The organism is Pseudomonas aphyarum (assembly GCF_028657055.1).
In the GTDB taxonomy this organism is placed as follows: Bacteria; Pseudomonadota; Gammaproteobacteria; order Pseudomonadales; family Pseudomonadaceae; genus Aquipseudomonas; species Aquipseudomonas aphyarum.
Map to the genome: position 1 here is coordinate 230,687 of NZ_JAMDGS010000015.1, position 52,491 is coordinate 283,177.

45 protein-coding genes and 1 pseudogene (1 of these 46 running past the window's edge) are annotated in these 52,491 nt (G+C 61.8%); 22 read left to right on the plus strand and 24 right to left on the minus strand.

The window, feature by feature from the left end; translation table 11 throughout:
* The 9 genes from gltB to M5G18_RS24055 form a co-directional block, all read right to left on the minus strand.
* Window positions 1–3,944, minus strand: the 5' portion of a protein-coding gene (gene gltB, locus M5G18_RS24015) for a glutamate synthase large subunit (RefSeq protein ID WP_273896987.1). Its footprint begins 502 nt before the window's first position; 3,944 of the gene's 4,446 nt are visible here — the first part of the coding sequence; the start codon lies at window positions 3,942–3,944; its stop codon lies beyond the left edge, outside the window.
* Between the two features lie 350 nt (window positions 3,945–4,294).
* Window positions 4,295–5,890, minus strand: coding sequence for an AAA family ATPase (locus M5G18_RS24020; RefSeq protein ID WP_007952374.1), 1,596 nt, complete (start codon window positions 5,888–5,890; stop codon window positions 4,295–4,297).
* Window positions 5,891–5,900: 10 nt separating this feature from the next.
* Complete coding sequence (aroB, locus tag M5G18_RS24025) at window positions 5,901–7,001, minus strand: 3-dehydroquinate synthase (RefSeq protein WP_011332082.1); 1,101 nt, start codon at window positions 6,999–7,001, stop codon at window positions 5,901–5,903.
* 150 nt (window positions 7,002–7,151) lie between these two features.
* Entirely contained in the window at window positions 7,152–7,670 is a 519-nt protein-coding gene (gene aroK, locus M5G18_RS24030) for a shikimate kinase AroK (protein ID WP_045121685.1), read from the minus strand.
* Between the two features lie 4 nt (window positions 7,671–7,674).
* Window positions 7,675–9,753 carry a type IV pilus secretin PilQ gene (locus M5G18_RS24035; protein WP_273896983.1) on the minus strand — a complete coding sequence of 693 codons (2,079 nt, stop codon included), beginning with the start codon at window positions 9,751–9,753 and terminating at the stop codon, window positions 7,675–7,677.
* A gap of 14 nt (window positions 9,754–9,767) precedes the next feature.
* The gene (locus M5G18_RS24040; RefSeq protein WP_273896982.1) at window positions 9,768–10,292 is read right to left on the minus strand and encodes a pilus assembly protein PilP; all 525 of its coding nucleotides are present in this window, start codon (window positions 10,290–10,292) and stop codon (window positions 9,768–9,770) included.
* The gene (gene pilO, locus M5G18_RS24045) at window positions 10,289–10,912 is read right to left on the minus strand and encodes a type 4a pilus biogenesis protein PilO (RefSeq protein WP_273896981.1); all 624 of its coding nucleotides are present in this window, start codon (window positions 10,910–10,912) and stop codon (window positions 10,289–10,291) included. The genes M5G18_RS24040 and pilO overlap by 4 nt, the downstream gene beginning before the upstream one ends.
* Window positions 10,909–11,475, minus strand: coding sequence for a PilN domain-containing protein (locus M5G18_RS24050; RefSeq protein ID WP_273896980.1), 567 nt, complete (start codon window positions 11,473–11,475; stop codon window positions 10,909–10,911). The genes pilO and M5G18_RS24050 overlap by 4 nt, the downstream gene beginning before the upstream one ends.
* Complete coding sequence (locus M5G18_RS24055; RefSeq protein ID WP_273896979.1) at window positions 11,475–12,539, minus strand: pilus assembly protein PilM; 1,065 nt, start codon at window positions 12,537–12,539, stop codon at window positions 11,475–11,477. The genes M5G18_RS24050 and M5G18_RS24055 overlap by 1 nt, the downstream gene beginning before the upstream one ends.
* 220 nt (window positions 12,540–12,759) lie before the next feature.
* On the opposite strand from M5G18_RS24055, the gene M5G18_RS24060 reads away from it, so the two are divergent.
* Window positions 12,760–15,204 (plus strand): penicillin-binding protein 1A, encoded by a 2,445-nt coding sequence (locus tag M5G18_RS24060; protein ID WP_420793304.1) that lies wholly within the window; start codon window positions 12,760–12,762, stop codon window positions 15,202–15,204.
* 351 nt (window positions 15,205–15,555) lie between these two features.
* Here M5G18_RS24060 and M5G18_RS24065 read toward each other — a convergent pair whose 3' ends face one another.
* The 3 genes from M5G18_RS24065 to rpmE form a co-directional block, all read right to left on the minus strand.
* The gene (locus M5G18_RS24065) at window positions 15,556–16,824 is read right to left on the minus strand and encodes a malic enzyme-like NAD(P)-binding protein (RefSeq protein WP_007952395.1); all 1,269 of its coding nucleotides are present in this window, start codon (window positions 16,822–16,824) and stop codon (window positions 15,556–15,558) included.
* Window positions 16,825–17,008: 184 nt separating this feature from the next.
* Complete coding sequence (locus M5G18_RS24070; RefSeq protein WP_273896977.1) at window positions 17,009–17,791, minus strand: thermonuclease family protein; 783 nt, start codon at window positions 17,789–17,791, stop codon at window positions 17,009–17,011.
* A 41-nt stretch (window positions 17,792–17,832) separates the two neighbouring features.
* Window positions 17,833–18,051: a 50S ribosomal protein L31 gene (rpmE, locus tag M5G18_RS24075; protein WP_007952398.1), complete on the minus strand. Its 219-nt coding sequence runs from the start codon at window positions 18,049–18,051 to the stop codon at window positions 17,833–17,835.
* Window positions 18,052–18,219: 168 nt separating this feature from the next.
* On the opposite strand from rpmE, the gene M5G18_RS24080 reads away from it, so the two are divergent.
* From M5G18_RS24080 to M5G18_RS24125, 10 genes are all read left to right on the plus strand, one after another.
* Window positions 18,220–20,439, plus strand: coding sequence for a primosomal protein N' (locus tag M5G18_RS24080; protein WP_273896976.1), 2,220 nt, complete (start codon window positions 18,220–18,222; stop codon window positions 20,437–20,439).
* 210 nt (window positions 20,440–20,649) lie between these two features.
* Window positions 20,650–22,386, plus strand: coding sequence for an arginine--tRNA ligase (argS, locus tag M5G18_RS24085; protein WP_273896975.1), 1,737 nt, complete (start codon window positions 20,650–20,652; stop codon window positions 22,384–22,386).
* 1 nt (window position 22,387) lies between these two features.
* Window positions 22,388–23,104, plus strand: a complete 717-nt coding sequence (locus M5G18_RS24090; RefSeq protein ID WP_039772438.1) for an SPOR domain-containing protein — start codon at window positions 22,388–22,390, stop codon at window positions 23,102–23,104.
* A 155-nt stretch (window positions 23,105–23,259) separates the two neighbouring features.
* Complete coding sequence (gene hslV / locus M5G18_RS24095) at window positions 23,260–23,790, plus strand: ATP-dependent protease subunit HslV (RefSeq protein WP_003196958.1); 531 nt, start codon at window positions 23,260–23,262, stop codon at window positions 23,788–23,790.
* A gap of 55 nt (window positions 23,791–23,845) precedes the next feature.
* A complete protein-coding gene (gene hslU, locus M5G18_RS24100) occupies window positions 23,846–25,183 on the plus strand; it encodes an ATP-dependent protease ATPase subunit HslU (protein WP_127796670.1) in 1,338 nt (445 codons plus the stop codon).
* Window positions 25,184–25,259: 76 nt separating this feature from the next.
* Complete coding sequence (locus M5G18_RS24105; RefSeq protein WP_085698107.1) at window positions 25,260–25,637, plus strand: gamma-butyrobetaine hydroxylase family protein; 378 nt, start codon at window positions 25,260–25,262, stop codon at window positions 25,635–25,637.
* Window positions 25,638–25,895: 258 nt separating this feature from the next.
* A complete protein-coding gene (gene phaC / locus M5G18_RS24110; protein WP_039772445.1) occupies window positions 25,896–27,575 on the plus strand; it encodes a class II poly(R)-hydroxyalkanoic acid synthase in 1,680 nt (559 codons plus the stop codon).
* Window positions 27,576–27,643: 68 nt separating this feature from the next.
* Window positions 27,644–28,498 carry a poly(3-hydroxyalkanoate) depolymerase gene (phaZ, locus tag M5G18_RS24115; RefSeq protein ID WP_007952412.1) on the plus strand — a complete coding sequence of 285 codons (855 nt, stop codon included), beginning with the start codon at window positions 27,644–27,646 and terminating at the stop codon, window positions 28,496–28,498.
* Window positions 28,499–28,649: 151 nt separating this feature from the next.
* The gene (gene phaC / locus M5G18_RS24120) at window positions 28,650–30,332 is read left to right on the plus strand and encodes a class II poly(R)-hydroxyalkanoic acid synthase (protein ID WP_179692938.1); all 1,683 of its coding nucleotides are present in this window, start codon (window positions 28,650–28,652) and stop codon (window positions 30,330–30,332) included.
* Window positions 30,333–30,360: 28 nt separating this feature from the next.
* Window positions 30,361–30,981: a TetR/AcrR family transcriptional regulator gene (locus tag M5G18_RS24125; RefSeq protein ID WP_007952414.1), complete on the plus strand. Its 621-nt coding sequence runs from the start codon at window positions 30,361–30,363 to the stop codon at window positions 30,979–30,981.
* Window positions 30,982–31,238: 257 nt separating this feature from the next.
* Here the strand turns inward: M5G18_RS24125 and M5G18_RS24130 are convergent, their stop codons facing one another.
* The 3 genes from M5G18_RS24130 to M5G18_RS24140 all read right to left on the minus strand — a co-directional run bounded on the left by M5G18_RS24130 (window position 31,239) and on the right by M5G18_RS24140 (window position 32,960).
* Window positions 31,239–32,090, minus strand: coding sequence for a phasin family protein (locus tag M5G18_RS24130; protein WP_273896959.1), 852 nt, complete (start codon window positions 32,088–32,090; stop codon window positions 31,239–31,241).
* A 10-nt stretch (window positions 32,091–32,100) separates the two neighbouring features.
* Window positions 32,101–32,523: a phasin family protein gene (locus M5G18_RS24135; protein WP_007952416.1), complete on the minus strand. Its 423-nt coding sequence runs from the start codon at window positions 32,521–32,523 to the stop codon at window positions 32,101–32,103.
* Window positions 32,524–32,684: 161 nt separating this feature from the next.
* On the minus strand, window positions 32,685–32,960 hold the full coding sequence (locus M5G18_RS24140; protein ID WP_007952417.1) for a polyhydroxyalkanoic acid system family protein: 276 nt from the start codon (window positions 32,958–32,960) through the stop codon (window positions 32,685–32,687).
* A gap of 165 nt (window positions 32,961–33,125) precedes the next feature.
* Between M5G18_RS24140 and ubiE the strand changes: the two genes are divergently transcribed.
* The 11 genes and pseudogenes from ubiE (at window position 33,126) to M5G18_RS29045 (ending at window position 41,201) form a co-directional block, all read left to right on the plus strand.
* Window positions 33,126–33,896, plus strand: coding sequence for a bifunctional demethylmenaquinone methyltransferase/2-methoxy-6-polyprenyl-1,4-benzoquinol methylase UbiE (gene ubiE, locus M5G18_RS24145; RefSeq protein ID WP_007952418.1), 771 nt, complete (start codon window positions 33,126–33,128; stop codon window positions 33,894–33,896).
* Window positions 33,896–34,519: a ubiquinone biosynthesis accessory factor UbiJ gene (locus tag M5G18_RS24150; protein WP_007952419.1), complete on the plus strand. Its 624-nt coding sequence runs from the start codon at window positions 33,896–33,898 to the stop codon at window positions 34,517–34,519. Before ubiE ends, M5G18_RS24150 begins: the two co-directional genes overlap by 1 nt.
* Window positions 34,516–36,120 (plus strand): ubiquinone biosynthesis regulatory protein kinase UbiB, encoded by a 1,605-nt coding sequence (gene ubiB / locus M5G18_RS24155; RefSeq protein ID WP_007952420.1) that lies wholly within the window; start codon window positions 34,516–34,518, stop codon window positions 36,118–36,120. Before M5G18_RS24150 ends, ubiB begins: the two co-directional genes overlap by 4 nt.
* An 80-nt stretch (window positions 36,121–36,200) precedes the next feature.
* Window positions 36,201–36,602 carry a phosphoribosyl-AMP cyclohydrolase gene (gene hisI / locus M5G18_RS24160; RefSeq protein WP_007909357.1) on the plus strand — a complete coding sequence of 134 codons (402 nt, stop codon included), beginning with the start codon at window positions 36,201–36,203 and terminating at the stop codon, window positions 36,600–36,602.
* The gene (locus M5G18_RS24165) at window positions 36,595–36,927 is read left to right on the plus strand and encodes a phosphoribosyl-ATP diphosphatase (RefSeq protein ID WP_007952422.1); all 333 of its coding nucleotides are present in this window, start codon (window positions 36,595–36,597) and stop codon (window positions 36,925–36,927) included. Before hisI ends, M5G18_RS24165 begins: the two co-directional genes overlap by 8 nt.
* Window positions 36,928–36,952: 25 nt before the next feature.
* The gene (locus tag M5G18_RS24170) at window positions 36,953–37,231 is read left to right on the plus strand and encodes a twin-arginine translocase TatA/TatE family subunit (protein WP_007952423.1); all 279 of its coding nucleotides are present in this window, start codon (window positions 36,953–36,955) and stop codon (window positions 37,229–37,231) included.
* Window positions 37,232–37,241: 10 nt separating this feature from the next.
* The gene (gene tatB, locus M5G18_RS24175; protein WP_273896957.1) at window positions 37,242–37,688 is read left to right on the plus strand and encodes a Sec-independent protein translocase protein TatB; all 447 of its coding nucleotides are present in this window, start codon (window positions 37,242–37,244) and stop codon (window positions 37,686–37,688) included.
* On the plus strand, window positions 37,685–38,473 hold the full coding sequence (gene tatC / locus M5G18_RS24180) for a twin-arginine translocase subunit TatC (protein WP_007952425.1): 789 nt from the start codon (window positions 37,685–37,687) through the stop codon (window positions 38,471–38,473). The genes tatB and tatC overlap by 4 nt, the downstream gene beginning before the upstream one ends.
* On the plus strand, window positions 38,470–39,177 hold the full coding sequence (locus M5G18_RS24185) for a 16S rRNA (uracil(1498)-N(3))-methyltransferase (protein ID WP_273896956.1): 708 nt from the start codon (window positions 38,470–38,472) through the stop codon (window positions 39,175–39,177). The genes tatC and M5G18_RS24185 overlap by 4 nt, the downstream gene beginning before the upstream one ends.
* Before the next feature lie 224 nt (window positions 39,178–39,401).
* A pseudogene (locus M5G18_RS29040) lies at window positions 39,402–40,346 on the plus strand (methyl-accepting chemotaxis protein); the annotation flags it as partial.
* Between the two features lie 141 nt (window positions 40,347–40,487).
* Window positions 40,488–41,201 (plus strand): methyl-accepting chemotaxis protein, encoded by a 714-nt coding sequence (locus tag M5G18_RS29045; protein ID WP_371857706.1) that lies wholly within the window; start codon window positions 40,488–40,490, stop codon window positions 41,199–41,201.
* 52 nt (window positions 41,202–41,253) lie between these two features.
* Here the strand turns inward: M5G18_RS29045 and M5G18_RS24195 are convergent, their stop codons facing one another.
* The 9 genes from M5G18_RS24195 to M5G18_RS24235 form a co-directional block, all read right to left on the minus strand.
* Window positions 41,254–41,988 carry an amino acid ABC transporter ATP-binding protein gene (locus M5G18_RS24195; protein WP_085608399.1) on the minus strand — a complete coding sequence of 245 codons (735 nt, stop codon included), beginning with the start codon at window positions 41,986–41,988 and terminating at the stop codon, window positions 41,254–41,256.
* Window positions 41,981–42,940 (minus strand): amino acid ABC transporter permease, encoded by a 960-nt coding sequence (locus M5G18_RS24200; protein ID WP_007952431.1) that lies wholly within the window; start codon window positions 42,938–42,940, stop codon window positions 41,981–41,983. Before M5G18_RS24200 ends, M5G18_RS24195 begins: the two co-directional genes overlap by 8 nt.
* Before the next feature lie 144 nt (window positions 42,941–43,084).
* On the minus strand, window positions 43,085–43,882 hold the full coding sequence (locus tag M5G18_RS24205; protein ID WP_039772466.1) for a transporter substrate-binding domain-containing protein: 798 nt from the start codon (window positions 43,880–43,882) through the stop codon (window positions 43,085–43,087).
* A 362-nt stretch (window positions 43,883–44,244) separates the two neighbouring features.
* On the minus strand, window positions 44,245–46,815 hold the full coding sequence (mdoH, locus tag M5G18_RS24210; protein ID WP_262195755.1) for a glucans biosynthesis glucosyltransferase MdoH: 2,571 nt from the start codon (window positions 46,813–46,815) through the stop codon (window positions 44,245–44,247).
* On the minus strand, window positions 46,808–48,622 hold the full coding sequence (locus M5G18_RS24215) for a glucan biosynthesis protein G (RefSeq protein ID WP_085608516.1): 1,815 nt from the start codon (window positions 48,620–48,622) through the stop codon (window positions 46,808–46,810). The genes mdoH and M5G18_RS24215 overlap by 8 nt, the downstream gene beginning before the upstream one ends.
* Window positions 48,623–48,943: 321 nt before the next feature.
* Entirely contained in the window at window positions 48,944–49,381 is a 438-nt protein-coding gene (dtd, locus tag M5G18_RS24220) for a D-aminoacyl-tRNA deacylase (RefSeq protein WP_064592873.1), read from the minus strand.
* The gene (pip, locus tag M5G18_RS24225) at window positions 49,378–50,349 is read right to left on the minus strand and encodes a prolyl aminopeptidase (RefSeq protein WP_007952436.1); all 972 of its coding nucleotides are present in this window, start codon (window positions 50,347–50,349) and stop codon (window positions 49,378–49,380) included. Before pip ends, dtd begins: the two co-directional genes overlap by 4 nt.
* 104 nt (window positions 50,350–50,453) lie before the next feature.
* Window positions 50,454–51,371, minus strand: a complete 918-nt coding sequence (locus M5G18_RS24230; RefSeq protein WP_273896954.1) for an alpha/beta hydrolase — start codon at window positions 51,369–51,371, stop codon at window positions 50,454–50,456.
* The gene (locus tag M5G18_RS24235; RefSeq protein WP_273896953.1) at window positions 51,371–52,318 is read right to left on the minus strand and encodes a choline ABC transporter substrate-binding protein; all 948 of its coding nucleotides are present in this window, start codon (window positions 52,316–52,318) and stop codon (window positions 51,371–51,373) included. The genes M5G18_RS24230 and M5G18_RS24235 overlap by 1 nt, the downstream gene beginning before the upstream one ends.
* Window positions 52,319–52,491 lie beyond the last annotated feature (173 nt).

Genomic DNA, 52,491 nt, shown 5'->3' on the forward strand with positions numbered 1-52,491 from the left:
CTGCCCTTCGGCGGCACGATGGTCAGCTTGCCACCGGTCATGCCTTTGCCGACGTAGTCGTTGGCGTCGCCTTCCAGGTACATGTTCAGACCGCCGGCGTTCCACACGCCGAAGCTCTGACCGGCAGTGCCCTTGAAGCGGAAGGTGATTGGCGCTTTCGCCATACCCTGGTTGCCGTGCTTGCGCGCGATTTCGCCGGAGATCCGTGCGCCGATCGAACGGTCGCAGTTACAGATATCCAGATCGAACTCGGCGCCGCTGAGGTCGTTGATCGCCGATGTCGCCATCTCGACCATTTTCTCGGCCAGCAGGCCCTGGTCGAAGGGCGGGTTGCGCTCGACGCCACAGAACTGAGGCTTGTCCGCCGGGATGTGATCGCTGCCCAGCAGCGGGGTCAGATCCAGGTGATGCTGCTTGGCGGTCTGGCCTTCGAGGATTTCCAGCAGATCGGTACGGCCGATCAGCTCTTCGAGGGAACGCACGCCGAGCTTGGCCAGCCACTCACGGGTTTCTTCGGCGACGTAGGTGAAGAAGTTCACCACCATGTCGACAGTGCCGATGTAGTGATCCTTGCGCAGCTTCTCGTTTTGGGTCGCGACGCCGGTGGCGCAGTTGTTCAGGTGGCAGATACGCAGGTATTTGCAGCCCAGCGCGATCATCGGCGCGGTACCGAAGCCGAAGCTTTCAGCGCCGAGGATCGCTGCCTTGATCACGTCGAGGCCGGTTTTCAGGCCGCCGTCGGTCTGGACCCGAACCTTGCCGCGCAGGTCGTTGCCGCGCAGGGTCTGGTGGGTTTCGGCCAGGCCAAGTTCCCACGGAGCGCCCGCGTATTTGATCGAGGTCAGCGGCGAAGCACCGGTGCCGCCGTCGTAACCGGAGATGGTGATCAAGTCCGCATAGGCCTTGGCCACACCGGCGGCGATGGTGCCGACGCCTGCTTCAGCCACAAGTTTCACCGAAACCAGCGCCTTCGGGTTGACCTGTTTCAGGTCGAAGATCAGCTGCGACAAGTCTTCGATCGAGTAGATGTCGTGGTGCGGCGGTGGCGAAATCAGGGTCACGCCCGGTACTGCGTAACGCAGTTTGGCGATCAGCCCGTTCACTTTACCGCCCGGAAGTTGCCCGCCCTCGCCCGGCTTGGCGCCTTGAGCGACCTTGATCTGCAGCACTTCGGCGTTGACCAGGTATTCCGGGGTCACACCGAAACGGCCGGTCGCGACCTGCTTGATTTTCGAGCTCTTGATGGTGCCGTAGCGCGCCGGGTCTTCGCCGCCTTCGCCGGAGTTGGAACGCGCACCGAGGCGGTTCATGGCTTCGGCCAGGGCTTCGTGAGCTTCCGGCGACAGGGCGCCCAGCGAAATACCGGCGGAGTCGAAGCGCTTGAGCACCGATTCCAGCGGCTCGACTTCACTGATATCCAGCGGCGTCTCGAGGGTCTTGACCTTGAACAGGTCGCGGATCATCGAGACCGGACGGTTGTCCACCAGCGAGGTGTATTCCTTGAATTTGGCGTAGTCGCCCTGCTGCACGGCGGCTTGCAGGGTGTTGACCACGTCCGGGTTGTACGCGTGATATTCGCCACCGTGGACGAACTTCAGCAGACCGCCCTGCTGGATCGGCTTGCGCGGACTCCAGGCTTCGGTGGCCAGGGCTTTCTGCTCGGCTTCGATGTCGACGAAACGCGCACCCTTGATGCGGCTCGGCACGCCACGGAAGCTCAGCTCGCAAACTTCTTCGGACAGACCGATCGCTTCGAACAGCTGCGCACCGCGATAGGACGCGATGGTCGAGATACCCATCTTCGACAGGATCTTCAACAGGCCTTTGGTGATGCCTTTGCGGTAGTTCTTGAACACCTCGTAGAGGTCGCCCAAGACTTCACCGGTACGGATCAGGTCGCCCAGCACTTCGTAGGCCAGGAACGGATAGACCGCCGAGGCACCGAAACCGATCAGCACCGCGAAGTGGTGCGGATCGCGTGCGGTGGCGGTTTCCACCAGGATGTTGGAGTCGCAGCGCAGGCCTTTTTCGGTCAGGCGGTGGTGCACCGCGCCGGTGGCCAGCGAAGCGTGGATCGGCAGTTTGCCCGGGGCGATATGACGGTCGCTCAGAACGATCTGGGTACGACCGGCACGCACGGCTTCTTCAGCCTGATCGGCGACGTTGCGGATCGCCGCTTCGAGGCCGACGCTTTCGTCGTAGTTGAGGTCGATGATCTGCCGCTCGAAACCCGGGCGGTCGAGGTTCATCAGCGAGCGCCACTTGGCCGGGGAAATGACCGGCGAGCTGAGGATCACGCGAGAGGCGTGTTCCGGCGACTCCTGGAAGATGTTGCGCTCGGCACCGAGGCAGATTTCCAGCGACATCACGATCGCTTCACGCAGCGGGTCGATCGGCGGGTTGGTCACCTGCGCGAACTGCTGACGGAAATAGTCGTACGGCGTGCGCACGCGCTGGGACAGCACGGCCATCGGCGTGTCATCGCCCATCGAGCCGACAGCTTCGTAGCCTTGTTCGCCAAGCGGACGCAGTACCTGATCGCGCTCTTCGAACGTGACCTGATACATCTTCATGTATTGCTTGAGCTGATCGACGTCGTAGAAAGCCGAACCGTGATCGTTGTCTTCCATGGTCGCCTGAATGCGCAGGGCATTCTTGCGCAGCCATTGCTTGTACGGATGACGGGATTTCAGACGGTTGTCGATCGCGTCGGTGTCGAGGATCTGCCCGGTTTCGGTGTCCACGGCGAAGATCTGGCCCGGGCCGACACGGCCTTTGGCAATCACGTCTTCAGGCTTGTAGTCCCACACGCCGATTTCCGACGCGAGGGTGATGAAACCGTTGGTGGTGGTGACCCAGCGCGCCGGGCGCAGACCGTTACGGTCGAGCAGGCACACCGCGTAGCGACCGTCGGTCATTACCACGCCGGCCGGGCCGTCCCACGGTTCCATGTGCATCGAGTTGTACTCGTAGAACGCACGCAGATCCGGGTCCATGGTTTCGACGTTCTGCCACGCTGGCGGAATGATCATCCGCACGCCACGGAACAGGTCGATGCCACCGGTGACCATCAGTTCGAGCATATTGTCCATGCTCGAGGAGTCGGAACCGACACGGTTGACCAGCGGGCCGAGTTCTTCCAGATCCATCAGATCGTTGGTGAACTTGGTGCGACGGGCCTGGGCCCAGTTGCGGTTGCCGGTGATGGTGTTGATCTCGCCGTTATGGGCGAGGAAGCGGAATGGCTGAGCCAGCGGCCATTTCGGCAGGGTGTTGGTGGAGAAGCGCTGGTGGAACACGCAGATCGCGGTTTGCAGGCGCTCGTCGCTCAGGTCCGGATAAAACGCGGCCAGGTCGGCCGGCATCATCAGGCCTTTATAGATGATGGTCTTGTGGGAAAAGCTGCAGATGTAGTGATCGGTGTCGGCGGCGTTGGCCACGGACGAACGACGACGTGCACTGAACAGCTTGACCGCCATGTCCTGATCGCTCAGGCCTTCGCCGCCGATGTACACCTGCTCGATCTGCGGCAGGCGCTCAAGGGCCAGGCGGCCGAGGACGCTGGTGTCGATCGGCACTTTGCGCCAGCCGATCAGTTGCAGGCCTTCAGCGAGGATCTCGCGGTTCATGTTCTCGCGAGCGGCTTCGGCCTTGGCCGGATCCTGATTGAAGAAGACCATGCCCACGGCATATTGCTTGGGCAGCTCGACGCTGAAGGTTTCCTGGGCAATGGCACGCAGGAACGCGTCGGGCTTTTGAATCAGCAGACCGCAACCGTCACCGGTCTTGCCGTCGGCATTAATCCCACCGCGGTGGGTCATGCAGGTCAGGGCCTCAATGGCCGTTTGCAAAAGGGTATGACTGGGTTCGCCCTGCATATGGGCTATCAGGCCGAAACCGCAGTTATCCTTGAATTCATCTGGTTGGTACAGACCTGCTTTCATAGACACTTTCTCACCAGGCTGCCTCTTTTCGAGGCAAATTTCTTTTCAATTCAACCACTTGCATCTCGCGCCGAACGTACGCCGGCTTAGCGGGGGCAAAAGGGTGGTCATTGTACACAGCGACACAGAGGCTCACAAATTTGACGACGAAATGTCGCAAATTCATGTCGCATTTGTGAAAGGTTTAAAGCGATCTGCTGTGCTAGTCAAAACTTTTTTAATTTTGACCGCAACGACTCAAAGACTACTGTGACGCAGACACCACAAGGCACGCGGCCCGTAAGGGCGGCGCGCACTTGTAGAAATTTTGAGGTGCTTGGAGAGGCGGCCTGGGTAAGGCCGCCGAATCTTCAGCGAGTTGTTGCCAGTTCCTGTTGGACGCTGGCGACAGTGCGAGGCCAAGGTTTACCAGCCTGAACCTTCGCTGGCAAGGCCTTGATGGCAGAAACGGCTGCATCACGATTGGCGAAGTTGCCGTAGGTGATCACGTAGAGAGGCTTGCCGTTGAGGACTTTCTTGAAATAACGGTACTCACCGCCCTGCTCCTTGACGAAGCTTTGCGCGGTCGCTTCGGAGCTGGTGCCGAGGATCTGCACCACGTAGTTGCTGGTCGGCTGACCGGCGTACCAGCTGCCACCGGCGGCCTTGGCGACGGTGACCGGCTTCTCGGCCGGTTTGGCGGCGGCAACAGGCTTGGCAGGTGCCGGAGCCGGTTTGGCCGCTGGAGCGGCCGGAGCAGGCTTGGCGGTAGCGACCTGGGTCGGCGCCGGGGTCGGCTTCGGTGCCGGAACTGGAACCGGGGTCGGCGCAGGGCCGGCCTGAACGCCCGCAGGTGGCGCGGTGGTGGTCACGGTCGGCGGCGTGTTGCTGGAGCCTTCTACCGGCACACCGTCGTCGCCTTCAGTGATACCACCCGCCGCCTCAGCCAGCGGACCGCGCATCACCGGTTGCGAGTTGCCGACCAGCGGCAGCGGCATCGGCTGGGTATTGCCGTTGAATTCGACGGACGGTGCGCCACCCGCCTGCGGCGTGCCCTGGCCCAATGGCAGTTGCGCCTGCTCGTTGGCCGGCGCACCGGTGGTCGGTGCCTTGTTGCGACCCGGCATCAGCCAGGCGGCAGCGACCGCGACCACAACGACGGCGGAAATCGCCAATACGTGTTTCTTCGGCATGTTGAACCCCATACTTGGACGCTTGACCGCAGAGCGGCTGGCAATCATGACTTCGATCAGAGCATCGCGAGCGACCTGGTTGATATTGCCGGGCCAACCCTCGGAGCTTTCGTGAATATCAGAGATCTGATCCGCGGTGAAAAGTTCGACACCCCGGCCCGCGCCTTCGAGCCGCTGGTCGAGATACTCGCGGGTTTCTTCTTCGGTGTACGGCTGCAATTCGATGACGTGGAAGCGCTCTTCCTCAAGGTGCAAAGCCTCGAGTTGTGCGATCAGCGACGACTCACCGAACAGGAACACATGCGGGCGGCCTTCCGGCGCGCCGGCGCCCAGCGCCATCAGCGCTTCAAGCGCGGACTCGTCGAGCTGCTCGGCATCGTCCACCAGCAGATAGACTTCCTGACCGGTCAGCGCCAGCTGCACGACCTGATCGAGGATCGCCCCGACTTCGGCCTGGGCCACGTCCAGCGCCTGGGCGATCTGGCGCAGCACACCGGCTGCATCGCCGGCGCCACGGGCGGAAACGACGACGCTCTGCACCGATTGCTTGTTGGTGCTGGCGACCAGCGCCTGGCGCAGCAGGGTCTTGCCGCTGCCCTGCGGGCCGGTGACCACCAGCAGCAACTGGCTGTAACGCGCCAGATGATGCAGCTGACCCAGCACCGGCTTGCGCTGGGCCGGGAAGAATTTGAAGCCCGGCACCCGCGGCGCGAAAGGGTCGTGACTTAACTGGAAATGGCCGAGGAACGCCTCGTCGGCATGCAAACTAGTCATCGGAATCTTATTAACCTTTAAGCTGAGCCAGAGCGCGGTAATCCGCTCCCAGCGTGGCCTGTAGAACCTCTTTCGGATAATCGTCGGTCACCACCGCTTCGCCCATCCGGCGCAGCAGCACCAGGCGCAAGCGACCGTCGATCACTTTTTTGTCAATTGCCATGTGTTCAAGAAAATCGGCTTCGGTCATCTCTTCCGGCGGGATCACCGGCAGACCGGCACGCTGGAACAGGCGAATGCCGCGATCGCGCTCCTGCTCACTGATCCAGCCGAGGCGCGCGGACATTTCCAGCGCCATCACGGTGCCAGCGGCGACCGCTTCCCCATGCAACCAGACACCATAGCCCATGTGGGTTTCGATGGCGTGGCCAAAGGTGTGGCCGAGATTGAGGGTGGCGCGTACGCCGGTTTCCTTCTCGTCGGCGCCGACCACTGCAGCCTTGGCGGCGCAGGAGCGCTCGATGGCATAGGTCAGGGCCGTTTGATCCAGCGCACGCAGGGCGTCGACGTTGTCTTCGAGCCAGGTCAGGAACGGCTCGTCGCAGATCAAACCGTATTTGATGACTTCCGCCAGACCGGCCGACAGCTCGCGCGCTGGCAGGGTTTTCAGGGACGCGGTATCGATCAGCACCACGTTCGGCTGATAGAACGCGCCGACCATGTTCTTGCCCAGCGGATGGTTGATCCCGGTCTTGCCGCCCACCGACGAATCGACCTGGGACAGCAGCGTGGTAGGAATCTGGATGAAATCGACGCCGCGCTGGTAGCAGGCGGCCGCGAAACCGGCCATGTCGCCGATCACACCGCCGCCGAGGGCGATCACCGTGGTGCGGCGGTCATGACGGGCGGTCAACAGGCCGTCGAAGATCAGTTGCAGGGTTTCCCAGTTCTTGAAGGCTTCGCCGTCGGGCAGCACCACGGAAACCACCGAGAACTGCGCCAGGCTGCGGGTCAGACGCTCGAGATAGAGCGGCGCAACGGTCTCGTTGGAGATGATTGCCACTTGCCGCCCGTGGATATGCGGGGCCAGCAGCTCAGGCTGGTCCAGTAATCCTTCGCCAATGTGAATCGGGTAGCTGCGCTCGCCTAGGTCGACCTTGAGTGTCTGCATGTGTCCCCACGATGAAGATGAAGCAGGCGTCCTGCCTGGAATTATCGAATGTTCACGGCATGTGCTGGTGTGACGCCACTCGCACGCCATCCGCCACAACCCCTGGCGGCCATTACAGGTCGCCGAGGATAGCGCATTTCGTGCGGCGCTTTAACGGGGCGGAAGTTGCTGCAGGCGGTCGAGAATATCGAGCACGACCATGCGCGGTGGCCGCTCGTCGGTTTCCACCACCAGATCGGCGATTTCCCGATAGAGCGGATCACGGATCGCCAGCAGGTCGCGCAGGGTTTTCTCCGGATTGGCGGTGCGCAGCAACGGCCGGTTGCGGTCGCGGGAGGTGCGGCCGACCTGCTGTTCGACGGAGGCGTGCAGATACACCACCCGCCCGCCCTCGTGCAGGGCCTTGCGGTTGGCATCGCGCATCACCGCGCCGCCGCCGGTCGCCAGCACCACGCCGTCGAACGCGCACAGCTCGGCGATCATCGCCTGCTCACGGTCACGAAAGCCGGGCTCGCCTTCCTTGTCGAAGATCCACGGGATATTGGCGCCCGTACGCAGTTCAATTTCCTTGTCGGAATCCTTGAACGGCAGGCGCAGCTCTTTGGCCAGTAATCGGCCGATGGTGCTTTTTCCAGCCCCCATCGGTCCTACAAGAATCAAATTTCGCACAGAATCAACGACTCACAGCAATCGCCTGGTTATTCATGATACGCGGAGTGAGAAATACCAGCAGCTCGGATTTTTTCTCCGAAACCACATCACGCCGGAAAAGGCGGCCAAGATACGGCACATCGCCAAGAAATGGCACCTTATCTACAACCTTGCTTTGAGTATTTGAGAAAACGCCCCCGATCACGATGGTCTCGCCGTCATTCACCAGCACCTTGGCGTTGACCTCGTTCTTCTTGATCGGCGGTACATCCTGCACTTTGTTCAGGTAGTCCGGTTCGTCCTTTGTGACCTTGACCTCCATGATGATGCGGTTGTCCGGGGTGATCTGCGGCGTCACTTCCAGCGACAGCGACGCCTCCTTGAACGACACCGATGTAGCGCCGCTGGAGCTGGCTTCCTGATACGGGATCTCGGTGCCCTTGAGGATCTTCGCGGTTTCCTTGTCGGAGGTGACCACTTTGGGCTGCGAGACGATTTCGCCGTTGCCGGTCTTCTCCATCGCGGTCAGCTCAAGGTCGAGCAGGACGTTGTCGGTGATAAACGCGATGCCGATCCCGGACGTATTGTTGACCGTGCCCATGTCGACGAACGGCGAGTTGGTGCTGGTGCTGCCCGGCGTACCGATGGTGGTCGACGAACCGTTGCTGACCCCGGAAGTGTTCCAGTTGCCCTTGTTCTGGATCGAACCGCCCCAACGCACGCCCAGGCTCTTGTCGTAATCGACGTTGGCCTCGACGATCCGCGCCTCGATCATCACCTGGCGCACCGGAATATCCAGTTGCGCCACGATCCGCCGCAGCTCGTCGAGGCGATCCTGGGTCTGGTAGGCAATGATGTTGTTGGTCCGCTCATCGACGGTGATCGAACCCCGCTCGTCGACCTTGGCCTCGGCACTGGTGACCGACTGGAACAGCTTGGCGATGTCCGCAGCCTTGGCGTAGTTCACTTGCAGCAGCTCGCGGCGCAGCGGCGCCAGCTCGGCGATCTGTTTCTGCGATTCCAGTTCCTGCCGCTCGCGCGCAGCGATTTCATCCGCCGGCGCCACCAGCAACACGTTGCCGACCTTGCGCTTGTCCAGGCCCTTGGTCTTGAGCACCAGATCCAGCGCCTGATCCCACGGCACGTTCTGCAGGCGCAAGGTAATACCGCCCTGCACCGTATCGCTGGCCACCAGATTGAGGTTGGTGAAGTCGGCGATCAGTTGCAGCACCGAACGCACATCGATGTCCTGGAAGTTGAGAGAAAGCTTTTCGCCGTTATAGCTGTTGCGGTCGGCGTTGCGCTTTTGCAGATCATCGACGGTCAACGGCCGGATGCTGACGGTCAGTTTGTTGTCGGTCTGGTAAGTGGAATAGTCGAACGTACCGTTGGGTTCGACGGTGATCGTCGCGCGATCACCGCTGACACCGGCATTGACGAACTGCACCGGGGTGGCGAAATCCTTGACGTCGAGGCGCACCCGCAGCGGCTCGGGCAATTGGGTACGGGCGAAATTGAGGATGATCTTGCCGTCGTGTTCCTGAATGTCCGGGGCGATGGCCGGGTCGGACAAATCGATGACCACGTTGCCCTCGCCCGCCGTGCCACGCTGGAAATCCACGCCGCGAATGGCCCTGGCGGTCGGTGCAAACGTGCGGACCGGTGCTGCCGCAGGTGCTGCGCGTGGTGCACGAGCCGCCGGACGCGTGGCAGCGGCTTTGCTGCCCTGCCCGACCACCACGAATACCGTATTGCCTTCGACCCGGGTGTCGTAAGGCGCCAGTTGCGTCAGGCTGATGATCAGCCGCGTCCGGTTATTGGCCTCGACCACCGTGGCCGTGCGGGCATTGCCACTGCCCAGGTCACGGGTCTTGCTCGTCAGCTGACTGGCGACACCCGGCAGATCGAGGGCGATCCGCGCCGGAGAATCAGTGGTGTAGCCCTTGGGCTGCGGGGGCGGACCGTCGAACGACAGCTTCAGCTCGACCCGGTCGCCCGGCAGTGCCGCGACGTCCAGCGCCTTCAGATTGGCTGCCTGTACCATCGGTGAAAGCAGCGCCATCCATAGCGAAAAACCGAGGGTGGAAAAAATCCTGTTCATTATTCGACTTCCACTTATGAGTGCTCTTTCAAAGGAATGGTGCGCGGCCGCTCAAGCCAGGCGCCCTGGCCATCCGGAACGATTTCCACCACATCGACTTGTGAAGCGCTGATGGCAACGATGCGCCCGTCGTTGCGGCCCAGGTAATCGCCAACCTTGAGCCGATGAACCCCGCCCGCCCCCCGCAGCAACGCGAAGGAACCGGAGGCGTTGGCAATCGTGCCGACCATTTCGAATTGCTCGATGTTGAAACCTTCGAGGTATTGCTTGACCCGGTTGGGATCGGGCTTTACGTCGCGCGAGCCGTGTTTCTGCCCGGCCAGATCAACCCGCAGCTGACGCGAAAACGGGCTGCGCAGGTTGGCGGCGCTGTAGGTGAATGTCGGGTAGGAGCGGAAGGTCGGGGTCGGCTCGATCTTGCCCGGCGGACGCAGGCGCACTTCATTCATGTAGGCGTCGAGGTCACTGAAGTCATCGCCGCCGCAGCCACCGAGCATCAATAACAATGCCGACAAGGCGATAAAACGGATCGGGCTCATTTCTGCAGCCCCTTGTCGTTGTAGCGGTAGGTCTTGGCCAGAATGCTCATGCGCAACTTGGGCCCGCCTTCGGGATTGGCCGGCGCCAGCTCGAAATCGTGCAGGGTGACGATCCGAGGCAAACCGGCCACGCCGCTGACGAAAGTCGCAAGGTCGTGATAGGCACCGGTCACGGTGATCTGGATGGGCAGTTCTATGTAGAACTGCTGGGTGACCTCCGGCAGCAGTTTGATCTCTTCGAATTCAAGACCGCTGCCCAGCCCGGTGCGGGTGATGTCTTCCAGCAACCCCGGCACTTCGGTGTCACTGGGCAATTGCCGCAACAGCACGCCGAACGAGTTTTCCATCTCTTTCATCTGCTGGGTGTACAGCTCCAGATTGGCCGCCATATGCGCCTTGCTCGCGAACTGTTCCTTGAGGGTGATTTCCTCCTCACGCTTGGTTTCGAGCTGACTCTCCATGTCACTGATGAAAAAGTTATAGCCAAGCGCCAAAACCAGCACCATCAACAGCCCGCCGGCCAGGCTTTTGACCACTGGCGGCCAGGAACCGATGTTGCTGGTGTCCAGGTCGTTGAAATCGACATTGCGCAGGCTGTCCAGCCACTCGGACGGCTTCATTGGTCGGCCTCCTCTAGCCGGGGCCGAGTCTGGCGAACGGTCAATTGAAAAACGTTGGCCTGATCCACCTGGCCAGCGGTGGTGGCTTTCACTTCATTGAGGTTGGGCGCATCGAACCAGTCGGAGGCATCGAGGTTACGCATCAGGTCGGACACCCGATTGTTCGACTCCGCCGCGCCGCTGATCGACAGGGTCTTGCCGACCATTTTCACGTCGGTGAAATACACCCCGTCGGGCAAGGTGCGCGCCAGCTGATCGAAGATCCGCCCGCTGATCTGCCGGTTGCCCTGCAAGTCCTGGATGATGCGCATGCGCTCCACCAGTTGCTGACGATGGGCCTTGAGCTCGCTGATCTGCTTGATCCGTTCATCGACCACGGCGATCTGCTTGCCGATGTAGTCATTGCGCGCGACCTGCCGCGCGATGGCGGCGCTGATGATCTGGTCGGCAATGAGCACCGCCCCCACCGAACCGACCACCACACCGGTCAAGGCCAGCAGGAAGCGCTTGCGCCGTTCTTCGCGACGTTCCTCGCGCCAGGGTAAAAGGTTGATCCGCGCCATCAGTCGAAACTCCTGAGCGCGAGCCCGCAGGCAATCATCAGGGCCGGCGCATCGCTCGCCAGGGCCCCGGCGTTGACCTTGCTGCTCAAGGCCATGTCGGAAAACGGGTTGGCAACCTGGGTCGGGGTGTTCAGGCGCTCTTCGATCAGCCGGTCGAGCCCGGGCACCGACGCCGTGCCGCCGGCCAGCAGAATGTGGTCGACGGCGTTGTACTGGCCGGAGGCGAAGAAGAACTGCAGGGAGCGCGACACCTGCTGCACCAGTGCTTCGCGAAACGGTTGCAGCACCTCGCTGACGTAATCGTCCGGCAGGCCGCCCTGCTTCTTGGCGAGCCCCGCCTGTTCAAGGGTCAGGCCATAACGGCGCTGGATTTCCTCGGTCAGTTGTCGACCGCCGAACAGTTGTTCGCGCGTGTAGATGATCCGGCCGTTGTGCAGGACGCTGAGGGTGGTCATGGTGGCGCCGATGTCGACCACGGCCACCGTCAGACGATCCTGGGACGCGGCCAGTTGCGTAGCCAGCAGGCCAAACGAGCGCTCCAGCGCATAAGCCTCGACATCCACCACCCGCGCGGTCAGCCCGGCGAGGGCGAGCGCCGCTTCGCGGACTTCGACGTTTTCCTTGCGACAGGCGGCCAGCAGCACGTTGACCCGCTCGGGGTTGCGCGGCGAAACGCCCTGGACTTCGAAGTCGATGGCGACCTCGTCCAGCGGATAGGGAATGTATTGATCGGCCTCGATCTTGAGCTGGTTTTCCAGTTCATCGTCCGACAGCCCGGCGTCCATCTCGATGACCTTGGTGATCACCGCCGAACCGGCCACTGCCACCGCCACGGTTTTCAACCCGGTGCGCGCCTTGACCAGCACCCGGGACAGGGCCTGGCCGACGCCCTCGAGCTCGGCGATGTTCTTTTCGACCACGGCACTCGCCGGCAACGGCTCCACCGCGTACGCCTCGACCCGGTAGCGCTCACCCTGACGGCTCAGCTCCAGCAGCTTCACCGATGTGGAGCTGATGTCGATCCCCAGTAACGTATTGGTCTTTTTATTGAAGAGTCCTAGCACTACCAATTCCCTATGACTATCCGTGAGTTACGGACTCTGTAATGCGCATTGCGTTCCCTCGCCCCGTCTTGACAGAAGCGCAAATGACGCCCCCAGCGGAAAAGTGCTTATAATGCCCAGCGATTTTTTCCGCTTTTTACTGCCGGCGCGGGTCGTTCTGTGTGTTACCCGGAACCCTGTCGCCCAATTCATTCTTTGCCGTGGATGTCCAAAAGCCTTGATTCGTCTGCTGAAATTTTTCGGTTGGTCCATCGTCGCCGTTTTCTGCGGACTGCTTTTAGGTCTCAGCGGCGCGTTTCTTTACCTTAGTCCGGGTTTGCCATCTGTGGAGGCGCTGAGAAGCATTCAGTTGCAGATTCCGCTCCGGGTGTACAGCAGCGATAACAAGTTGATCGCAGAATTTGGCGAAATGCGCCGCACACCGATCCGTTTCGCCGACATTCCCCCCAATTTCATCAATGCGTTACTAAGTGCTGAAGACGACAACTTCGCCAATCACTATGGCGTCGATCCGAGCAGCCTGATGCGTGCCGCGACCCAACTGGTCAAGAGCGGGCACATCCAGTCCGGCGGCAGCACCATCACCATGCAGGTGGCGAAGAACTTCTTCCTGACCAGCGAACGCAGCTTCTCGCGCAAGACCACTGAAATCCTTCTGGCCCTGCAGATCGAACGCCAGCTGACCAAGGATGAGATCCTTGAGCTGTACGTGAACAAGATCTATCTGGGCAACCGCGCCTACGGCATCGAGGCGGCGGCGCAGGTGTATTACGGCAAGTCGATCCGCGAAGTCAGCCTGGCGCAAATGGCGATGATCGCCGGCCTGCCGAAAGCCCCGTCGCGCTTCAATCCGCTGGCCAACCCGGCGCGCAGCAAGGAGCGTCGCGACTGGATCCTCGGCCGCATGTACAAGCTCGGCAAGATCACCGAAGCCGACTACACCGCCGCGATCAACGAGCCGCTGAACGCCAGCTACCACGTGCCGACCCCGGAAGTGAACGCGCCGTACATCGCCGAAATGGCCCGTGCGGAAATGGTCGGTCGCTACGGCAGCGACGCGTACACCGAAGGTTTCCGCGTCACCACCACGGTGCCGAGCAACCTCCAGGAAATGGCCAATACCGCGCTGCACGAAGGCCTGATGACCTACGATCAGCGCCATGGCTACCGTGGCCCTGAATCGCGCCTGCCGGGAAAGACCCGTGAAGCCTGGGCGACCGAACTGACCAAGCAACGCACCATCAGCAGCCTAGAGCCGGCCATCGTCACCCAGGTCGACAAAACCGGCCTGCAAGTGCTGACCCGCACCGGCGAAGAGCACGTGGCGTGGGACACCATGAAATGGGCCCGTCCGTTCCTCAATACCAACAGCATGGGCGCCAACCCGCGTCAGCCGTCGGATGTGGCACAGATCGGCGATCTGGTTCGCGTGCAGCGCCAGCCGAACAATTCGCTGAAGTTCAGCCAGATTCCGCAGGCGCAAGGCGCGCTGGTGTCGCTGGATCCGCAGAACGGCGCGATCCGCTCGCTGGTCGGCGGTTTCGCCTTCGAGCAGAGCAACTACAACCGCGCGATGCAGGCCAAGCGTCAGCCGGGCTCGAGCTTCAAGCCGTTCGTCTACAGCGCTGCGCTGGATAACGGCTACACCGCCGCCAGCCTGGTCAACGACGCGCCGATCGTGTTCGTCGACGAGTACCTGGACAAGGTCTGGCGTCCGAAGAACGACACCAACACCTTCCTCGGCCCGATCCGTCTGCGTGAGGCGCTGTACAAGTCGCGCAACCTGGTTTCGATCCGCTTGCTGCAGGCCATGGGCGTAGGCAAGACCATCGACTACATCACCCGTTTCGGCTTCAACAAGCAGGACCTGCCGCCAAACCTGTCCCTGGCGCTGGGCACCGCGACCCTGACGCCAATGGAGATCGCCACCGGCTGGAGCACCTTCGCCAACGGCGGCTTCAAGATCACCCCGTACATCATCGACAAGATCGAAAGCCGCAACGGCGACACGCTGTTCGTCGCCAACCCGCCGACCGTACCGCAGGGCGGCGCGGCCACCGATGGCATCGCGGCACCCGCTACCGAATCGTTTACCGTCAATGCAGCGCCGGTTCCGGGTGAAGCGCCGGGCAGCGCCGCCGTGCCGCAAGCACCGGCAGTTGCCGAGCGCATTGTCGACGGCCGTACTACTTACATCCTCAACAGCATGTTGCAGGACGTGATCAAGCTCGGCACCGGCCGTCGCGCACTGGCACTGGGCCGCAGCGACATCGCCGGCAAGACCGGTACCACCAACGAATCCAAGGACGCGTGGTTCTCCGGCTACAACGCCGACTACGTGACCACCGTGTGGACCGGTTTCGACCAGCCGGAAAGCCTCGGTCGCCGGGAATTCGGCGGCACTGTGGCACTGCCGATCTGGATGAACTACATGGCCGCCGCGCTCAAGGACAAGCCACCGCATGTCCAGCCGGAGCCGGAAGGCATCCTCAGCCTGCGGGTAGACCCGGTCAGCGGTCGCGCGGCATCGCCGAGCACTCCGGGCGCTTACTTCGAGCTGTTCAAGGCTGAGGACACGCCACCGTCGGTCAACGAGATCGGCAATGGCGCAGTGCCGGGCAGTCCGCTGCCGGCGGATGAGCAGGCGCCGATCGATTTGTTCTGATCCTCAACTGCTAAAAAGCCCCGCCTTCGTGAGGAGTGCGGGGCTTTTTGTTTTCTGTCGTACTGAGAATGGCGTTTCACATCAAGAGCCGCCCTCACCCTAGCCCTCTCCCAGGGGGAGAGGGGACCGACCGAGGTGTCTGGCGCTGTACGTCGACCTGAATAACCGAGTCGATTATGGATTCACAGCAGGACCTTCACGTCGGCGTAACTCACCAATATCCCCCATTCGGTCCCCTCTCCCCTTGGGAGAGGGTTAGGGTGAGGGCCGCCCTTGAAGCCGGAACGCATTTTCACGAGCAAAAAAAACCCCGCTTAAAAAGCGGGGCTCTTCATGAAGCGCTACAACGACTTAGCCGTTGAACACGTCATCCACGCTTTTCAGCGGGTAGTTCTTCGGATACGGCAGGGTCGCCACACCAGTCTCGATCGCGGCCTTGGCCACGGCGTCGGAGATCACGGTGATCAGGCGCTTGTCCATTGGCTTCGGAATGATGTACTCACGGCCGAATTCCAGGGAGATACCGCCGTAGGCGTCGCAGACTTCCTGAGGGACCGGCAGCTTGGCCAGTTCGCGCAGGGCGTTGGCGGCAGCGATCTTCATTTCTTCGTTGATGCGCTTGGCACGAACGTCCAGGGCACCACGGAAGATGAACGGGAAGCCCAGTACGTTATTGACCTGGTTCGGGTAGTCCGAACGGCCGGTGGCCATGATCACGTCGTTACGGGTGGCGTGAGCCAGTTCCGGGGAGATTTCCGGATCCGGGTTGGAACAGGCGAAGACGATCGGGTTGGCCGCCATGCGCTTGAGTTGCTCGGCGCTCAGCAGGTTCGGGCCCGACAGACCCACGAATACGTCAGCGCCTTCGATGGCGTCGTCCAGGGTGCGCTTCTCGGTAGGGTGAGCGAACACAGCCTTGTACTGGTTCAGGTCGTCACGGCCAGCGTGGATCACGCCAGTACGGTCAACCATGAAGATGTTCTCGACCTTGGCGCCCATGCTCACCAGCAATTTCATGCAGGAGATGGCGGCTGCGCCAGCGCCCAGGCAGACGATCTTGGCGTCGGCCAGGGTTTTGCCAGCGATTTCCAGGGCGTTGATCATGCCCGCAGCGGTCACGATCGCGGTGCCGTGCTGGTCATCGTGGAATACCGGAATGTCGCACTGCTCGATCAGAGCGCGTTCGATCTCAAAGCACTCAGGCGCCTTGATGTCTTCCAGGTTGATGCCACCGAAGGTGATGGAAATGCGTTTTACGGTGTCGATGAAGGCTTGCGGGCTTTCGGAGTCGACTTCGATGTCGAAGACGTCGATGCCGGCGAAGCGCTTGAACAGCACGCCTTTACCTTCCATGACTGGCTTGGAAGCCAGTGGGCCGAGGTTACCCAGGCCCAGAATCGCGGTGCCATCGGAAATGACTGCAACCAGGTTGCCCTTGCCGGTGTACTTGTAGGCCAGTTCAGGATCGCGGGCGATCTCGCGCACTGGTTCAGCTACGCCGGGGCTGTAGGCCAGCGACAGGTCGCGGGCGGTAGCAGTGGCCTTGGTGAGCTCGACACTCAGCTTTCCTGGACGAGGATTGGCGTGATATTCGAGAGCGGCAGTTTTCAGATCAGACATTTTGGCATTCCGCTTTTTACTGTTGGACAGACTGGTCAGCGAGGATACGCGCCTCGCAAAGTCCCCACAAGACTGCCCGGTCACCCCTGTCAAGCGCCCTGCCCTACGACTTTGGGCCAAGAGCCACGGCGCACAAGGGCTAGACTGTTCACAATCGATAGAAAAAATGTCTACAATTTTTTCTTCAACGAGACGGCTGGAGCATCGAAGGATCGGTCAGCGGCAGCAGCCAGCGCGCCTGACCTGATTTCAGTCCACCGCGCCGGGAACGGTCGACCACCCAGCCACGAGCCTCGATCTGCTTGCCCTTCAAGGCCTGCAGAGAGGAGGCATCGAAGCGATCCAGCAGATTGGGTGCAACACGCAGTACAAGCTTGTCCTGCAACTCGATCCAGATTCCGCCGCGATTGCGTTGAACCTTGCTCACACGACCGCTGACCAGCGCGAAACCCGAGCGCTCGATCTGCTCCGCTTTCAGTACAGGTGAGCGTTTCCACAGGCCCAGCCCGGCCTTTCGCGCGCGGCGTTCGGCGGCTTGCTGGCAATCGACCAGATCGACATTCGGCGCCACCGCGACCTGGAAACCGAGGCCATCGGCGAGCATCTGCGCTTCGAGATTCTCACCCTTGGCGCTGAAAACATGAGCCAGAGTGCGGCCGTAATGGTCTTTGGGCTGGGCACCAAGGCGCAAGCCAACCCGCCCGTCGCTCTCGGCGACCAGAGCTTCGAGGCGTTTGCGCGCAGCCACGGCAAACGGCTCGTCGCTGCGACCCTGCTTGCCGAGTTCGGGCGTATTGAGGCCGATCATCCGCACATTGCGCCCGTCGTTCAGGCGCAGGGTGTCGCCGTCGACCACCCGCTGCACCGTGGCGCTGTCCAGCCCGGACGGCGCCGGGCAGAAGGCCTGGGCGGCGGAGAGCCAAATCGCGGACACAAAAAAGGCGCCCGCAAGGGACGCCTTTTTCATCAGACCGGAAAAGCCTTTGAGGTTTTCCAGAATGAAGGGCCTTAGGCCTTTTTCGCGCCGAAAGCACCGAAACGGTCGGCGAACTTCTGAACGCGACCACCGGTGTCCAGAGTCTTCTGCTTACCGGTGTAGAACGGGTGGCACTCGTTGCAAACGTCGATCGCCAGGGCTTTGCCGAAGGTCGAACGGGTTTCGAACTTGTTGCCGCAGCTGCAAGTTACTGCAACTTCTGGGTAATTCGGGTGGATATCGGCTTTCATGGTGTTTTCCTCAGCTGGCGTGCCGCCATCCAACACGATTGTTGAATACCGCACGTAATTAGGCCGCGGATTCTACCAGACAATGCTAATCACGCAAGCTGTCGCTGAGACCGACCGTCTGCTAGGCTCCCGGCCTTCTTTACCGCCCCAGCATCGAGAACTCCCCGCGTGCCCGACGCCATTCTGCGCCTCGCCCTGCCTTCGCCCCTGCGCCGCCTGTTCGACTATCGGGCCCCGGCCGGCGTGCTGCGCTCGCAGTTGCAACCGGGCATGCGTCTGCGGGTGCCGTTCGGCCGACGGGAGATGATCGGGATTCTGGTGGAGGTCACTGACACCAGCGAAGTGCCGGTGGAAAAGCTCAAACCGGCACTGGCGCTGCTCGACGCCACCGCTCCGCTACCGCCGGCGCTGTTCAAGCTGTGCCTGTGGACGGCTCAGTATTATCAGCACAGCCTCGGCGACACGCTGAGCTGGGCTTTGCCGGTGCTATTGCGTCAGGGCGAACTGGCCGAGGCCCGGCAGGAACGCTTCTGGTCCGCCGCACCCGGCGCCAGCCTCGATGACCCGCGTATCGCTCGCGCCCCGCGCCAGCGTGAAGCCCTGGCAACACTGGCCCAGCATCCCCACGGCGTCGCCCATCAGTTGCTGAGCAAACTGATGCTGAGCAAGGACAGCCTCGATCTGCTGCTGGCCAAGGATCTGGTCCAGGTCGAAGTGCGCCGCCACGCCCCCGGCGCGCGCCATGAACACTGGCTGGCCCAGCCGGAGTTGCCGCTCAACAGCGAACAACGCGCTGCGTATGAGGCGATTCGCGCCGGGTTCGACAGTTATCACGCCTTCCTGCTCGCCGGGGTCACCGGCAGCGGCAAGACCGAAGTCTATTTGCAGTTGATCCGCGAAACCCTCGAGGCCGGCAAACAGGCGCTGGTGCTGATCCCGGAGATCAACCTCGGCCCGCAGACCCTCGCCCGCTTCGAACAACGCTTCAATGCGCGCATCGCCCTGCTGCACTCGGCGGTCAATGACCGCGATCGTCTGGATGCCTGGCTCGCCGCCCGTGACGGCGAGGCCGACATTATTATCGGCACCCGCTCGGCGCTGTTCACCCCGATGAAGAATCCGGGGCTGATCATCATCGACGAAGAACACGACGGCTCCTATAAACAGCAGGAAGGCCTGCGCTACCACGCGCGGGATCTGGCGCTGGTGCGCGCGCGGCAGGAAAACATCCCGATTGTGCTCGGCTCCGCGACCCCATCCCTGGAAAGCCTGCACAACGCCTACACCGGCCGGTACGGACTCCTGCGCCTGAACGAACGGGCCGGCGGCGCCAAACAGCCACGTTTCCTGCGCCTGGATGTGAAAAGCCGTCCACTGGACAGCGGCATTTCCGGGCCGATGCAGCAAGCCATCGGCCAGACACTTGCCGCCGGCCAGCAGGTATTGGTGTTCCTCAACCGCCGGGGTTTTGCCCCGACTCTGCTGTGCCATGACTGCGGCTGGATGTCCGAGTGCCAGCGCTGCGATGCGCGGATGACCGTGCACCAGCGCTACGGTGAACTGCGCTGCCACCACTGCGGTTACGTCGAGCGCGTGCCGCGCCAATGCCCGAAGTGCAACAAGGTCGACCTGCGGCCCGTGGGCGCCGGCACCGAGCGAGCCGAGGAGCGGCTGGCGATTCTGTTCCCGGACTATCCAGTACTGCGCGTCGACCGTGACAGCACGTCGCGCAAGGACGCCATGAATCAGTTGTTCGCCACGATCCAGAAGGGTCAGCCGTGCATTCTGGTCGGCACGCAGATGTTGGCCAAGGGGCACCACTTTCCCCGAGTTACCCTGGTGTCGATCCTCGATGCCGACGGCGGGTTGTTCTCCGGCGACTTCCGCGCCAGCGAGCGCATGGCGCAGTTGATCGTGCAGGTTGCCGGCCGGGCCGGGCGGGCGGAAGAACCGGGCAAGGTGATCATCCAGACGCATCTGGCCGACCATCCTTTATTGGTGCAACTGACCGAGCAGGGTTACTTCGCCTTCGCCGAGCAGGCCCTGAGCGAACGCCGCGCCGCCGGCCTGCCGCCGTTCGCCCACCTCGCCCTGCTGCGCGCCGAAGCGCACAAGCCGGGGCAGGCCGAAGGCTTTCTTGATGAAGCCTGCAGTGAGGCCGAACGTTTGCTGGCCGAACAGAACCTGAACGGCATTGAACTGCTGGGACCGGTGCCGGCACCGATGGAACGTCGGGCTGGCCGCTTCCGCGCGCAGCTGCTGTTGCAGGCCACGGCCCGGGCGCCGCTGCACCGATTGCTGGCGAGCTGGCTGCTGGTGCTGGAACAGATGCCAAGCGGCCGTGCGGTGCGCTGGTCGCTGGATGTCGACCCCGTCGACTTGTATTGATCTGACGTTCGCCTTCGCGAGCAAGCTCGCTCCCACAGGGAAATGTATTCCAGGGTGGGAGCGAGCCTGCTCGCGAAAGCAGTCTATTTGTCACCACACATCCACATCCTGCCTGCTAAGGTTGGCAAGCCCGTCTTCGCAACGGATAATGCCCAGTTTTTCCACCCGCGCATCGATGCGCCGCCGCGCTTGCGGTCGAAAGAGAAGACCATGAAAGACACCATTCGCCAGCTGATCCAACAAGCCCTCACCCAACTCGTCAACGAAGGTGTGTTGCCTGAAGGCCTGACGCCGGCGATCCAGGTGGAAAACGCCCGGGACAAGACCCACGGCGACTTCGCCAGCAACATCGCGATGATGCTGGCCAAACCTGCGGGCATGAAGCCACGCGATCTGGCGGAAAAAATCATCGCCGCCCTGCCGGCTGACGAGAACGTCACCAAGGCCGAAATCGCCGGCCCAGGCTTCATCAACTTCTTCCAGAACACTCAGGCGCTGGCCTCGCGCCTCGACGCAGCCCTGGCTGACGATCACGTTGGCGTGCGCAAGGCTGGCCCGGCGCAACGCACCGTGGTCGATCTGTCGGCACCGAACCTGGCCAAAGAGATGCACGTCGGCCACCTGCGCTCGACCATCATCGGCGACGGCGTGGCGCGGGTACTCGAATTCCTCGGCGACACCGTCATCCGTCAGAACCACGTCGGCGACTGGGGCACCCAGTTCGGCATGCTGATGGCATACCTGCAGGAAAACCCGATCACCAGCGACGAGCTGTCGGACCTGGAAAACTTCTACCGCGCCGCCAAGCAGCGCTTCGACGAATCTCCGGAATTCGCCGACCGCGCCCGTGGCCTGGTGGTCAAGTTGCAGGCCGGCGACGCTGAATGCCTGGCGCTGTGGACCAAGTTCAAGGACATCTCGCTGTCGCACTGCCAGAAGATCTACGAACTGCTCAACGTCAAACTGACCATGGCCGACGTGATGGGCGAAAGCGCCTACAACGACGACCTGATCAATGTGGTCAACGACCTGAAAGCCGCCGGCATGCTGGTCGAAAGCAACGGCGCCCAGTGCGTGTTCCTCGACGAATTCAAGAACGCCGAAGGCGAGCCGCTGCCGGTGATCATCGTCAAGGCCGACGGCGGCTACCTGTACGCCACCACCGACCTGGCGGCCGTGCGTTATCGCAGCGGCAAGCTGAAGGCCGACCGTGCGCTGTACTTCGTCGACCAGCGTCAGGCCCTGCACTTCCAGCAAGTGTTCGCCGTGGCGCGCAAGGCCGGTTTCGTGACCCATCCGATGGAAATGGAGCACATGGGCTTCGGCACCATGAACGGCGCCGACGGCCGTCCGTTCAAGACCCGTGACGGCGGCACCGTGAAACTGATCGACCTGCTGACCGAAGCGCAGGAACGTGCCTACAGCCTGGTGAAGGAAAAGAACCCTGAGGTTGCCGAAGACGAACTGCGTGCGATCGCCAAAGTGGTCGGCATCGGCGCGGTGAAATACGCCGACCTGTCGAAGCACCGCACCAGCGACTACAGCTTCAACTTCGACCTGATGCTCAACTTCGAAGGCAACACCGCGCCATACCTGCTGTACGCCTACACCCGCGTGGCCGGCGTGTTCCGCAAACTGGGCAAGGATTTCAGCGAAGTCGACGGCCAGATCGTCCTCGAGGCCGCGCACGAGCAGGAACTGGCAGCCAAACTGGCGCAGTTCGGTGAAGTGCTGAACAACGTTGCGGAAAAGGGCACGCCACACACCCTGTGCACTTACCTGTACGACGTGGCCGGCCTGTTCTCCAGCTTCTACGAGAACTGCCCGATCCTCGCCGCCGACACCCCGGCACAAATGCAAAGCCGTCTGCGCCTTGCCGCGCTGACCGGCCGTACCCTCAAGCAAGGCCTGGAACTGCTCGGCCTGGAAACCCTGGAGCGCATGTAAGTTGGCTGCCAAGAAAAAACCTGCACCCAAGCGTGGCGCCAGCCGTTACCAAGCTCCAGCGAAGCAGCCGATTCCGGGCTGGCTGTGGATGGCCATCGGCCTGACGGTCGGCGCGTTCATCGTGTTTCTGATGAAACTGGAGCCGGGCAAGGGCAGCGACACGGTCAAGCGCGAGAAGGTCGAGCAACAGCAACAACAGAAAGCCAGCAAGATCGCCGAGGCCAACAAGACCCCGCCGAGCCCGACGCAACCGGTGAAGCCGAAGTACGACTTCTACACCCTGCTGCCGGAATCGGAAGTGATCGTGCCGCCTGATGCCGTGCCGGAGAAAACCTTGCCGACGCCACAAGTGCCGGCGATCCCGACCACGCCGGTGACCCCGGCCGAAGCGGCGAAGATCGACACCGCACGGGCGCAGGCTGCACTGGCCGGGATCACCCCGCCGCCAGCGCCGCCGGTGACCAAGGCTGCACCGGTGACCAAGTTCTTCCTGCAGGCCGGCTCGTTCCGCAAAGAGACGGATGCCGACAAGGTGCGCGCGCAGATCATTCTGCTCGGCCAGGCGGTCGCGGTTGAATCCGGGACGGTCAAGGATGAAACCTGGTATCGCGTACTGGTCGGCCCGTTCAGCAACCGCGAACAGCTGACCACCGCCCAGAAACAACTGGCGGGCGCCGGCTTCAGCAACCTGTTGTTACAACAACGCCAGAGCCGCTGATTCCCCCCGAATGATCCTTCCCGCGCGCGGCGCGGGGAGGCTCAGCGCAACACCACCGCTCGTCCCCTCTCCCGCCCCGCAGTTGAAATCCTCTCCACCACCCCCATATGAATGGGCATAAGGCATTTTCGCCCCGCAGTGTGGAGACTCTTCCCTTGACCACCATCGTTTCAGTCCGCCGCCACGGCAAAGTCGTCATGGGCGGCGACGGCCAGGTTTCTCTCGGCAACACCGTGATGAAAGGCAACGCGAAGAAAGTTCGTCGCCTGTACCACGGCGAAGTCATCGCCGGTTTCGCCGGTGCCACCGCCGACGCCTTTACCCTGTTCGAACGTTTCGAAGGCCAGCTTGAAAAGCACCAGGGTCACCTGGTTCGCGCCGCCGTCGAACTCGCCAAAGAATGGCGCACCGACCGTTCCCTGAGCCGCCTCGAAGCGATGCTCGCGGTCGCCAACAAGGACGCATCCCTGATCATCACCGGCAACGGTGACGTGGTCGAACCCGAAGATGGCCTGATCGCCATGGGTTCCGGTGGCGCCTATGCGCAAGCCGCCGCCAGCGCCCTGCTGAAGAAGACCGACCTGTCGGCCCGCGAAATCGTCGAGACCGCTCTCGGAATCGCTGGCGACATCTGTGTATTCACCAACCACACCCAGACCATTGAGGAGCAGGATCTCGCTGAATAAGCCTGACGCGGCCCCTGTGCCACGGCTTGTTTCTGCTTGAGGACCGTCAATTATTATGTCCATGACTCCCCGCGAAATCGTCCACGAACTCAACCGCCACATCATCGGCCAGGACGATGCCAAGCGCGCCGTCGCGATTGCCCTGCGCAACCGCTGGCGCCGCATGCAGCTGCCTGAAGAGCTGCGCGTTGAAGTGACCCCGAAGAACATCCTGATGATCGGCCCGACCGGTGTCGGTAAAACCGAGATCGCCCGTCGCCTGGCCAAGCTGGCCAACGCACCGTTCATCAAGGTCGAAGCGACCAAGTTCACCGAAGTGGGCTACGTCGGCCGTGACGTCGAATCGATCATCCGTGATCTGGCCGATGCCGCGATCAAGATGCTGCGCGAGCAGGAAATGACCCGCGTTCGTCACCGTGCCGAAGACGCCGCCGAGGACCGTATCCTCGACGCCCTGCTGCCACCGGCACGCATGGGCTTCAGCAACGAAGAAGCACCGACCCAGGATTCCAACACTCGCCAGCTGTTCCGCAAGCGCCTGCGCGAAGGTCAGCTGGACGACAAGGAAATCGAGATCGAAGTCGCCGAAATGGCCGGCATCGAAATCGCCACGCCTCCGGGCATGGAAGAAATGACCAACCAGTTGCAGAACCTGTTCGCCAACATGGGCAAGGGCAAGAAGAAGGCCCGCAAGCTCAAGGTCAAGGAAGCGCTGAAGCTGGTACGCGATGAAGAAGCCGGTCGCCTGGTCAACGAAGAAGAGTTGAAGGCCAAGGCTCTGGAAGCAGTCGAGCAGCACGGCATCGTGTTCATCGACGAGATCGACAAGGTCGCCAAGCGCGGCAATGTCGGCGGCGCCGACGTGTCCCGCGAGGGCGTGCAACGTGACCTGCTGCCGCTGATCGAAGGCTGCACCGTCAACACCAAGCTGGGCATGGTCAAGACCGACCACATCCTGTTCATCGCCTCCGGCGCGTTCCACCTGAGCAAGCCGAGCGATCTGGTACCGGAGCTGCAAGGTCGTCTGCCGATCCGCGTCGAACTCAAGGCCCTGAGCCCGCAGGACTTCGAACGCATCCTCAGCGAACCGCACGCCTCGCTCACCGAGCAGTACTGCGCACTGCTGAAAACCGAAGGCCTGAACATCCAGTTCCAACCGGAAGGCATCAAGCGTCTGGCGGAGATCGCCTGGCAGGTGAACGAGAAGACCGAGAACATCGGTGCCCGTCGCCTGCACACGCTGCTCGAGCGTCTGCTGGAAGAGGTGTCGTTCAGTGCCGGCGATCTGGCCAGCGCCCACGACGACACGGCGATCCAGATCGACGCCGAATACGTCAACAGCCACCTGGGCGAATTGGCGCAGAACGAAGACCTGTCCCGTTATATCCTGTAAGCCATACTTACAGTGGTCGTGAAACTGTGGGAGCCATCGGCTCCCACAATTTTTTCCACCTGACGGAACGCCGACGATGACCCAACTCCCCACCGACATCAAACTGCACAAAGCCTCGAAAACCCTGTCGCTCAAATACGCGTCCGGCGAGGAATACACCCTGCCCGCCGAATTCCTGCGCGTGCACTCCCCCTCCGCCGAGGTCCAGGGCCACGGCAAACCGATCCTGCAATTCGGCAAGCTGCATGTCGGCCTGACCAAGGTAGAACCGGCCGGTCAGTACGCACTGAAACTGACCTTCGACGACGGTCACGACAGCGGCCTGTTCACCTGGGATTATTTGTACGAGCTGGGGCGACGTTATGACGCACTCTGGGCGGATTATCTGGCCGAGCTCAAAGCCGCCGGCAAAACCCGCGACCCGGACCAGTCCGTCGTCAAGCTGATGCTCTAGTCCGCGCCTCGGACTGTTTAGAGGGCATTTTCTAGATTCATCTGTTTGAATGCTCCGCTAAAGCGGCCCGGGATCGGCTGCTTGCGAAAAAAATCAATCTCGGGTAACCAATGGAACTGGCAAGTTCCCTGCAGTGCTCTACGACTGTAAAGCAGCTATGCAGAATCAACGGTCACCCGAGCAGTAGTACCTGGCATTGGCTGTGGAACTGCACAGCAGAAAACCGGGTACTCGTCTCAGGACAATGGAGCGTCGTAGATGAGTAACAAGAATAACGATGATTTGAAGTACCAGGCCTCGGAGAACACCCTGGGGCTGAATCCTGTCGTTGGGCTTCGCGGAAAGGATCTGCTGGCCTCTGCTCGAATGGTGCTGACCCAGGCCATCAAACAACCGATCCATAGTGTCAAACACGTCACCCAGTTCGGCCTCGAACTGAAGAACGTGCTGTTCGGCAAATCAGACCTGCAACCGGCGGGCGATGACCGTCGCTTTGTCGATCCGGCGTGGAGTCAGAACCCGCTGTACAAACGTTACCTGCAAACCTACCTGGCGTGGCGCAAGGAACTCCATGCCTGGATCGACGACAGCAGCCTCTCGCCCAAGGACATTGCGCGCGGCCACTTCGTGATCAACCTGATGACCGAAGCCATGGCGCCGACCAACACCGCGGCGAATCCGGCGGCGGTCAAACGCTTCTTCGAGACCGGCGGCAAGAGCCTGCTCGACGGCCTCTCGCACCTGGCCAAGGATCTGGTACACAACGGCGGCATGCCGAGCCAGGTCAACATGGGCGCGTTCGAGGTCGGCAAGAGCCTGGGCGTGACCGAAGGCGCGGTGGTGTTTCGCAACGACGTGCTGGAGCTGATCCAGTACAAGCCGATCACCGAGCAAGTGCACGAGCGCCCGCTGCTGGTGGTGCCGCCGCAAATCAACAAGTTCTATGTATTCGACCTCAGCCCGGACAAGAGCCTGGCGCGCTTCTGCCTGCGCAACAATGTGCAGACCTTCATCGTCAGCTGGCGCAACCCGACCAAGGAACAGCGCGAGTGGGGCCTCTCGACTTACATCGAAGCCCTGAAGGAAGCGGTCGACGTGGTCACCGCGATCACCGGCAGCAAGGACGTCAACATGCTCGGCGCCTGCTCCGGCGGCATCACCTGCACCGCCTTGCTCGGCCACTACGCGGCGATCGGCGAGAACAAGGTCAACGCCCTGACCCTGCTGGTCAGCGTGCTCGATACAACGCTGGACAGCGACGTCGCGCTCTTCGTCGACGAGCAGACCCTGGAGACCGCCAAGCGCCATTCGTATCAGGCCGGCGTGCTCGAAGGCAAAGACATGGCCAAGGTCTTCGCCTGGATGCGCCCGAATGATCTGATCTGGAACTACTGGGTCAACAACTACCTGCTCGGCAACGAGCCGCCGGTGTTCGACATCCTGTTCTGGAACAACGATACGACTCGACTGCCGGCCGCGTTCCACGGCGACCTGATCGAGATGTTCAAAAACAATCCACTGATCCGCCCCAATGCACTGGAAGTGTGCGGCACGCCGATCGACCTCAAGCAGGTGACCGCCGACATCTTCTCGCTGGCCGGCACCAACGACCACATTACCCCGTGGAAGTCCTGCTACAAGTCGGCGCAGCTGTTTGGTGGCAAGGTGGAATTCGTGCTGTCCAGCAGCGGGCATATCCAGAGCATCCTGAACCCGCCAGGCAACCCGAAATCGCGCTACATGACCAGCGATGAAATGACCGCCAATGCCGATGACTGGCAGGAAAACTCGACCAAGCACGCCGACTCCTGGTGGCTGTACTGGCAGGCGTGGCAGGCCGCGCGTTCAGGCGAGCTGAAAAAGGCGCCGACCAAGCTGGGCAACAAGGCGTATCCGGCAGGCGAAGCTTCACCGGGCACTTACGTTCACGAGCGGTAACCGACACACCTCACTCCCTTTCGGGAGTGAGGTGAACACTGAGATTGCGACCCACAGGGCCTTGAAGCATGCCGCACCCGTTCATCTTTCGAACCGTCGAGCTGGATGGCCAGACCATCCGCACGGCGGTCCGCCCCGGCAAGCCTCACTTGACGCCCTTGCTGATATTCAACGGCATCGGCGCCAACCTGGAGCTGGTGTTTCCTTTTGTCGCGGCGCTGGATCCGGACCTGGAAGTGATCGCCTTCGACGTGCCCGGTGTCGGTGGTTCCTCGACGCCGAGCCGACCGTATCGCTTTCCTGGGCTGGCGAAGCTCACCGCGCGGATGCTCGATTACCTCGACTACGGACAGGTCAACGTGATCGGCGTGTCCTGGGGTGGCGCGCTGGCGCAGCAGTTCGCCTACGACTATCCCGAGCGCTGCAAGAAGCTGGTGCTGGCGGCGACCGCTGCCGGTGCGGTGATGGTGCCGGGCAAGCCGAAAGTACTGTGGATGATGGCCAGCCCACGGCGCTACATCCAGCCGTCCCACGTGATCCGCATCGCCCCGATGATCTATGGCGGCTCGTTCCGCCGCGACCCGACACTCGCCGCCAGCCATGCGGCCAAGGTGCGTTCGGCGGGCAAACTCGGCTACTACTGGCAACTGTTCGCGGGCCTGGGCTGGACCAGCATTCACTGGCTGCACAAGATCCACCAGCCGACGCTGGTGCTGGCCGGCGATGACGATCCGCTGATCCCGCTGATCAACATGCGCATGCTCGCCTGGCGAATCCCCAACGCGCAGCTGCACATCATCGACGACGGACATCTGTTCCTGATTACCCGGGCCGAGGCGGTGGCGCCGATCATCATGAAGTTCCTCCAGGAGGAACGTCAGCGTGCGGTGATGCATCCGCACCCGACACCGCTGGGCGGATAACCGTCCCGGCACGGATTTCTGGACAGCGTCTTGCAACGCTTCCGCACAGGTGCGTGGCAGGAGGCCGCGCAGGCAACAACCCGCAACAGCGTCTATGGTGTTCTGGTTCGGTGTGTTTGTTTTTGGCCTGAAGACGAAGGAGTGTTGAGTCATGCGTGACAAACCAGCGACGGGCGTCGTGCCCAGCCCCGCCGTGTTCATCAATGCACAGAGTGCCATGACCGGTCTGCGCGGCCGGGACCTGATCTCGACCTTGCGCAACGTCGCGGCCCACGGGCTGCGAAATCCGATCCACAGTGCAAAACACGCCTTGAAGCTGGGAGGCGCGCTCGGACGCGTGCTGCTCGGCGAAACCCTGCACCCGACCAATCCGCAGGACAGCCGCTTCGCCGATCCGGCGTGGAGCCTCAATCCGTTCTATCGGCGCAGCCTTCAGGCTTATCTGGCCTGGCAGAAACAGGTCAAGAGCTGGATCGACGAGAGCAGCATGAGCGACGACGACCGCGCCCGCGCGCACTTCGCCTTCACCCTGCTCAACGACGCCGTGGCGCCTTCCAACACCCTGCTTAATCCGCTGGCTGTGAAGGAGCTGTTCAACTCTGGCGGCCACAGCCTGGTGCGCGGTCTCAGCCATCTGTTCGATGATCTGCTGCACAACGACGGCCTGCCACGCCAGGTGACCAAACAGGCTTTCGAAGTCGGCAAGACCGTCGCCACCACCACCGGCTCGGTGGTGTTTCGCAACGAAATGCTCGAGCTGATCCAGTACCGGCCGATGAGCGAAAAGCAGTATTCGAAACCGCTGCTGGTGGTGCCGCCGCAAATCAACAAGTACTACATTTTCGACCTCAGCCCGAGCAACAGCTTCGTCCAGTTTGCGCTGAAGAACGGCTTGCAGACCTTCATGATCAGCTGGCGCAACCCGGATGTACGCCATCGCGAATGGGGCCTGTCGACCTACGTCGAAGCCGTGGAAGAAGCGATGAACATCTGCCGGGCGATCACCGGCGCCCGCGAGGTCAACCTGATGGGCGCCTGCGCCGGCGGCCTGACCATCGCCGCGCTGCAAGGGCATCTGCAGGCCAAGCGGCAGTTGCGGCGGGTCTCCAGCGCCACCTATCTGGTGAGCCTGCTCGACAGTGAAATGAACACCCCGGCCACCCTGTTCGCCGATGAGCAAACGCTCGAAGCGGCCAAGCGGCGCTCCTATCAGAAAGGCGTGCTGGACGGCCGCGACATGGCCAAGGTGTTCGCCTGGATGCGCCCCAACGATCTGATCTGGAGTTATTTCGTCAACAACTACCTGCTGGGCAAGGAGCCGCCGGCATTTGACATTCTCTACTGGAACAACGACAGCACCCGCCTGCCCGCCGCGTTTCACGGCGACATTCTGGACTTCTTCAAGCACAACCCGTTGACCCATCCGGGTGGCCTGGAAGTGTGCGGCACGCCGATCGATCTGCAGAAGGTCACGGTCGACAGCTTCAGCGTGGCCGGCATGAACGACCACATCACGCCATGGGACGCGGTGTATCGCTCGACGCTGTTGCTGGGCGGTGAGCGGCGCTTCGTGTTGTCCAACAGCGGCCACGTGCAGAGCATCCTCAACCCGCCGGGCAACCCGAAAGCCAATTACGTCGAGAACGGAAAGCTCAGCGGCGATCCACGGGCCTGGTACTACGACGCCAAGAAAGTCGACGGCAGTTGGTGGCCGCAATGGCTGGAGTGGGTTCAGCAGCGCTCCGGCACCCTGCGCGAAACCCAGATGACCCTCGGCAACGCCAATTATCCACCGATGGAAGCGGCACCCGGCACGTACGTGCGTGTGCGCTGACTGACTCAAGCCCTTTTAAGAAGACTGGATGAAAACAAGCGAACGGATCCTCGAATGTGCCCTGCAGTTGTTCAATGAAAAGGGCGAGCCGAACGTCTCCACCATGGAGGTTGCCAATGAAATGGGGATCAGCCCCGGCAACCTCTACTACCACTTCCACGGTAAGGAACCGCTGATTCTCGGCCTGTTCGAGCGCTTCCAGAACGACCTCGCCCCGCTGCTCGACCCGCCCGCCGATGTCGAACTGGCGCCGGAGGATTACTGGCTGTTCCTGCACCTGATCGTCGAACGGTTGGCGCAGTACCGCTTCCTGTTCCAGGACCTGTCGAACCTGGCCGGACGCCTGCCGAAACTGGCCAAGGGCATTCGCCAGTTCCTCAACGTGCTCAAGCGCACCTTGGCGTCATTGCTGGCGCGGTTGAAGGCGTCGGGGCAGTTGGTCAGCGACACTCAGGCGCTGGGGCAACTGGTGGAGCAGATCACCATGACGCTGCTGTTCTCGCTGGACTATCAGCGGATTCTCGATCGCGAAGGGGAAGTGCGGCTGGTGGTGTACCAGATCATGATGCTGGTGGCGCCGCATCTGTTGCCGCCGGTGAAGGTGGCGACGGAGAGGATGGCTTTGCAGTATCTCGAAGATCACGAGTGACCCGAAACCCCCCCTCACCCTAACCCTCTCCCGGAGGGAGAGGGGACTGACCGAGGTGTCTTTTGCTATACGCCGACCTGAAACAGAGTGGCGATTATGGATTCACAAGCGTTAGTGCACGTCGGTAAATCTCGTGAATATCCCCCAATCGGCCCCCTCTCCCTCCGGGAGAGGGCTGGGGTGAGGGGGCTTCTTGGATCAGACAAAAAAAAACGCCCGACCTTCACAGGCCGGGCGTTTTCTTGAGCCCTGAAAAATCAGGACTGACTGGTTGGCGTCGACGGCGTCGATGCAGCAGTCGGAGCAGGCGCCGGGGTTGGAGCCGAGGCGGAGTTCGACGTGCTTGCCAGTGCTGCCGGTGTGGTCACCGGTTTGGGTGCAGCGGCTTTCGGCGCGGCCGGTTTTTTCACTGCTGGTTTCTTCGCCGCAGCCGGTTTGGCGGCAGGCTTGGCAGCGGGTTTGGCGGCAGCGGTTTTCGCTGCTGGCTTGGCCGCAGGTTTGGCGGCTGGTTTTGCTGCCGGCTTGGCGGCGGCCTTGGCGGCAACCGGTTTGGCCGCGGCTTTCGCTGCAGGCTTGGCGGCAGCAGTTTTAGCCGCTGGTTTTGCGGCCGGTTTGGCGGCGGCTTTAGCCAGTGGCTTGGCAGCGGTTTTGGCCGCAGGCTTGGCTGCTGCGGTTTTCGCCGCGACAGGTTGAGCTTTCAGGCCGGTGAGTTTTTCGATCTGCCTGGTCAGGGTATCGACCTTCTTGTGCAGATCCTTCACCTCGTTGCGGCTCGGTACGCCCAAGCGCGAAATCGCACTGTTCAGGCGCTTGTCGAAAGCCCCTTCCAGTTGATCCCAGGTGCCCAGCGCGCGATCTTTCACGCCGCTGATGCGCGATTTTGCCGAGCTTGCAGAGTCCTTGGCAGCATCGACTTTCTTGCCGACCGCAGCCTTGGTGAGCTTCTCGGCTTTCTCGCCGTCTTTGACCAATGTATCGAAGAGCTTGCTGCCGTCAGTGTCGATCTTCGAGTACACGCCTAAACCAGCCAGCCAGATCTTGCGGGAATAGTCTTCGACTTTTCCGATCCACGAGCTGCCTTCTTTATCGGTGTTCTTTTTACCAGCCATCCCGTTCTCCTTAAGATTTACGCGCGACGCGTTCGAGCAATGCCGTCAGCTCATCGAGCTTAGCAGAGAGTGCCTCAACGTCATGTTTAGACGGAATGCCGATACGATTCAAGGCACTGGCGACACGCGTGTCGAACGCCTTCTCGACCTTGTCGAGCTGAACTTCGACCCGGCCTTTGAAAGAGCTGACTTCGCTCTTGGCTTCATCGATCTCGGCGTTGGCCGCTTCGAGTTTTTCGGTGACGGCTTTTTTGCCTTTCTTTTCAACAGTTTGACCAGCCTTGATCAACTCCTGAAAGTACTCGCTGCCCTCCTGACCGACCTTGGTGTAGGCACCCAGGCCTGCCAGCCAGATCTTGCGGGCATAGGATTTGACGTCGCTCAGAGCGGAAGTCGAAGCGTCGATTTTTTTCTTCAAAATGACTTTGGCCATGGTGCACCTCACGCGCGGAAGGTTTGAGGAACTGCCCTGACGAGTGTCGGGCTCAGGCACAAAGTAGGGAGAAAAATTAGAAACGGCACCCTAACAACTGACATAAAAGGCAGGTGCACGAGAAAAAGAAGGGGAGCCCTAAGCTCCCCGTTTTGTCCTGATCAGACCAGCGCTTTATCCAGCGCCTTTTCGATCTCGGCTTTGATCATGCCGCTCATGGCCGACATCATCAGGCCCAGTTCCACGTCGACCCGGATCGAATCCTCGGCCACATGCACCGCGCCCTTCACGCCCGAACGCTTGAGGTTCAGGACATCACCCGACCACTGCGGCTCCAGGCCATATTGATCGGATAGTTTCTGCGCCAGTTTGTCGGCTTTCTCGCGGGCCGCTTCCTTGCCCAGGCTGTGGGCACGCTCAACACTGATATGGGCCATTGAATGACTCCTGCTTTTTGAATGGGGCTATGAATGCCTGCAACGAATCTTGACCGCCACTGCGGCAAATCGTCCCGAAGGTTGCCCATCTTACCTTTAGCCATTCCAAGACAAAGCATGGCTTGGGGATTAGAATGTCGCGCATTCTCTTTTGGTGACAGCGATATGACTGATCAGCGCAAAGGCAGCGATGCCGAACCCACCACTCACTTCGGCTTCAAAAACGTTCCGGAAAGCCAGAAAGCGGAAAAAGTCGCTGAGGTGTTCCACTCCGTGGCCGCCAAGTACGACCTGATGAACGACCTTCTGTCGGGCGGCATGCACCGTCTGTGGAAGCGTTTCGCGATCGAACTGTCGGGCGTACGCGCCGGCAACCGCGTGCTGGACATCGCCGGCGGCACCGGCGACCTGACCAAAAAGTTCTCGCACCTGGTCGGCCCGACCGGTCAGGTGGTTCTCGCAGACATCAACGAATCCATGCTCAAGGTCGGTCGTGACCGCCTGCTGGATGTCGGTGTTTCGGGCAACGTCGAGTTCGTTCAGGCCGACGCTGAAAAGCTGCCGTTCCCGGACAACCATTTCGACTGCGTAACCATCGCCTTCGGCCTGCGCAACGTGACGCACAAGGAAGACGCTCTGCGCTCGATGCTGCGCGTACTCAAGCCGGGCGGGCGCCTGCTGGTGCTGGAATTCTCCAAGCCGACCAACGCGCTGATGTCCAAGGCCTACGACGCCTACTCGTTCGCCTTCATGCCGCTGATGGGCAAGCTGATCACCAACGACTCGGAAAGCTATCGCTACCTGGCCGAATCGATCCGCATGCACCCGAATCAGGAAACCCTGAAGTCGATGATGGTCGACGCCGGTTTCGACCGCGTGACCTACCACAACATGACCGCTGGCATCGTCGCCCTGCACCGCGGCATCAAACCCTGATGCTGCTGACCGGGCTGCTCGCCAGCGTCGAACTCGGCCTGAACCGCGTGCTGCGTCTCGACAGCACGGCGCTGCCGCGGCTGGCGCATCTGACCGGCAAAGTGATTGCCGTGGATTGCCGCAGCCCGGCGCTGCAACTGTTCATCCTGCCGAGCGACGAAGGCCTGATGCTGGCGTCCCACTGGGAAACCGGCGTCGACTGCACCCTGCGCGCCCCGGCCTCAAGCCTGGTGAAACTGGCCCTGAGCAAGGACAAGACCGCGGTGCTGCACGCGCCGGAAGTCGAACTCGACGGTGACAGCGGCGTGCTGCTGGAGCTGGCGGGCGTGCTGCAGGATCTGGAGCTGGACTGGGAGTACGAACTTTCGCGCTGGCTGGGACCTGTCGCCACGCAACTGGTCGGCGGTCACCTGCGCAGCCGCGCTCGCTGGTATCAACAAGGATTTGCCAGCCTCAACCAGAACCTCGCCGAATACCTGGCCGAAGAATCGCGCACCCTCGTCGGGCAGCGCGAAGCCGAAGCCCGCTTCAGCGAACTGGACCGGATCAAACTCGATCTGGAACGTCTCGAGGCGCGCTTCGAGCGCCTTTCCCGATCCCTCGACCCAAGCGATAACGCATGAAGCTGCTCGCCGTCCGCCGTCTGTTGCGCATCCAGCGCGTCGTGATCCGCTACCGCCTCGATGACCTGCTGTTCGATCTGCCTTTGCCGTGGTTCCTGCTGGCGCTGCGCTACGTCCTGCCGTGGCGCTGGTTCCCGCGCAAACCGCTGGACCTCAGCCGTGGCGCACGCCTGCGCCTCGCGTTGCAGGACCTGGGGCCGATCTTCATCAAGTTCGGGCAGATCCTTTCGACCCGCCGCGACCTGCTGCCGGAAGACATCGCCGATGAGCTGATGCGGTTGCAGGACCGCGTGCCGCCGTTCGATTCGCAGCTGTCGGTCAAGCTGATCGAAGAGCAACTGGGCAAGAAGATCAGCGAAGTGTTCAGCCGTTTCGACGTCGAACCGCTGGCCTCGGCCTCGGTGGCGCAGGTACACGCCGCGCAACTGAAGACCGGCGAAGAAGTGGTGGTCAAGGTGATCCGCCCGGGCCTGAAGCCGATCATCGCGCAGGATCTGGCGTGGCTGTTCATCCTCGCCCGCGCCGCCGAAAAAGTCTCCGCCGACGCCCGTCTGTTGCACCCGGTGGACGTGGTCAGCGACTACGAAAAGACCATCTACGACGAACTCGACCTGTTGCGCGAGGCGGCCAACGCCAGCCAGTTGAAACGCAACTTCGAAGGCTCGCCGCTGCTCTACGTGCCGCAAGTCTATTGGGACTGGTGCCGGCCGAAAGTGCTGGTGATGGAGCGCATCTACGGGATTCAGGTGACGGATCTGGCGACCCTCGCCGACCAGCGCACCGACATGAAGATGCTCGCCGAACGCGGCGTGGAGATCTTCTTCACCCAGGTGTTCCGCGACAGTTTCTTCCACGCCGACATGCACCCGGGCAACATCTTCGTCAGCACCGTCAACCCGTGGAGCCCGCAGTACATCGCGATCGACTGCGGCATCGTCGGCAGCCTGACCCCGGAAGACCAGGACTATCTGGCGCGCAACCTGTTTGCCTTCTTCAAGCGCGACTACCGCCGCGTGGCGCAATTGCACATCGATTCGGGCTGGGTGCCGGCGGAAACCAAGCTCAACGAATTCGAAGCGGCGATCCGTACCGTGTGCGAGCCGATCTTCGAAAAACCATTAAAAGATATTTCATTTGGCCAGGTGCTGATGCGCCTGTTCCAGACCGCGCGCCGCTTCAACATGGAAGTGCAGCCGCAACTCGTATTGCTGCAAAAGACCCTGCTGAACATCGAAGGCCTGGGCCGTCAGCTGTACCCGGATCTGGATCTGTGGAACACCGCGCAGCCGTTCCTCGAGCGCTGGATGCGCGAGCGCGTCAGTCCGAAAGCCTTGATCGGCAACGTCCAGAGCCAGTTCGAACAGCTGCCGCACCTGGCCAACATGGCCCGCGATCTGCTCGAACGCATGTCCCAACCCCACGCCAACGACCCGCCGCCACCGTGGAAAAAACGCAAGGACGACTGGTTCCTGCGCCTGCTCGGCAGCGCCCATCTGGCGGGCGGTACGATCCTCGCCGCCGGGGGCCCGATGCACGAACTGGGGCATTGGCCCGCCGGAATCATGGTGGCAGTCGGCTTGTATCTGGTCGTTCGCCGATAGCCAGTTCCGTGATCGGCTGGCACACTGTTTCAACGCCTGAACCCGACTATTGAAGTGGGGGTTCGCTGTCGGAGTCGAAGATGAAAAACTGGCTGGACGAGATCAAGTGGGACGCCGATGGCCTGGTGCCGGCGATTGCCCAGGATCACAAGACCGGACGCGTATTGATGATGGCCTGGATGAACCGCGAAGCCCTGGAGCTGACCGCGGCGGAAAACCGTGCCATCTATTGGTCACGTTCCCGTGGCAAGCTGTGGCGCAAGGGCGAAGAGTCCGGCCACGTACAGACGCTGCATGAAATGCGTCTGGACTGTGACGCCGACGTCATCATCCTGATGGTCGAACAGATCGGCGACATCGCTTGCCATACCGGCCGTCAAAGCTGCTTCTACCGCGTCTTCGAAAACGGCGACTGGAAAACGGTCGACCCGGTCCTGAAAGACCCGCACGCTATTTACTCCGCAGGACACAAACATGAGTGACACCCTGACCCGCCTTGCTCAGGTGCTGGAAGAGCGCAAGGGCGCAGCCGCCGACAGCTCGTATGTCGCCAGCCTGTATCACAAGGGTCTGAACAAGATTCTGGAGAAAGTCGGCGAAGAATCGGTCGAAACGATCATTGCCGCCAAGGACGCCGCCGTCAGCGGCGACTGCAGCGACGTGATCTACGAGACCGCCGACCTGTGGTTCCACAGCATGGTCATGCTCGCCCAGCTGGGGCAGCATCCGCAGGCGGTGCTGGATGAACTGGATCGCCGTTTCGGCCTGTCCGGACACGTCGAGAAAGCCTCGCGTCCGTCCGCCTGAACAACTATTAGAGAGGAACAGCAACATGGGCATTTTTGACTGGAAACACTGGATCGTCATCCTGGTGGTCGTGGTACTGGTGTTCGGTACCAAGAAACTGAAAAACCTCGGCACCGACGTCGGCGAATCGATCAAAGGCTTCCGTAAAGCCATGAACGACGACGAAAAACCGGCCGATCCGACCGTCACGCCTGCGCAGCCGGTTCCACCGGTACAGCCGCAAGCCACCGCTCAGGCCAACCCGCCGCACACCATCGACGTGCAGGCGCAGAAAGTCGAAGAGCCGATCCGCAAAGACGTGTGAGCACTGACTAATGTTTGGTATCAGCTTCTCTGAACTGCTGCTCGTCGGCCTCGTCGCCCTGCTGGTGCTGGGTCCCGAGCGTCTGCCGGGCGCTGCACGCACCGCCGGCCTGTGGGTCGGACGGCTGAAGCGCAGCTTCAACGCGATCAAACAGGAAGTTGAGCGTGAAATCGGTGCCGACGAAATCCGTCGGCAACTGCACAACGAGCACATCCTGTCGCTGGAACAGGAGGCGCGGAAGATTTTCACGCCGGTTCAGCAGGAGCCGACGCCGGTCGAGCACGTGGGTGAGCAGACGATTCATGCGCCTGCCGCCGCGACGCCACCGGCACCTGTCGTAGCGCCAACCGAGCCAGTGCCCGCTGTTGCAGAAAACACGGTTGAACACGTAGCCCCAACCGCCGCGCCGACCACACCCGCGCCTCTCGACCCAACATTGCCGCCGCGAGCCCCATGAGCGATCTCCCCGAAAACGACCAGCACATGCCGCTGGTTTCGCACCTCACCGAGTTGCGCACCCGCCTGCTGCGTTGCGTCGCGGCGATCTTCATCATCTTTGCCGGGCTGTTTGCCTTCACCCAGCAGATCTACACCTTCGTCTCGACGCCGCTGCGCGAATACCTGCCGGCCGGCGCGACGATGATCGCCACCGACGTGTCGTCGCCGTTCCTGACGCCGCTGAAACTGACGATGATGGTCTCGCTGTTCCTGGCGATCCCGGTGATCCTGCATCAGATCTGGGGCTTCATCGCGCCGGGCCTGTACAAGCACGAGAAGCGCGTCGCAGTGCCGTTGCTGATCTCCAGCATCCTGCTGTTCTACACCGGCATGGCGTTCGCCTACTTCTTCGTATTCCCGCTGATCTTCAAGTTCTTCGCCTCGGCCACCCCGGCCGGCGTGGAAATGATGACCGACATCACCAGTTACCTCGATTTCGTCATGACGCTGTTCTTCGCCTTCGGCGTGGCGTTCGAAATCCCGGTGGCCGTGGTGCTGCTGGTGTGGATCGGCGTGGTCGACGTCAAATACCTGAAGAAGATCCGCCCGTACGTGATCATCGGCTGCTTCGTGGTCGGCATGATCCTGACCCCGCCGGACATTTTCTCCCAGACCCTGCTGGCCGTGCCGATGTGGATGCTGTTCGAAGTCGGCATCCTGTTCGGCAGCCTGGTGAGCAAGCGCGAGCGCCCGGAAGAAACCGCCGACGACCACAACGACCAGCCGCCAGCGACTCAGCCATGAACCTGCTGCTGCTCGAAGAGGCCGACTTCATCGCGGCCGACCGCGTCGTGCTGCGTGATCGGCGCCTGACCCACATGCAGGAAGTCCACCGCTCGGAAGTCGGCGACAGTCTGCGGGTCGGGCGCATCAACGGGTTGATGGGCTCGGCCGAGCTGCTGCGTCTGGACGCGAGTGAAGCCGAGCTGCGAGTCAGCCTCGATCAACCGCCGCCGGCCAAACTGCCGCTGACCCTGGTACTCGCGCTGCCCCGCCCGAAGATGCTGCGCCGGGTGTTCCAGACCGTGGCGACCATGGGCGTGTCGAAAGTCATTCTGGTTAACAGCTATCGCGTCGAGAAAAGCTTCTGGCAGACGCCGTTCCTCGAGCCGGAAGCGATCCGCGAACAGCTGATCCTCGGCCTCGAACAGGCTCGGGATACGCTGTTGCCGGAGATCATCATCGAGAAACGCTTCAAGCCATTCGTCGAAGATCGCCTGCCGGCCATCACCGACGGCACCCTCGGTCTGGTCGGCCATCCGGGCAATTTCCCGCCCTGCCCCCGCGCCCTCAACGAACCGGTAACCCTGGCCATTGGCCCCGAGGGTGGCTGGATTCCCTACGAAATCGATCTGCTGGCCAAGGCCGGTCTGCAACCGGTGCAACTGGGCGACCGCATTCTGCGGGTCGAAACCGCCGTCACCGCGCTGCTCGCCCGGCTGTTCTGAGTGCTTCTGTTCTAAGCCCTTCTCCAGACAAATCGCGTTACAGATTGCCATCATGCGGCCGATACACTCTCCATAAGTCCAATTAGTGGTCCGAGGGGAGTCGTCGCATGTACCGTTGGTTAGCCGAGAATCTTGGAAACGTCAGCGTCAAACGCAAGCTGGGAATCGGTTTCGGCCTGGTGCTGCTGCTGACGCTGTTGATCACCTTTACCGGCTGGACCGGCATGAGCGGCATCATCAGCCGGGGCGACAAGCTCGGGTTCATCTCCAGCCTCAACGAGTTGACCAAAGACCTGCGCCTGGCGCGCCTGGACTATGAAGCCCGCCGTGGCGAACAAGGCCCCGGCGCGGTCAACGACCTGCTCGGCAAACTCGACAGCGGCCTGCAAAGCGCCCGCGGCATGATCGAGCAACCGTCCGACGTGGCCATGATCGATCAGCAACTGGCGGCAGTCGCCGAGTACAAACGCGCCTTTGGCGACATGACCCAGGCCACCGTGCAGCGTGAAGACGCTCGCAGCAAACTCGGCGCCAGCGCCGACAACGCCGTGGCCAAGGTCAGCGAAGTCGAGAAATCCCTGCTGCAAGGCGACAGCGTCGCGCAATTCAACAGCGTGATCGAGCTGAGCAAACTGCTGCAGCAGGCGCGCTATCAGGTGCGCGGCTACACCTACAGCGGCAAGGCCGAGGCCGAACAACCCGCGCTGGATGCCATCGCCGCCGCCCTGAACAATCTGGAAAGCCTGCCGGGCAAACTGCCCGAGCAACACATTGCCAACCTGCAACAGGCCACCGAATCGCTCAAGGCTTACCGCGCTGCCGTCAGCCAGTTCCGCGACTCCCAGGTGAACAACGCCAAGGCCATGGCTCGCATGACCGCTCAGGGCGACATCCTGCTCGACGTCAGCAAGAAACTCACCGAATCCCAGACCATCGTCCGCGACACCGATGCCGCCAGCGCCAAGAACCAGCTGCTGATCGCCACTCTGCTGGCCGTGGCCTTCGGTCTGCTCGCCGCCTGGGCGATCACCCGCCAGATCATCATCCCGCTGGAGCAAACCCTGAAAGTTGCCGAGCGCGTAGCCGCCGGTGACCTGACCCACAACCTGGTGTCCCTGCGCCGCGACGAACTCGGTCAGTTGCAGCGTTCGATGCAGAGCATGACCCAGGGCCTGCGCGAATTGATCGGCGGGATCAGCGACGGCGTGACCCAGATCGCCAGCGCTGCCGAAGAGTTGTCCGCCGTAACCGAGCAGACCAGCGCCGGGGTGAACAATCAGAAAATCGAGACCGACCAGGTCGCCACCGCCATGAACGAAATGGCCGCCACCGTGCAGGAAGTCGCGCGCAACGCCGAGGAAGCTTCGGAAGCAGCGGTCGCCGCCGACCAGCAGGCCCGTGAAGGCGACAAGGTGGTTGGCGAGGCCATTGCCCAGATCGAACGTCTGGCTGCCGAAGTTGGCCACTCCACCGAAGCCATGGGCGAGCTCAAGCGCGAAAGCGACAAGATCGGCAGCGTGCTCGATGTGATCAAGTCCGTGGCCCAGCAAACCAACCTGCTGGCCCTCAACGCCGCCATCGAGGCCGCCCGTGCCGGTGAAGCCGGACGTGGTTTTGCGGTGGTTGCCGACGAAGTCCGCAGCCTGGCCCAGCGCACTCAGAAGTCCACCGAAGAGATCGAAGAGCTGATCGTCGGTCTGCAGAACGGCACCCAGCAAGTGGCAACGATCATGGACAACAGCCGCACCCTGACCGACAGCAGCGTCGAGCTGACCCGGCGTGCCGGTGGTTCGCTGGAAAGCATCACCCGCACCGTCTCGGCGATTCAGGCGATGAACCAGCAGATCGCCGCGGCGGCCGAGCAGCAGAGCGCCGTGGCCGAAGAGATCAACCGCAGCGTGCTGAACGTGCGGGATGTCTCGGACCAGACCTCGGCGGCCAGTGAAGAGACGGCGGCCTCCAGCGTCGAGCTGGCGCGCCTGGGCACTCACCTGCAAACGCTGGTGGGCCGGTTCAAGGTGTAAAACGTGCAAACAAAAAAACGCAGCCAATGGCTGCGTTTTTTTTGCCCTGCGTTTAGAGGACTTGCCGCAGGAACGCCTGGGCTCGCGGATCCTTCGGTGCATCGAAGAACTCTGACGGCGAGGCGTCTTCCAGCAGTTTGCCGTGATCGAAGAACAGCACCCGATCCGCCACTTCCCGGGCGAAGCCCATTTCGTGGGTCACGCAGACCATGGTCATGCCTTCCACGGCCAGGTTCTTCATCACGTCCAGCACCTCACCGACCATTTCCGGGTCGAGGGCCGAGGTCGGTTCGTCGAACAGCATGACCTTCGGATCCATCGCCAGCGCCCGGGCAATCGCCACGCGCTGCTGCTGACCGCCAGACAGGCGCGACGGATATTCGCGGGCCTTCTGGGCGATGCCGACCTTCTCCAGCAATGCCAAAGCCTTGGCTTCGCTTTCCTTCTGGCCGCGCTTGCGCACGACTTTCTGCGCCAGGCACAGGTTTTCCAGCACAGTCATGTGCGGGAACAGATTGAAATGCTGGAACACCATGCCGACTTCGCGGCGGTAGGCGTTGACGTCGGTTTTCGGGTCGGCCAGTTGCAGGCCGTCGATGCTCACCGAGCCGGAATCGAATTCTTCCAGACCATTGAGGCAACGCAGAAAGGTCGACTTGCCGGAACCGGACGGGCCGATCACTACCAGCACTTCGCCCTTGGCGACGGAGGTGCTGACGTTATCCACCGCGCGAACCACCTGCCCACGGGTGTCGAAGACTTTTACCAGATCGCGGACTTCAATCACTTTGCGCGAGCCTCCGCTCAAGCCGGCTGGCGATTTTCGACAGCGGCAGGTTGATCAACAGGTACAGGCCGGCGACGCAGAACAGGATCTCGAACGGCGAGAACGACGTGGTGATGACTTCACGACCGCTTTTCAGCAGCTCGGTGATGGCGATCACCGACACCAGCGAGGTGTCTTTGACCAGACTGATGAACTGCCCGGCCAGCGGTGGCAGCACGCGCTTGAACGCTTGCGGCAGCACCACATGACGCATCGACTGGCCGGCGCTCAGACCCAGCGAACGCGCCGCTTCGTTCTGGCCACGGGCAATCGACTGCACACCGGAACGGATGATTTCCGCCACGTAGGCGCCGGTGAACAGCGACAGCGCGGCGATCCCGGCGAACTCCCGGGACAGGTTCATTACCGTGCCGATGAAGAAATAGAAAATGAAGATCTGCACCAGCAGCGGCGTGCCGCGCACCAGTTCGACATAGATCGTCGACAGGTCGCGCAGGGTCGGGTTGCTCGACAGCCGGCACAGCCCGGTCGCCAGACCGATCAGCAAGCCCAGCACGCCGGACACCACCGACAGCCAAAGCGTGGTCCACAGGCCCCACAACAGCGGACCTGCCGCCCAATGCCGCGTCACGCCCACGACGTCGCCTTCGGCCACATCGTCGCCCTGAGCGAATTGCAGGCTGTTTTCGTCGACGGTCAGGTGCTGCTCGTCACCGGCATCGTTGCGCAGAGTGACCTGCGCGCTGCCGCCCTTGCGCACCAGTTCGCTGACGGTGGAAATGTCGGTCGCGCGCTGGGTTTCCTCGGCCTGATAGGCGAAGTACTGCGGCACGCGATTCCAGCGCCATTCGTAGGACATCAGCGACGTGGCGTAATACAGCGCGCCGGCCAGGCCGACCAGCACCAGCACGGTCAGGACGTGCCAGGGCCATTGGGCTTTTTTCTGTTTCATTGGATTTGCAGGTTCCGAATTCTGTGTCGCCAGGAAGGCCTCTTCGCGAGCAAGCTCGCTCCCACAAGGGACCGGGTCAGACACACCGGTCACTGTGGGAGCGGGCTTGCTCGCGAATGGGGCGACTCGGTCTATATGACCGAGTTATTCCATGTCCTTGAGCCACTCGGTGCTCTTGAACCACTTGTCATGGATGCGATCGTAGGTGCCGTCTTCGTGGATCTGGTGCAGGAAGTTGTTGATGAAGTTGATGCTGTCGTAGTCACCCTTCTTCAGACCGAACGCCAGCGGCTCGTAGGTGAACGGCTTGTCGAGGAACACCAGCTTGCCGGCGCCGACCTTGTTCACTGCAACCACGTTGTACGGCGCGTCGTAGATGAAGGCGTCAGCCTTGCCGTTGACCACGTCGAGCACGGCTTCCTGCTCGTTGTCATAGCCGTGGTACTTGGCCTTGGAGATGAGCTTCTTGGCGACCATCTCGCCGGTGGTGCCAAGCTTGGAGGTGATGCGGTAGTCGGCGGTGTTCAGGTCTTTGTAGGACTTGATGGTGCCTTCCAGCTCCTTGCGGATCAGCAGGGTCTGGCCGACCACGATGAACGGTTCGCTGAAGTTCAGGCGCAGGTTGCGTTCCTGGGTCAGGGTCATGCCGCTGCCGATCATGTCGAACTTGTCGGTCATCAGCGCCGGAATGATCCCGTCGTAACCGGTGGAGACCAGCTCCAGCTTGACGCCCATGGCCTTGGTCATGGCTTTGAGGATGTCGACTTCGAAACCGATGATTTCGCCGCGCTTGTTGGTCATTTCGAACGGCATGTAGGTCGGATCCATACCGACTTTCAACGAGCCGCGCTTGACCGCGTCATCGATTGCGCCGGCCTGCGCCGCATTGACTGCAACCAGTGCCGTGACGCCGACCAGCAGCATCGACAGATACTTCTTCATCTTCAAGTCCCCAAAACCATTGCGTTTGCGGCGCGAAAACCGACAGAAATGGACAAGATTGTCCGGGTGCGCCAATTCGGGGACGGATGCTAACGCACTCGATTTTTTGCACAAGGTTTAATGGACGATTTGTTTAACATTCAAGATTTACCCCCTCACCCCAACCCTCTCCCCCAAGGGGGCGAGGGGGAAAGGGAGCCGATCTCCGTCGTTTTCCAGACCGGAGTTCAACTCGGTATCTCACGTCGGCGTAACTCGAACATTCAACCCGGTCAGTCCCCTCTCCCTCCGGGAGAGGGTTAGGGTGAGGGGGGCTTTTCAGCGAGCATAAAAAAACCCCGCCAGTTAGCGGGGTTTCTTCATCAGGCCGGTTGCGCCTGCAAGCTCACAGGCTTGAGCGGCAGCAGCGGCGCATGGGGATCGGCTTTTACCGAAGCCCGCCATGCATCCAGCCACTCGGCGTGGCCTTCAGCCCACACCTGCTCGTGCAGACGGGCCAGGGCGACCGGATCGCTCAGCAGTTGCAGGCGATCATGGTTGTTCAGCCCGGCCGGGCCGACCTTGATCGCGTGACGCACACGCTCCTGGCGCAGCCATTCGATCGGCTCGGCTTCACCGTGACGCGAGGTCGCCAGCGAGCACGCCAGGGCGTTCTGCTGCGGATCGACCACGGCGCGGACAAAGCCGTCGTTCAAGGCGTGCCAGCGGTTTTCGTGGGTGTACTGATCAGTGGCCAGCAGCGCCTGTGGCGGATTGTATTCCTCGGGGATGAGGAACAGGCTCTCGTCACGGGATTTGAGGCCCAGACCGACGCGGCTGGAAATCACCGACACCGGAATCGACAGCATCAGCGAACCGACGATCGGCACCAGCCACCACAGGAAGCTCGGGTTCAGCCAGATCACCAGCAGCGCCCAGAAGAAGCCCAGCAGGGTTTGCGGGCCGTGACGCTTGACCGCTTCGCTCCACGGCGTGGAGTCGTCGTCACGCTGCGGCGAGTTCCAGGTCGCGGCCCAGCCGAGGAACGCGGCCAGAACGAAACGGGTGTGGAAAATCATCCGCACCGGCGCCAGCAGCATGGAGAACAGCATCTCCAGCAGCATCGACAGGGTCACCTTGAACTTGCCGCCGAACTCTTTCGCGCCCTTGGCCCAGATCAGGATGATGCTCAACAGCTTCGGCAGGAACAGCAGCACGATGGTCGTCGAGAACAGCGCGATCGCCTTGTCCGGGTGCCATTGTGGCCACAGCGGATAGAGCTGACGCGGTTCGAGGAAGTACTGCGGCTCCATCAGCGTGTTCACCGCCAGCAGCGCGGTCGACAGCACGAGGAAGAAGAACCACAACGGCGCCGACAGGTAAGACATCACGCCGGTCAGGAACACCGCGCGGTGCACCGGGTGCATGCCTTTGACCAGGAACAGGCGGAAGTTCATCAGGTTGCCGTGGCACCAGCGACGGTCACGCTTGAGTTCGTCGAGCAGGTTCGGCGGCAGTTCTTCGTAGCTGCCCGGCAGATCGTAGGCAATCCACACGCCCCAGCCGGCACGGCGCATCAGCGCAGCTTCAACGAAGTCGTGAGAGAGAATCGCACCGGAGAACGCACCCTTGCCCGGCAACGGCGCCAGGGCGCAGTGGTCGATGAACGGCTTCATGCGGATGATCGCGTTGTGACCCCAGTAGTGGGATTCACCCAGCTGCCAGAAGTGCAGACCGGCAGTGAACAGTGGACCGTAAACGCGAGTGGCGAACTGCTGCATGCGTGCATACAGCGTGTCCATGCCCGAAGCGCGCGGCGCGGTCTGGATGATGCCGGCGTCCGGAGTGGCCTCCATCAGGCGCACCAGACTGGTCAGGCACTCGCCGCTCATGACCGAGTCGGCGTCGAGCACGACCATGTACTTGTAGTCACCGCCCCAGCGACGGCAGAAGTCGTCGAGGTTGCCGCTCTTGCGTTTTACGCGGCGGCGGCGGCGACGATAGAAGATCTTGCCGAAACCCTTGGCTTCGCGGCAGACGTCCAGCCAGGCCTGCTGCTCGGCAACGCAGATGTCGGTGTCGTTACTGTCGCTGAGGACGAAGAAGTCGAAACGATCCAGGTCACCGGTAGCGGCGACCGACTCGAAGGTCGCGCGCAGACCGGCGAACACCCGAGGCACGTCTTCGTTGCAGATCGGCATCACCAGTGCAGTGCGTGCGTCTTTCGGAATCGGCTCGTTGCCGGCACTTTTACCGGAGATCCGGTATTTATCGTGACCGGTGAGCAATTCGAGGAAGCCCATCAGCGCGGTCCAGAAACCGGCCGATACCCAGCAGAACAGAATCCCGAACATGATCAGGATGCTGGTCTGCAGCGCATACGGCAGCACTTGCGTGGCGGTTTGCAGCAGCGGTTGATGCAGGACTTCTTCCAGATCGACGAACGACCAGCCCTGGTACGGCATGATGCCTTTCATGTACCAGCCGGCGACGATGGTCTGACCCAGCATCAGCACCAGCAGAATGTAGCGACGGATCGAACCGACCGTGCGCCAGCGCGCCGCCGGCAGCACGTTGGCGTCCTTCGGCGGTTGCGGCGGGTTGGTCCGGCCGGTCAGGCGGCGCCAGCCACGCACCAGAATGTTGGTGCGCCACGGCTCCGGCACGACCTTGGTCCGACGGATCGGCGGCGTGGCCTTCATGCTGACTCGGCCGCTGGCGTCGAGCACCAGCATTTCCGCGTCTTCCAGCTCTTCGGCGGTGCTCAGGGTCAGGCGCTTGCCCACCGAAGCCTGGGCGGCTTCGGTCGGTGCGTCAAAGGTCTTGGACGACAGGCGTTCATGCAATTCGCTGAAGGACTGGCAGCCCGCGAGTTCCGCGCGCTGCTCGTCGGTCATCGGCAGATGCGCCAGGTACTCGGACAGAGTCTCTGGCTGTACTTGAGAGTTACTCATCGGCAGGCAACTGATAGCTCCAGGTCTCGGTCAGGACTTCTTCAGTCGGTGCCGATTCCGGTGTGGCTGGGGCCGCGTCCGCAGCGGCTGGCTGCTTGGCGTCTTTGTTGGCCTTGTCCTTGGCATCTGCAACCGGCTTGGCGTCGGCCTGTTTGGCCTCGGCTGCCTTGGCTTCCTTGTCGGCTTTCTCTTGTTGCTTGGCGGCAACCTTGTCGGCCTTGGCTACCGACGAATTGGACGTCGGCACCGAAGACTTGGCCAGATCAGCGGTGACCACTGGCTGCACCAGGGCTGCGCGCATCTCGGTGGACTTGCTCGCGTCCTTGATCTTCATCCGCAGGGTCAGGCGCCAGCCCTTGGTTTCCGGGTTGTAGCGCACGCTGTTCTCGACCAGTTCGGCGTTGTCGCCGACGCTGACCTGGCTGCGAACGTCTGCATCCGGGGCCAAAGCGGCCAGGGACGGGCCTTCGAAGTCGACCAGGTAGGCAACGCTGCCATCCGGCTGACGGATCAGGTTCGATTGCTTGACGTCACCGGTCGAACGCAGGGTCTGGTTGACCCAGGCGCTGTCCGGCGCGTGCAGCGCGGCTTCGTCGATGGTCCAGTGCATGCGGTAGGCGAAGTCCAACGGCTGGCCAGGCTCCGGCAGTTTTTCCGGGCTCCAGAACGCAACGATGTTGTCGTTGGTTTCGTCGGCGGTCGGGATCTCGACCAGATCGACGGTGCCTTTGCCCCAGTCGCCCTTCGGCTCGATCCAGGCGCTCGGGCGCTTGTCGTAGCGGTCGTCGAGGTCTTCGTAGTGGCTGAAGTCACGGCCACGTTGCAGCAGACCGAAACCACGCGGGTTTTCGACGCTGAACTGGCTGACAGCCAAATGTTTCGGGTTGTTCAGTGGGCGCCAGATCCACTCGCCGTTGCCGGCATGGATCGACAGACCGCTGGAGTCGTGCAGTTCACGACGGTAGTTGAGCACTTTCGATGGCTGGTTGGCGCCGAACAGGAACATGCTGGTCAGCGGCGCGATGCCGAGCTTGCCGACCTTGTCACGCAGGTACATCTGGCCCTTGACGTCGACGATGGTGTCGCTGCCCGGACGCAGGATCAGACGGTAGGCACCGGTCGCACGTGGCGAATCCAGCAGGGCGAAGATCACCAGGTGCTTGTCACCCGGCTTCGGCTGCTGAATCCAGAACTCGCGAAAACGCGGGAATTCTTCGCCGGACGGCAGAGCGGTGTCGATTGCCAGACCACGGGCCGACAGACCGTAGGTGTGACCCTTGCCGACGACGCGGAAGTAGCTCGCGCCCAGCATGGTCATGATTTCGTCTTGCTTGTCAGCCTTGTTGATCGGGTACAGCACACGGAAACCGGCGTAGCCCAGTTGTTCGGTGGCCTTCGGATCGAACTGCAGGTCGCCGAAATCGAAACGGCTTGGATCGTATTTGATCTCTTCGACGGTGTTCGCGGTGATTTCGTTGATTTTCACCGGCGTATCGAAGTGCATGCCCTGGTGATAGAAGGACAGCTTGAACGGGTTCTTCTGGTCGGCCCATTCGGCTTTTTCGGTGCGGAAACGAATCTTCTGATAGTCCGCGAATTTCATTTCACGGAATTCGTTCGGCAGGTTGCTGCGCGGGGCTTCGAACTTCTGCCCGGCCAGCTCTTTGGCCTTGGCCGACACATCGTCAAGATTGAATGCCCAAAGCTGGCCGGCGCTGAGCAGGCAGAGTACTGCCGAGCCCGCTACCAGAGCGCTGCGCAAGCGTTTGGCAGACAATTTTGCTGCATTACAGGGACTAACAATCACGAGCAACCCTCGCCGAAAACAGATCAATAAACCAACGGCCAGATGAAGTGCCTGTGAGAGATTCGGTACAAAAAAACCGACCTTTCAGGACACCCTTGCCAAGTTGGCGAGCATTGTTCCGACTCCGCTGGGTCAAAATGATTCCCCAATCGGATCCGGACAAGTCTCTACCTAAGTCAAAATGGACCAACGAACGCTGATCCCCGTAGCGCGCGATTATCTAGTAGCCCGCGTGACAACGCATCAGGGGTAACAAAGTATTTATCGCGAAAATTCCCTGTTTTCAGTCGAAAAGCCCTTAAAAAGATGTTTCAAGCGCTTTCATGTCTGTAACAGGAAGGTTACCGGGCCATCGTTGACCAGGTGCACCTGCATATCCGCGCCGAATCTACCTGATGCCACTGTGCCATGCATCTGTTTCGCTTTGCTTAATAGATAGTCGAATAATTCTTCGCCCAGCGCCGGAGGGGCGGCGGTCGAGAAACTCGGGCGCAACCCGCTTTTGGTGTCGGCAGCGAGGGTGAACTGAGAGACCAGCAGCAACCCGCCGCCCACATCCGCCAGGGACAGATTCATCTTGCCCTCGGCGTCACTGAACACTCGATAGTTAAGCAGCTTATGCAGAAGTTTGTCGGCGCTGGCCGGCGTGTCGTCGGGTTCGACCGCCACCAGCACCAATAAACCCTGATCGACACTGCCGACCACCTCGCCCGCCACTTCGACCCGCGCGCCTTTCACGCGCTGCAAAAGACCCTTCATGCTTCTTCGGGCGGCAGGTCGAGCAGACGACGGGCCATTTTGCTGGCGGCGCGCACCAGCGCATCAGTGATACCCGGTTCGGACGCGGCGTGGCCGGCATCGCGGATCACCTGCAGCTCGCTGTTCGGCCAGGCCTGATGCAGTTCCCAGGCGTTGTCGAGCGGGCAGATCACGTCGTAGCGGCCGTGGATGATCACGCCCGGCAGATGGGCGATCTTGCCCATGTCGCGGATCAGCTGGTTCGGCTCAAGGAACGCATTGTTGGTGAAGTAGTGGCATTCGATCCGCGCGATCGACAGGGCGCGCTGCGGCTCGGAGAAGCGGTCGACCACCAGCGGGTTCGGGCGCAGGGTCGCGGTGCGCCCTTCCCAGGTCGACCAGGCCTTTGCTGCGTGCATCTGGGCGATCTGGTCGTTGCCGGTCAGGCGTTTGTGGAAAGCGCTGAGCAGGTCGTCTCGCTCGTCCAGCGGAATCGGCGCGAGGTAGTCCTGCCAGTAATCGGGGAACAGACGGCTGGCACCGGCCTGATAGAACCATTCGATTTCCTGCGGACGGCAGAGGAAGATCCCGCGCAGGATCAGGCCATGCACGCGCTCCGGGTGGGTCTGCGCGTAGGCCAGCGCCAGGGTCGAACCCCAGGAACCGCCGAACAGCACCCATTTGTCGATGCCCAGGTGTTTGCGGATGCGCTCGAGGTCTTCGACCAGATCCCAGGTGGTGTTGTTTTCCAGGCTGGCGTGGGGCGTGGAGCGACCGCAACCGCGCTGGTCGAAGGTGACAATGCGATAGAGGTTCGGATCGAAGTAGCGGCGACTCTGGGCGTCGCACCCGGCGCCGGGACCTCCGTGGATGAACACCACCGGCAAACCTTCCGGTGAACCGCTTTCGTCGACGTACAGCGTATGGGTGTCATCGACGGCCAGATCGTGCCGTGCGTGAGGTTTGATCTGCGGAAACAAAGTCTGCATTGCGCGCTCCGTAAGGGGTCGAGGTCATCCCTGGGGGGACTTCTATTATTCTGCCGTCCGGCATCATAAACCCGATTTACGTCAATGAGCATGCCCGCGCGCTGTCACAATTTGTCAGCCATGAACTCCAGCAGGTTCTCAAAGAGACGATCGACCTCGGCGACCTGATGCCGCGCCCGCAGGCAGCCGTGAACCAGCCCTTCGCCGTAGTACAGCGCCGCGTCGACGCCCGCCGCGTTCAGCCGTTCGGCGTAGCACACGCCGTCGTCACGCAGCGGATCGAACTGCGCCACGGCAATCCAGGCCGGGGGCAAACCGCTGAAGTCTCCGGCCAGCAACGGCATTGCATAAGCGTTCGGCTTCGCGGTGCCGCGAAGGTACAGGGCGTGATAGCAATCGACATCGCTGCTGGCGAGCAACGGCGCATCGGCGCATTCGCTGCGTGACGGTAACTGCTCGTCGCCCCCAAGCCCCGGATAGATCAAGACCTGCGCACCCGGCAGCGTCTCCCCGTTATCCCGCAACGCTAGGCACAGCGCCGCCGCCAGATTGCCGCCGGCGCTGTCGCCCGCCACCAGCATCCGCCCGGGATCGAACCAGAACGGCCCGCTGCGCAACGCGCGCCACACGCTCAGGCAATCCTCGAAACCGGCCGGGAACGGATGCTCCGGCGCCAGCCGGTAATCCACCGCCACCACCATTGCCCCGAGCGCCATGGCCAGCTCGCAGCAGATGAAGTCATGGGAATCCAGCCCGCCGACCACCCAACCGCCGCCGTGCAGATACAACACGCACGGCCAGCCACTGGCCGATGGCTGGACGGGCGGGCGATACGAACGCACCGCCACCCCGCTCAACTGAAAATCCACCACCTCCAGACCCACCGGCCGTTCGGGCGTGAAGGCGCGGCACATGGCGTCATAGGATTTGCGCAATCCGCCGAGGCTGCTGTCATCGCTGGCAAAGCTTTCGGTTCTGGCGACAAACGCCGCCATCGACGGCGAGAGTGGATAAGTGCCCATCAGTTTTTCAGGCTGGCCTGAACCGTGGCCACGCCGTCCTTGCCGTCGACACTGCTGACACCCGCCAGCCAGCGTTGCAAGTCTTCGGGATGCTCACGCAGCCAGGTCTTCGCCACTTCCTGCGGGGTCTTGCGCTCCATGATCGGCACCATCAACTGGCTTTCCTGGGCGGCGGTGAAGGTCAGGTTTTCCAGCAGTCGATGGACGTTCGGGCAGCGCTCGGCATAGTCCGGCGCGGTGACGGTGGAAACGGTGGCGGCACCTTCGTTGGGGCCGTAGACGTCTTCGCTGCCTGTCAGGTAGGTGATTTTCATGTTGATGTTCATCGGGTGCGGGGTCCAGCCGACGAACACCACGAACTCCTTGCGGTTCACCGCTCGTTGCACGGCGGCGAGCATGCCGGCCTCACCGGATTCGATGATCTTGAAATCCTTCAGGCCGAAATGGTTGGTTTCGATCATGGTCTTGATCGTGGTGTTGGCGCCGCTGCCGGGCTCGATGCCGTAGATCTTGCCGCCGAGCTGATCCTTGAATTTCGCGATGTCGCCGAAGGTTTTCAGCCCTGCCGCCGCCACGTAGTCCGGCACCGCCAGTGTTGCCTGGGCGTCGGCCAGGCTTGGCTTGTCCATGACCTTGACCTGATTGGCGGCGAGGAACGGCGCGATGTTCTTGTCCATCGCCGGTTTCCAGTAGCCGAGGAAGATATCGAGGCGCTTGTCGCGGATGCCGGCGAAGATGATTTGCTGCACGGCGCTGGTCTGTTTGCTTTCGTAGCCGAGGCCGTTGAGCAGCACCTCGGCCATGCCGCTGGTGGCGATCACGTCGGTCCAGTTGACCACGCCCATGCGCACGGTTTTGCAGGATGCATCGTCGGAAGCCATGGCGCCGGCGCTGAGCAGCGCACTGCCGGTAAGGATTAACGCACAACGAGTGAACAGTCTTTTCATGTGGGATCGTCTCGTGCGGCAGCGGGTTATTGTTCGGATCGGTGTCTTCTTGCACCGTGGCCGAAACATTACGCAGCAGACGAGCGGGAAAAGCGAACTGTGGCGACCGGGATTTGCACGGTGGCGACTTCTCCCGATCATTCCCACGCAGAGTGGACTGCACCCCAAAGGTT

What these genes read in the sequence shown, in the direction of transcription:
- M5G18_RS24020 (WP_007952374.1), bottom strand. Translation starts at nt 5,890, where the DNA reads ATGACTAGTTTGCATGCCGACGAGGCGTTCCTCGGCCATTTCCAGTTA.
- aroB (WP_011332082.1), bottom strand. Translation starts at nt 7,001, where the DNA reads ATGCAGACACTCAAGGTCGACCTAGGCGAGCGCAGCTACCCGATTCAC.
- M5G18_RS24035 (WP_273896983.1), bottom strand. Translation starts at nt 9,753, where the DNA reads ATGAACAGGATTTTTTCCACCCTCGGTTTTTCGCTATGGATGGCGCTG.
- M5G18_RS24040 (WP_273896982.1), bottom strand. Translation starts at nt 10,292, where the DNA reads ATGAGCCCGATCCGTTTTATCGCCTTGTCGGCATTGTTATTGATGCTC.
- pilO (WP_273896981.1), bottom strand. Translation starts at nt 10,912, where the DNA reads ATGAAGCCGTCCGAGTGGCTGGACAGCCTGCGCAATGTCGATTTCAAC.
- M5G18_RS24050 (WP_273896980.1), bottom strand. Translation starts at nt 11,475, where the DNA reads ATGGCGCGGATCAACCTTTTACCCTGGCGCGAGGAACGTCGCGAAGAA.
- M5G18_RS24065 (WP_007952395.1), bottom strand. Translation starts at nt 16,824, where the DNA reads ATGTCTGATCTGAAAACTGCCGCTCTCGAATATCACGCCAATCCTCGT.
- M5G18_RS24070 (WP_273896977.1), bottom strand. Translation starts at nt 17,791, where the DNA reads ATGAAAAAGGCGTCCCTTGCGGGCGCCTTTTTTGTGTCCGCGATTTGG.
- rpmE (WP_007952398.1), bottom strand. Translation starts at nt 18,051, where the DNA reads ATGAAAGCCGATATCCACCCGAATTACCCAGAAGTTGCAGTAACTTGC.
- argS (WP_273896975.1), top strand. Translation starts at nt 20,650, where the DNA reads ATGAAAGACACCATTCGCCAGCTGATCCAACAAGCCCTCACCCAACTC.
- hslU (WP_127796670.1), top strand. Translation starts at nt 23,846, where the DNA reads ATGTCCATGACTCCCCGCGAAATCGTCCACGAACTCAACCGCCACATC.
- M5G18_RS24105 (WP_085698107.1), top strand. Translation starts at nt 25,260, where the DNA reads ATGACCCAACTCCCCACCGACATCAAACTGCACAAAGCCTCGAAAACC.
- phaC (WP_039772445.1), top strand. Translation starts at nt 25,896, where the DNA reads ATGAGTAACAAGAATAACGATGATTTGAAGTACCAGGCCTCGGAGAAC.
- phaZ (WP_007952412.1), top strand. Translation starts at nt 27,644, where the DNA reads ATGCCGCACCCGTTCATCTTTCGAACCGTCGAGCTGGATGGCCAGACC.
- phaC (WP_179692938.1), top strand. Translation starts at nt 28,650, where the DNA reads ATGCGTGACAAACCAGCGACGGGCGTCGTGCCCAGCCCCGCCGTGTTC.
- M5G18_RS24125 (WP_007952414.1), top strand. Translation starts at nt 30,361, where the DNA reads ATGAAAACAAGCGAACGGATCCTCGAATGTGCCCTGCAGTTGTTCAAT.
- M5G18_RS24130 (WP_273896959.1), bottom strand. Translation starts at nt 32,090, where the DNA reads ATGGCTGGTAAAAAGAACACCGATAAAGAAGGCAGCTCGTGGATCGGA.
- M5G18_RS24135 (WP_007952416.1), bottom strand. Translation starts at nt 32,523, where the DNA reads ATGGCCAAAGTCATTTTGAAGAAAAAAATCGACGCTTCGACTTCCGCT.
- M5G18_RS24140 (WP_007952417.1), bottom strand. Translation starts at nt 32,960, where the DNA reads ATGGCCCATATCAGTGTTGAGCGTGCCCACAGCCTGGGCAAGGAAGCG.
- ubiE (WP_007952418.1), top strand. Translation starts at nt 33,126, where the DNA reads ATGACTGATCAGCGCAAAGGCAGCGATGCCGAACCCACCACTCACTTC.
- M5G18_RS24150 (WP_007952419.1), top strand. Translation starts at nt 33,896, where the DNA reads ATGCTGCTGACCGGGCTGCTCGCCAGCGTCGAACTCGGCCTGAACCGC.
- ubiB (WP_007952420.1), top strand. Translation starts at nt 34,516, where the DNA reads ATGAAGCTGCTCGCCGTCCGCCGTCTGTTGCGCATCCAGCGCGTCGTG.
- hisI (WP_007909357.1), top strand. Translation starts at nt 36,201, where the DNA reads ATGAAAAACTGGCTGGACGAGATCAAGTGGGACGCCGATGGCCTGGTG.
- M5G18_RS24165 (WP_007952422.1), top strand. Translation starts at nt 36,595, where the DNA reads ATGAGTGACACCCTGACCCGCCTTGCTCAGGTGCTGGAAGAGCGCAAG.
- M5G18_RS24170 (WP_007952423.1), top strand. Translation starts at nt 36,953, where the DNA reads ATGGGCATTTTTGACTGGAAACACTGGATCGTCATCCTGGTGGTCGTG.
- tatB (WP_273896957.1), top strand. Translation starts at nt 37,242, where the DNA reads ATGTTTGGTATCAGCTTCTCTGAACTGCTGCTCGTCGGCCTCGTCGCC.
- tatC (WP_007952425.1), top strand. Translation starts at nt 37,685, where the DNA reads ATGAGCGATCTCCCCGAAAACGACCAGCACATGCCGCTGGTTTCGCAC.
- M5G18_RS24185 (WP_273896956.1), top strand. Translation starts at nt 38,470, where the DNA reads ATGAACCTGCTGCTGCTCGAAGAGGCCGACTTCATCGCGGCCGACCGC.
- M5G18_RS29045 (WP_371857706.1), top strand. Translation starts at nt 40,488, where the DNA reads ATGAACGAAATGGCCGCCACCGTGCAGGAAGTCGCGCGCAACGCCGAG.
- M5G18_RS24200 (WP_007952431.1), bottom strand. Translation starts at nt 42,940, where the DNA reads ATGAAACAGAAAAAAGCCCAATGGCCCTGGCACGTCCTGACCGTGCTG.
- M5G18_RS24205 (WP_039772466.1), bottom strand. Translation starts at nt 43,882, where the DNA reads ATGAAGAAGTATCTGTCGATGCTGCTGGTCGGCGTCACGGCACTGGTT.
- mdoH (WP_262195755.1), bottom strand. Translation starts at nt 46,815, where the DNA reads ATGAGTAACTCTCAAGTACAGCCAGAGACTCTGTCCGAGTACCTGGCG.
- dtd (WP_064592873.1), bottom strand. Translation starts at nt 49,381, where the DNA reads ATGAAGGGTCTTTTGCAGCGCGTGAAAGGCGCGCGGGTCGAAGTGGCG.
- pip (WP_007952436.1), bottom strand. Translation starts at nt 50,349, where the DNA reads ATGCAGACTTTGTTTCCGCAGATCAAACCTCACGCACGGCACGATCTG.
- M5G18_RS24230 (WP_273896954.1), bottom strand. Translation starts at nt 51,371, where the DNA reads ATGGGCACTTATCCACTCTCGCCGTCGATGGCGGCGTTTGTCGCCAGA.
- M5G18_RS24235 (WP_273896953.1), bottom strand. Translation starts at nt 52,318, where the DNA reads ATGAAAAGACTGTTCACTCGTTGTGCGTTAATCCTTACCGGCAGTGCG.